Below are 56,011 nucleotides of genomic sequence, written 5' to 3' on the forward strand. Positions count from 1 at the left end.
GCAGACAGGCCGTTGGCGGCGAGCATGGAAGACAGGATCACATTCTCGAACCCGCCAACAGAATAGCCAACCCGCTTTCCTTTCAGGTCAGTGATTTTCTGGATCGGGCCGTCCTTCAGGACCACCAGACTGTTAAGCGGTGTGGCAACCAGTGTTGCGATCCGCTTCAGCGGCAAGCCTTCACCCACCTGAACATGCAGTTGCGGCTGATAGGAAACGGCCAGCGGTGCCTTTCCGGCAGCGACAAGTTTGGGCGGATCGTTCGGGTCGGCCGGGGCAATCAGTTCCACGTCCAGACCGTGCTTTGCAAAGATGCCGTGTTCCTTCGCCACGATCAGCGGTGCATGGTCCGGGTTGACGAACCAGTCCAGAAGGACGGTCAGCTTTTCCTCGGCATAGGCCGCGTTGATGGGCAGCATGAGCGTAAATGCCAATGCGAGTAACTTTTTCATGAGAGTCTCCAAGAGTGACGATTAATCGTAAACGCTGTGTTGGTCCGGCTGCCAGCGCAAGGCCAACCGCAGAACATAATCAACAAGATAAAAGAGGCTGATTGCCATGAAGGCGAGAACCAGCAGGGCGGCGAACATCAGGTCCGTCTGCATACGCCCATTGGCGTGCAGCATCAGATACCCAAGCCCGGACGAGGACCCGACCCATTCCCCGACTACGGCCCCGATCGGGGCGACGGCCGTTGCCACCCGAAGCCCCGACGCAAGGGACGGCAGGGCAAAGGGGATTTTGATATACCGATACAATCGGTAGGCTTTCAGCAACCGCGACGGGGACCCGCCCTGTTGCATCAGGGTGGCCATGTCCAGCCACGCCGGATCGGTGCGGTTCAGGCCATCAAGAAAGCTGACGGTGACCGGGAAATAGATGATCAGGGTGGCCATGACCACCTTGGATGTGATGCCATAGTCGAACCACAACACCAGAAGCGGTGCAATGGCAAAGACCGGAATGGCCTGACTGGCGATCAGGACCGGCATGATCCATCGCTTGATCCCCCGATTTGCCGAAATGATCAGGGCAGACAGGCATCCGAGCGACACGCCGAGAACCAGACCCAGAAAAATTTCCAGCGCGGTGGTCAGGGCGTGGCCAAGGATGATGTCATATTTGGTGAGCGTCGTTTTCAGAACCGCAAGCGGGGACGGAAGGATAAAGCGCGGCAGGTCCAGCCCCCACGCAATCAACCCCCATGCCAGCACAAGCACAACGGCGGTGACAATCAGTCGAATGACCTTCATGACAGCTCCTCCGTCCGGGCCGTGTTCAGCAAGGCAAGGATATCATTGTAACAGGCGGTGATGTCCGGCCCTGTCGGGTCTCGCGGCACCGGGGTGGTCAGGTTCAGGTCATCGGACAGGCGGACGGGATCGCCGGACAGCACATGGATATGGTGCCCCATGCGCAGGGCCTCCAGTGGGTCATGGGTGATCATCAACACCGTTTTCGTGGATAGCAGGCTCACGGTCAGGTCCTGAAGCCGGTGCCGGGTGATGGCATCAAGGGCGGAAAAGGGCTCATCCACCAGAACCAGCGGATTGTCATCCATCAGGGTTCTGGCAAGGGCAACCCGTTGCTTCATGCCGCCGGACAGTTGGGACGGCAACAGGGCTTCCTTGCCGGCAAGGCCGACAGTCTCCAGAAGGTGACGGGCCCGGTCAAAGTCCGGCTTTTTGCCACTGAGACGGGCCGCTATCACCAGATTGTCCAGCACACTGGCCCACGGAAGGGTCAGGTCGTTCTGGTCCATATAGGAAATCCGCCCGGCCAGTGGTTTGCCGTCACTGCATTCAATCCGGCTGCCTTTGGACAGGGGCAGGAAGCCCGCCAGTGATTTCAGGATGCTTGTCTTGCCCACACCGCTTGGGCCCAGCAGACAGGTGATCCGGCCGGGATGCAGGGTCAGGCGCAGGTCTTCAAGGATAATGGTATCCTGATAGCCAAGCGTGGCCAGATGGATGTCAACACCAAGAGGGGAAGGGGTGGAAACACGAGCAGCGCCGGTTTCGGATGAATTGTTTTTTACATCCCTCTGCAAGACAGGGGATGACTGTTCATATGCGACCATTTATTCTCGTTCCTACGCAGGTTCTAACCTGATCAGGTCCAGGGGTCGTTCCTTTTGGAACCTCTCAGCCACACACATGGCTCCCCCCGAGGGTGGCCCACACTATAGGCAAAAAAGTTTTTATGGCAAAGGGTTTAAATAAAATGTTGTACGGCGGCTTGAAAGGGGCTCCCTCCACATGGGGGCGAAGGTTGGTGCTTCGCTGTCTGGCGCTGTCTTTCCCGGTTCTGTGCCTTTTGATCCTTGGCTCTGTTCCGGCCCGTTCGGCGGAAATGCTGCTAACGGGGCCGGGGCGATCGATTGCCCTGACGGTCGAGATCGCCGATACGCCGGAGACGCGGCGCACCGGTTTGATGCACCGTGCCAGTCTGCCGCCGCTGTCCGGGATGCTGTTCGATTATGGGCGGGTTCAACCGGTGACCATGTGGATGAAAAACACCCTGATCCCACTGGATATGCTGTTTGCCGACGAGACGGGGCGTATTGTGCATATTCATGAAAATGCGCGGCCGGGCGACCTGACGGTGATTTCCTCGCAGCAGCCGGTTTTGGCGGTGCTGGAGGTCAATGCGGGATTTGTGCAAAATCATCGGGTGCAAAAAGGCGACTATCTGGTTTACAGTATTTTTGACAACGAACAAGCAGGGGCCGGGGCGGCCCCGGTCAAGTAAACGAAGAAAAACAATGAAAATGGATACAAAAGCACACTTGATTCCCGATGGGTTCGAGGAATTCGAGTCCCACGCTCCCTATGCCGCCGAGCATGGCCCCTATTATGAAAAGCAGATCGATGAAGGAACTGTGGTCCGGGCCTTCCGGGTGGAGGAAAAGCATCTCAATTCCCTCGGCTATGTGCATGGGGGCATGTATATGACCTTTGCGGATTCCTCTCTGGCGCGGGCGATTTTCGTCAAGCATAACCGGCGCGGGGTCACGCTTAAAATGAACTCGGAATTCCTGGCGCCCGCCAAGAAAGGTGATTGGGTCGAGGCCCATACCGAGGTGATCCGCAGCACCCGGTCGGTCGCTTTCGTCCGCGGGGAGTTGAAGGTTGGAAACCGTGTTGTCTTTCGGATGGACGGGTTGTTCCACTATATCAAGGCGGATGTCACCAAGGGACTTTGAGCCCGAAAAATAAAAAAATGAATCAAACTCTTGCAGGGTCCGAAGCAATGGTGTAGATCATCGCCACGACGAACGGGGCATAGCACAGCCTGGTAGTGCGCTCGCTTTGGGAGCGAGAGGTCGCAAGTTCGAATCTTGCTGCCCCGACCATCAAAAAGCCTTTCGGAATTCTGTTCCGAAGGGCTTTTTTGTTTTCCGGGGAAGGCTGGCTGTTACCCGGTCATACAGGGCGTAATTTTAGTTTAACTTTCTGTATATTGTTCGAAGACCCGAATGCGGGTACCATTCTTCAAGCCTTGCAGACAGGGGAGGAATGATGAGAACAGCAGTCACAGGTGCATCCGGGATCAGAAATCTTGCCGCAGGCGCGGTGATCGGGGCTGTCTCGCTCCTGTCCGTTGCCGCGCCAGCCACAGCAGAGACTTTTTCAGGACTGATGAAGGCGGAGCCGCAACCTTCCGCCGAAATGCTCAAGCCCGGTCTGGCGGTCCGCTATTACGGCGCCAAGTTCCAGTCCATCAAGAAATTGCTGGAATGGATGGAGTATGAGAAGGGCGTCGAGGGGGAACCCATTCCCATGCTTAACTATCAGGTGGGCGAAGGGCCGGTCCTGACCACCACGGCGACGGACCTTATGGGGGCGGACATTACCGGCTTCATCCATTTCAAGGAAGCAGGGTCCTATATGATTCTGGTTCATTCCAATGACGGGGTGCAGGTCACCATCGGCGGAAAAATGATTCATGAAGACCCGGAAGTGCACGGAGATCGCTTTTCCGACGAAATAACGCTTGAGATTTCAGAGCCAGGCTGGTATCCGGTGCGTGTTCTCTATTTTGAGAAAAAAGGAACATCCACGCTGGAGCTGTACTGGGACCCTCCGGGACCTGCGGAAGCGGATCTGGTGCCAGCGGAAGCGTTTGCACATATTGGGAATTGAGTGACATGAGCCTGAAAGCGAGAATTTTTCAGCCGGCGAAAAACGCCATGCAGTCCGGTCGTAAGGGATTGGGACAATGGCGGTTGGAGTATACGCCGTCCTCAAGCCGTTTTGCCGATCCTCTGATGGGGTGGACCGGGTCCGGCGATATGGGCTCCCAGGTGTCCCTGACGTTCGACGACAAGGAAAGCGCGATCGCCTACTGCGAAGAAAACGGCATTGCCTATAACGTGCTTGAACCTCGCAAGCGGAAACTCAATATCAAGACCTACGCTGACAACTTCTCCTTCTCCCGCGTTCGCGGGTAAGGCGAAGCCAAACCAACACAGGCCCCGTAGCTCAGCTGGATAGAGCAACAGACTTCTAATCTGTAGGTCGTACGTTCGAGTCGTACCGGGGTCGCCATTTAAGCCCTTGAAAGCAAGTCTGTTTTCAAGGGCTTTTTTGTTGCCTTTCTCGCCGTCATGGCGCAGCCAACTTCCAAGTCGGTCCCCGCGCGGGAGGCACGAGACATTCCTGCATTCAGGGGCAGGGCAGGGCGTCTTTCCGGGTAAAAGAACTGTGCCTATAAAAGACTTGCTCCGATTGCGTTCCGGGCATTATTTTCAATTAAATAGTAATTTTTGTGGGTGATTGAGAATGAAGAGATGTCTGCTGGTATTGCCGCTTGCCTTGTCTCTGGTGCCGGCGATGTCACATGCCGAACCGGGACAAGCGGAAGAAGAACTTTCGGATCGCGGCAGGACGCTGGTGCAGTGTATGACGCTTTATTCGGCGATCAAGGATGTGGTTGCTGATGAGAATGTGGAATTGAAAAGGCCGCAGACCATCACTCCAGACTCGCCGCGCATGCACATTCTCTATGCCAGAGCGAAAGAGCGGGAAGATCATTTTAATGTCGTGCTGGGTGGGCGTCTGGAAGACCTCACCATGAAGGAGTTCGCGGCAATCTATCCTGTAATGAAAGCCGAGGCCGCTGCCGGCTATCCGGATTTCAAGAACCTGTATGGTCCCTTTGAGACCTGTGATCAACAGCAGAAGTGGCTGCAGGAGCAGGGGATCGAGTTCAACGCACAGTTTTGATGATGACCTCTCAATCGTGCCAAAGGTTTGCGTTTAACGGCATGCTTTTAAGAGGCGAAAAGCAGCGAGACAACGGTAACCTTGCTGCTTTTTTAGGGGATGGCGTGGATTGATCTGCGGTCAGTCTTCCGTGCCTTCTGAGTCGTCCTCGCTTCCAGAAGTGATAAACTTGGGATTTGTAAGCTGGCAGTCCTCGAACTGCGGATCTCGAAGGGTTCTGGAATTGTATCTGCAGCGACGCATGTCGCATTTTTGAAACTCGGCATCATCCATACGCTTTACCTTCAGCATATCGGCCTCCTGCAGGTTGCAGGTGTTAAAATAGGGTCCTATCACGTCAAAATCCTTCATTTCAGAGCTGGATAGATCGCACTCTTTGAACTCAGGTTCTGCGCCCCATATTATGGAAAGTTTGGCGCCCTTAAAATTGACTCTTCGGAAAGAGGTCCCTTCGATTTCGATGTCGTGCAAGTGGATCCGTTCCATATTTATCCCGGTTAACTCTGCATTGGTAAGGTCAACGTCGTTCAGGAAACCGCTTGGCAGAAAGCCCCCTAAAACCTGTATTCGTACGTCGTCGAGAATGAGTGATGTCAACGGCTCAGTTTCTATGCTGTTTGTGAATCTGCTGTCACTGAGTTTCGCTGAAATCATGGAAGTATCTTCAATTTTTATATTATCAAAAGTGACCCCTCTCATTGTGCTTTCATCGAAATTGGATCCGGTAATCAGGCTGTTCATCAAAGTGGCGTTTTCCAGATTGCTTCTGTAGAAGGTACAGTTCCTGATTTCGCAATTTCGAAAATGAGTATTTTGCAGGGAAGCCTCACCAAGCTGGACGTTCTCAAGGTGGGTTCCATGCAGTATGGCGCCTGTCAAGTTGGCGCCCGTCAGGTTGGCGCCGACCATTCGCATGTCACTCAAGTCCGCATTTTCCAGATTGGCGTGACGCAGAAGGATCCCCTTTTCAAGGGCGTTCTGGAGGGTTCGTGAGATATCGGTGTTGTCGTCCTCGAAAAGGATAGTCCCGGACTGGTCGCGAATGATCATGGAGGTAATCTTCCCAAGTAAAGCCTAAATAGAAATGACTGTTTAAATTGGGTTTTGTGATTTTAAGGGCGTTAGATTTACGATTATTTTGAAAGTTTAAAGAGAGCGGATTCGCGTTTAATGGCGCGGTACTATGAAACGAAAAGCAGCGAGATGGGTGCAGTCTCGCTGCTTTTTTTATGGATAGGGTCGTTTGGCCCGGCACTAGTCTTCCGTGCCTTCCTCGCTCTCAGTATTCATGATCTCGGTATCTGTATACTCGCAGTTTCTGAATTCCGGAGAGTCGAAGTTTCCAACATCAAATCTGGCGCCGCGCATGTCACAGTTCTGGAACAGGGTGTCGTCCATACTCACCCGATCCAGCATGTTTGCCTCGCGAAGGTTGCCGTTGACGAACTCAGCCTCAATCAAGTGCACGTCCTTCATTTCACAATCAGAAAGATCACATTCGTTGAAGAAGGTGTCTTCGCCTCTTACGTTTGAAAGCACGGCTTCTTTTAAAATGACCCGCTGGAGGAGGGCTTTGTCGAGTGTGAGCCGGTCCACCTGGACCCGTTCCATATTTGTCCTGTTTACCCTTGCATGGGTAAGGTTGACGTTGTTCAGGATGGCACTTGGCATAAAGCCTGTCAAAATCCCGTTTCGTACGTCGTCAGACATGGCAGCGGCCAAAGGCTCGCTTTCCACACTATTTGTGAAATTGCAGTAAATGATGCCCGCAGATATCATGTGGGTGTTCTCAATCTTTACATTATGAAAAGTTACGCGCTTCATGTAGCTGTCGTTGAATGACGAGTGGTCAATCAGACTGTTCATAAAAGTCGCGTTTTCCAGATTGCTTTCGGTAAGCCAGGAGTTCAAGATTTCGCAATTGCGAAAGTCGGCACCTTTCATGTTGGCATTGTCGAAATTGGCAAAGATCAGCTGGCAATGGTGGAATTTTGCAGCCTCCAGATTTGCCTTTGAAAATTTACTGTCCCTGATGACAGCGCCATGGAACTTGGCATTTGTTAAGACGGCTTGGGAGAAGTCCGACCGTTCCATATGTATAGTTTGCAAGGAAGCGCCATCAAGGTGGGCGTGCCTGAAGATACTTTGACTTACTGTGGCGTTATCCAGATTGCTCCGCAATAGCTCGGCTTTTGTAAAATTTGCATGTGTAAGGGCGGCTTTTTTGAGGGTTGCGCCTTCAAGATGGGCGTTCTCAAGATTGGCTGCATGCAGATTGGCATTGTCCAAATTGGCGTTTGTCAGGTTGGCGCGTGCCAACCGGGTTCTGCTCAGGTCGGCGCCTGACAGGGTGGCGCCCGTCAGATTGGCACCGTACATTCGCATGTTACTCAAATCCGCATTTTCCAGATTGGCGTGAAGCAGCAGGATCCCTCTTTCAAGGGCGTTCTGGACACAATCCTTGAGGATCAAACTATTGTCCTCAAAGATCACGGAGTTATCGTTGACGTTCAATATGCGCATGGTGGTCTCTTTTGGGGGCTGAAAACCGTGAGGCGTTGCTGGAGTGGAGAGGTTCTAGGGAATGAGGCTGTAGTTCTGGTTCAGAACCTGATTTCTGAAAGCGTTTATGGTTTTATCGGACGCGCCAGTTGTTTTTACCTCTGCCTGATCAGCGTTTGCCCCGTCGAAATCGACAGCCTGACACGTGCTGAGATCCAGTTTTGCGTGTGAAAGGTTGGCGCCGGACATGTCCACATTATTAAGTTTTTCAGCCTCGTTAAAATTCGATTCTGAAAGGTCGGCGTTCTTAAAGCTGGTCTGTGTGAGGTCTGAATGTTGGAAGATACTTTTCTTGAGGTTGGCGTCAGTGAATTGTGTTTGGAAAAGGGTCGAGGCGCGAAACAGAGCTCCATTCACATTGTAGTCGTTTACAATCCGGTTCAGCAGGCGTTCGCCGCCAGCGACTTTAAAGAAATCGTTGGGCAGCTCACTGTCAAGGTCTTGATCATAAAAGACCGCATCTTCAAATTGTCCGCTGTCAAGTTTGCATTGAATAAACCATGCGCGCGCAAAATTGGCGTTGTTGGCCATTGTTTGATAAAAGCTCACATTCTCGAAACAACAGCATTTCAGGCTCGCCTCCATTAAATTTGTCCATTCCAGGATGCAAGACGACAGGGTGGCCTGATCAAAGTTTATTCTTCTCATAAAGCCCTCCGTATAGTCAGTATCCGAGATGGTCGCTTCCTGAAAGGTAGCGCCTTCCAAGTTTGCCTGATTCAGTAAGCATTTATGGATAACAGACTGATGGAAAATTGATTGTCTCAGTTCTGTGCGCTTGAGGTTGGAGTTGTTGAGCTTGGCACCTGTGAAATTGATTCCGGTCAGAAATGCATGCTTCAGATTGACGGATTGAAGATTGGCATGAGACAGGTTGGCATATGCGAGGTCGATCCCTCGCAGATTAAGATGACTCTTTTGCGGATCGTCATTGTGGATATGGACCCCTTCGAGATTTGCATAGGCCAGAGAAGCTCCTTGATCGCGGGCGTTCTGGATGGTTTGTGAGATATTGGCATTGTCGTCCTTGAATAGGATCGTGCCGGACTGGTCGCGAATGATCATGGAGGTAATCTTTCCAAGTAAAGCCTAAATAGAAATGACTGTTTAACTTGGGATTTGTGATTTTAAGGGCGTGCGATTTATAGTTATTTTGAAATTTTAAAGGGAGCAGGTTCGCGTTTGCCGGGGCGCCATTGGGAAACGAGAAGCAGCGAGATTGGAGCGATCTCGCTGCTTTTTTAGGGATGGGACAGTTTTGCCCGCCACTAGTCTGCTGTGCTTTCCTCGCTCTCTGTATCGATGATTTCGGCATCTGTAAGGTCGCAGTCTTTGAAATTCGCTGAGGCGAAGTTTTTCGCATTAAAGAGGGTGCCGTGCATGTCACAGTTCTGGAACAAGGTTTTGGTCAAATTCACCTCTTCCAGCATGTTTGCTTTTTGAATGGTGCACTTGACGAACTCTGCCTGTCTAAAGTCACTGTCCTTCATTTCAGAACCGGAAAAATCGCATTCGTTGAAATCAGCAACCCTGCCCTCTACGTCTGAAAATAGGGCGCCCTTTAAATTGACCCTTAGCAGATTGGCGGTGTTTAGATTGGTTTTGTTGAACCGGACCCGTTCCATATTCGTGTCGTACAATTTTGTTGAGGTAAATTTGACATTGTCCAGAACGCCGCTTGGCGGAGCGCTTTCTAAAATCCCGTTCGGTACGTCATTCGGAAGGGGATATGGTATTGGGCCGCTTCCCAAGCTGCTGGTGAATTCGCAGTTAGCTATGTCAGATAACATTACTTGAGTATCTTTGATCTGGATATTGTGAAAAGTTATCTTCTTCAATCTGCTGTCATTGAAAATCGAACCGGTAATAAGACTGTCAGAAAAAGTAACGTTCGCCATGTTACTTCTGCCATAACGACATTCTATGATTTCGCAACAGTAAAAGTAGGTACCTTGTATGGTGGCTTTCTTGAAATTGGATTTTATGATTTGGCAATGGTGAAACTCGGTAGACACCAGAGTTACCTTTGGGAGTTCACAGCAATCAATGACGGCGTAATCAAGGTGGGCTTGTGACAAGTCGGCGCCCCTGAAATCCGCACTTATAATGCATGTGTTTTTCATGGAGGCTTCATCAAGGTGGGCTTGTGTGAAGGAACAATTGACCAAATTGGCGTTATCCAGGTTGCAATGCCTTAGGTTGGCCTTATTGAAAAACGCATTTTCAGCATCGGCACCCCCGAGGGTCGCGCGTTCAAGATGGGCATCGTCGAGATTGAGGTGATGCAGTATGGCATTGTCCAGATTGGCGCCTGTCAGGTTAGCCCCTGCCAAATTGGCTGCGCTCAGGTTGGCGCCTGACAGGTTGGCGCCTGTCAGGTCGACGTTCAGCATTTGCATGCGGCTCAGGTCTGCATTTTGTAAATTGGCGTGGTGCAGAAGGACCCCTTCAATTATGGCCTTCTGGATACAGTGTTTGAGGTCGGGGCTGGCATCCTCAAAGATTACGGAGTTGTCGTTGACGTTCAATATTTGCATGGTGCTCTCTTTTATGGGCTGAAAAAAAACTTGAGGCGTTGCGGGGGATGGAGAGGTTCTAGGGAATGAGAATGTAGTTCTGGTTCAGAACCTGATTTCTGAAAGCATTGATGGTTCTATCGGACGCGCCAGCTGTTTTTACCTCTGCCTGATCAGCGTTTGCCTCGTCGAAATTGACAGCCCGACACGCGCTGAGATCCAGTTTTGCATGTGAGAGGTTGGCGCCGGACATGAAGGTCCGCTCGATAGATTTAACTCTTCTCAAATTTGTCCCTTGCAGTTGAGCCTGAAAAAAATCTACAAATTTCAGGTCGCAGTTCTTGATCGTGATGCCGTTCATTTGTGCATTCACGCAGCAAACGTAAAACCAATCCGGTTCGTCACGAGAGGTCAGGGTGGTTGTCTGTGCCTCATCTTCCATCGGGAAAGTTTTTTCAAATTGTGCGCCGGTCAGGTCTGCGTTCGTGAACTTGGTGTGATGAAGTTTGGCGTTGATAAAGGTGCTTTTTCCAAGCCGTGCGTTGTCCAACCGTGTTCGGGTGAAGTCGGTGTCAGAAAACAGCGAGCCGTTCACATTGAAGGCGTTTACCGTCTGGTTCAGAAGGGGCTCGCCCCCGAGGGCGGCGAAGAAACCTTGGGGAAGGTCGTGGTCGGGATTGTCATCATTGAAGATTGACCCCTGCAATTTTGCGCTATCCAGATGGCAATGATTGAACCAACTGCGGGCAAAGTTAGCTGCCCTTGCTTCCAGATTGCAAAGGCTGACCATTTCTAGATGACATTGCTTCAGGCTTGCGCCGTTCATAGTGGTTTGGTCGAAGATGCAGGATTTCAGTGTTGCCCCATCCATGTTGATCCGCGGCATCCTGGCGTCGACAGCTTGGCATTCTGTCAAGGTTGCATCCTGACAGTGAGCATTTTCCATGAACGCCCCCTGTAACGCACAACCATGGATTGTTGCGCTTCTGAAGGTGGAGTGGTTCATGAAGGCGCGGCCAAGATTGCAATTCGTTAGCGTCGCGTCGTCGAAACGGACCTGCTCCATTTCTGCGTATCTGAGGCTGACAGTGTGCAGGGAAGCATGGGAAAGGTTGGCGTGGTTGAGGTCGAGCCCGTCCAGATCCGCGTTTTTCAACTGGACCCCTGCGAGATTAGCATGGGCCAGGGAAACCCCCTGATTGCGGGCGTTTTGGAGGGTTTGGGAAAGATTGGTATTGTCGTCTTCGAAAAGGGTATTTCCGGCCGTGTCGCGAATGATCATGGAGGTGTTCTTCCAAGTAAAATGCAAATAAAAATGACTGTTTTACTTGGGGTTTGTGATTTCGAGAGCGCGGGTTATATAAATATTTTGTAAATTTCCAGCGGTCGGGTTAGTGTTTTCTAAAAAAGGGGAGGGAAATAATGAACAAACAAGCCATCCGATCCAGAAACCTGTTAGCAGCCCCGACGCGGATTGAACCGGCATTTGATGATGCGGCGGGAATTCACGCCCTTGTGGCCAAGGGCAGCCCCTATAAAACCCTGTCGGCGGTTCACCGAAACCCTGAAATGACATCCGGCGGGTGGTTTCGGAACTTTTGGGCGCTTGGCGGCAAAGTGGTGTTTGAAGGGGCCGAGCCGTATTTTTACAATTCCCGATTTATCGCTGCGGCGAAACAGTCCTTTCAGGCGGAAATTATTCGCCCTGTGGCCATGATGACCAATTTTAATCTTCCCGCACCAGAGGCCCCGGCCCATCTGGACCTGCCATTCTTTCGCGGTATCCAGAACCGGGAGGTCCCAAGCTGGATGCTGGCGCCCATGGGCTATTCCAATCTGTTCCATGAATGGGCCATTCCGGTGGCGTCCGCCATTACGTGGTTTTATGAGGGAGAGGGAGGCGAGTTTGAATACTGGCCGAACGGTCTGGATGGTCCCTCGCTGACGGAGCGGCCCCCCTATACGAACCGGAGTGTGCTGGCCGACAATGAATATATGTACCACCGGGTTGGGGCAATCGGCGCCCGAGAGGAGCAGAAACGCTTTGAGGGGCTGGATTATCATGCAACCCTGAACCTGACCGCTTCCAATATGTGGGAAGTGCGGGAAGGGGAGCAGGTGGTGGAGCAATATGCCTATGGGCAGGTTCGGCTGTCTATCCTTTGGAAGGCCTATTGTTTCAGGAGCCAGCAGGAAGCTGACAGCTATGACGATCATTCCCATGACCTGACGGCGGATATGGTAGTGGATATTTTCTGTCAGGATTTGACGCGGCGGGGGATTGCCCATCAGGCCCCAACAGACCTTGTCGGGGACAAGGCGTGGCACGAGGTGATTACAAGCACCTACAGCGCCCCGCAAGGGGCCGCAGCCTACTGAGGCGGAGTTGGAGGCGGTGACGGGCCGGGGGCAGCCGTACCCGGGACGAAGCGATCAGGTTAGCGGTCGGTGTCGAGGGCGGTGCGGATATGCGTTGCCAGTTCAACCCGGCTGTAGGGTTTGTTCAGCATATTGGCGGTGACTTCTGACAGGAAGCCATCGCCCCCTGCCAGTTTCTTTTCCCGGTTGCGGGTAAAGCCGCTGGTGAGCAGGATGCGCAAGTCTGGATGCTTTTCGCGGGCCTGCCGTGCCAGTTGGTAACCGTCCGTATCGCCGGGCATGATGATATCGCTGAACAGCAGGTCTATTGAATTGTCATCCGACAGGATTGTCAGTGCCTCGTCAGCGGAATTGGCCGCGTGAACCTCGTATCCCAGTGAGCCAAGGAAGGTGACGGCAAAATCCAGCAGGCCCTTTTCATCATCCACAACAAGAATTTTTTCGGATCCGACGGGCATCCGTTGGGGGAACGGAGCAGCTTGGTGATGGATCGTTTCCTCGGCGGTGACGCGGGGCAGGTGGATATGGAATGTGGTGCCTTTCGCGGGTTCGGAATAGATCTGGATATGGCCGCCGGACCGCTGCACAAAGCCATAGACCATGCTGAGACCAAGCCCGGTTCCCTGACCGGTTTCCTTGGTGCTGAAAAACGGTTCGAAAACCCGCTCCCGCACATCTTCGGTCATGCCGGTGCCGGTGTCACTGACCGAAATGGTGACATATTCTCCTTCGGTGAAGCCGGGATGTTGGCGGGTGAATTCTTCATCGAACACCTGATTTTTCGTCTCGATGACAAGAGAGCCGCCCGAAGGCATGGCATCGCGAGCATTCAGGGACAGGTTCAAAAGCGCATCCTGAAGATCACCGGTATCGATGGAGACGGCCCACAGATCACTGCTGAGATGGGTGGCCACCTCGATGGCAGCGGTGAGGGGCTTTGAGATCAGGTCCAGCAGATTGAGGATCAATTCATTGACTGACGCAATGCGGATTTCCTGCGCGTCCTGACGGGAGAAACCAAGAAGTTTTCGGGTGATATCGGTTCCGCGTTCTGTTCCCCTCAGCGCGTTCCGAATGCGGTGCAAGGCAACCGGGTCGCCCTGCAAGGTTTCTTCCAGAAGTTCAAGATTGCCTTGAATAATACCGAGGATATTATTGAAATCATGGGCAATTCCGCCGGTAAGTTGTCCGATGGCTTCCATCTTTCGGGAGCGGCGCAGGGCTTCCTCTGCCCGCCGCAGGCCGGTCACATCCCGCCCCACACCCCGGTATCCCTTGAACCGCCCGTCCGCATGGAAGATGGGCTTTCCGTTCAGGGAGACATAGCGGACTTCCTTGTCCGGGCGGACCCAGCGGAACAGGAAATCCGTAAAAGGATGATGATTTTCCAGCAGGTCCTTGTGGGCTTGCCATTGGGCTGGCTCCACCGGCTCCATGTCCTCGTAGATTTCTTCGCGGGTGCGCCCCATAAGCTGGTCAGGCGTCAGGCCTGCGACTTCTTCGACACTGCCCATGATGAAGTTGAAGCGGAGTTCATCATCCGTTTCCCAGAACCAGTCGGCGCCGTTTTCCGCGAAATCGCGGAAGCGTTCCTCGCTTTCCTGATGGGCCAGTTCCGCCCGTTTCAGGCCGGTGATATCCGTCGACAGCGAGATTGTCGAGCCATCGCCAAGGCGTTGTTCATGCACCAAAAGCCATTCGTGTTCGCCATGCTTGCGAATTTCAAGGGGACCGTCCGGGGCCTTGCGGTGTTCCAACCGGCGCCGAACAAATTCTTCTTCCCGTCCCTTGGCATCGGGAAAGATATTTCGGCTGACAGCGCGGCGGATCAGTTCCTCATAGGTAATACCGGGTACAAGAAGGTCTGCAAGCCGCCAGTTCTTTTTCTGAAACCGTTTGTTGCAAAAAACAAAGCGGTCGTCCTTATCAAACAGGGCGACGCTTTCCTGAATGGTGTCGATTGCCTCCGTCAGGCGGGTGGCGACTTTCTGACGCTCCGTCAGTTCGGCAACCTGTTCCTCAATGGTCTGGGTGAGGGCGTGGCTTGCCTTTTCCAGTTCCTTCTGTGTGTTTTTTAGCCGGGTAATGTCGGTGAAAGTGCTGACAAAGCCGGTATTGGTCGGCACCCGGACAATTTTGAGCACATCGCCATTGGGGCGGGTATGCTCGAAATTGGTATAGGTCTGGCTTTTTGCCTGTTCCAGCCTCTCTTGCGCCTGTGCCTCGGGATCGCCCGGGCCATATTCCCCGCGCGCGGCATGAAAGCGGAAAATGTCGATCATCTTCGTGCCCGGCTGTGCCAACCGTTCAGGCAGATCCAGAAGGATGCAGGCGCGGGCATTGGCGGCCTCAATCACCAGATCCCGGTTGATCATGAAAATTCCGCTTTCCACATTGTCGATAATGGTTTCCAGAATTTCGTTATGGCGTTGCAGTTCTGTCCGCGCTTCTTCAATCTGCTGTGCCTGTTTGCGGTTCTTGCTATCCAGCGCCTCGTTCAGTTTTTGAAGATGCAGGCCGGTTTCCTGTTCGCGGGTGATATCGCTGTAAGTGCTGATCAGCCATCCGTCATCGGTGAAGTTGCCGTGGATACGGATGGATTTGCCGTCTGCGTTGCGGCGGATATAGGTATGAACGGATTTTGAGGTCAGGTCCTGAAGGTGGCGTAAAACAAGCTCTTCCGGATCGCCAGGGCCATAGTCGCCGCGCTCGGCGTGAAGACGCAGCAAGGATTTGATGTGAACGCCGGGCTGGCACAGGCTGTCGGGTATCTTGAGGAGTGTCCGCGCTTTATCGTTGCAAGCCACATATTCCAGTTTCTCGTCGAAAATGGTAACGCCGTGCTGAACATTTTCAATTAACTCAAGGACTCTGAGCTGCTTTGTCATAATTTCAGGAACTTCCAGATCGCTCTTTTCTTTTATCGGGAGGCGCTCACCGGAAACGCACCATACTGGGGAAATTACACATATTATTCTTTCAATGAATAGAACAACGATCGTCAAGTCAAACGAAACTATGGCTTTTTACGGAACAAGCCCGTTCGGGTGAGGAAGACGCGGGACGGTTTCTATTCATCCCAATAGGGGGTGTCGCCAAGGAAGGCACTGAGATAATCAATAAAAACCCGCACACGCTGGGTCAGGAACCGGGTATGAGGATAGACCGCATAGGCCCCAAGTTCCGTGCAGCCATAATCCGGCAACAGCCGTACCAGACGGCCATCCTGCAACGCGCGCCAGGCGATGAAGCTGGGCATCAGGTAGATGCCGTGCCCGGCGATACAGGCTTCTTTCAGGAAATCCCCGTTATTGGCCCGCATGCCGGTCCTGCCGGCAATTTCATGGGGCCTGCCTTCGGCATCGGTCAGGTGGTGGACCCGCCCGGTGGGACTTTTATAGCGCAGCAATGTATGAGAGGCGAGATCGGCCGGGGTTTCGGGAACGCCGTTCGCCGCCAGATAGGCGGGGCTGGCGCACAGCACATGGCGGATTGTGGTAAGGCGCCGGGCGATCAGGGTTGAATCCGACAGTTCCGCGATACGAATGGCAAGATCGACGCCTTCCTCAATCAGGTCAATTTGCCGGTCCGCGAAACTGAGGTCAATGACAAGGTCCGGGTGGCAGGCCGCAAACTCGTTCACGGCGGGGGCAAGATGTAACAGCCCGAAAGACAGCGGAACCGCGACCTTCAATGTTCCCTTCAATTCGCCAACATCAAAGCAGAGCGCATCATTCAGGTCATCCACCTGCGACAGGATGGATTGGGTGCGCCCGTAGTAAAGGCGTCCCGCTTCGGTCAGGGTGGAGGAGCGGGTGGTCCGGTTGAGCAACTGCACCCCAAGCCGGGTTTCCAATTCGTTCAGGCGGCGGCTGACCGCAGATTTGGCAATGCCAAGCTGTCCGGCGGCGGCGCTGATCCCGCCGGTTTCAACGATCTTGGCAAACACGGCCATGTCTTCAAGCTGTCCCATATTTATTGTTCTAATACCAAGAACAGAGTTTTGCAAATATGAATATTTATTCACTTAATTAGATCGAATATAGTGCTTTCAGTAATCCTCTGGAAGATCAGGCGAGGCCTGGGAAAGGATGTGGACCGATGGTTGAAACAGCGCAAAAGGTACGGGAACTTGTCTGGCAGACGCAGGGTATGCCGGCATCGGACGGCGCGGATGTGAAGCTGACCCGGATTATCGGGTCGCCGGAGCTGAATTATCTGGATCCGTTCCTGCTTCTGGACGTTTTTGAAACAGACGAGCCGAACGATTATATCGGCGGGTTTCCGCCGCACCCCCATCGCGGGTTCGAGACGGTAACCTATCTGTTGGCCGGTCGGATGCGGCACCGGGACAATGCGGGCAACGAAGGCGTGATCGTACCGGGCGGGGTGCAGTGGATGACTGCTGGTCGCGGCATTGTTCATTCCGAAATGCCGGAACAGGAAAACGGCCTGATGAAAGGGTTCCAGCTTTGGGTCAACTTGCCGGCATCCGAGAAAATGACCGATCCCGGATATCAGGAGTTCCCGCCGGAGGTCATCACGGTGGAGACACTGGAGGATGGCGGCAACAACCGGATCATCGCCGGGGTCTCGCAGTCTGGTGCAACGGGTCCGGTGACCAATCGTCATACGACCCCGATTTTCATGGATGTCACCCTGACGGCAGGCCAGACATTTACGCAGGACATTCCCCTGACCCACAGCAGCTTCCTGTATGGCATTGAGGGAACGGGACTGGTTGGCACGCGCAAGACCCCGTTGGAAGAAGGGGTGCTTGGGGTGCTGAATGATGGCGGATCAGTTGAGGTCACTGCCGGCGAGCAGGGCGCCCGTTTCCTGTTGGCGGCGGCGCGGCAACTGAACGAGCCGGTGGCGCGCGGCGGACCGTTCGTCATGAACACGCGTGAAGAGGTGCTTCAGGCGTTCGATGATTATCAGAATAACCGCTTCTGAGATTAAGGAGTAGCGTATGGGTATCCTTCAGGATGGTGTCTGGCGGGACACATGGTATGACACCAAGGCAACCGGCGGGCGGTTCATGCGAAAAGAATCCGCCTTTCGGAGCTGGGTGACGCGGGACGGGGCCCCCGGTCCAACCGGGCAGGGCGGCTTCAAGGCAGAGGCGGGCCGCTATCATCTTTATATTTCCCATGCCTGTCCGTGGGCCCACCGGGTGATGATCTTCCGGGCCCTGAAGGGGCTTGAGGAGATGATCTCGGTTTCCGCCGTGCATTGGTATATGGCGGAAAACGGCTGGACCTTCGAAGAAGGGCCGGGCGTGGTGCAGGATGACCTGAACGGTGCCGAATTCATGTATCAGGTTTATCTGGCTGCCGATCCCGGATATTCGGGGCGGGTGACTGTGCCTGTCCTCTGGGACCGGGAAACCGGAACCATTGTTTCCAACGAGTCCTCCGAAATCATCCGCATGTTGAATTCCGCCTTTGATGATGTGGGGGCGGCCGCCGGGGATTATTATCCTGAAGAGTTGCGGGATGAAATCGACCCGATTAACGCACGGATTTACGACAGCGTGAATAACGGGGTTTACCGGGCCGGGTTCGCCACCACGCAGGCGGCCTATGAGGAGGCTGTCTACCCCCTGTTCGAGACGCTGGACTGGCTGGAGGGGCGGTTGTCGCGGCAACGGTATCTGTGCGGGGACCGCCAGACCGAAGCGGATTGGCGGCTATTCACCACACTGGTGCGGTTTGACCCGGTTTATGTGGGGCATTTCAAGTGCAACCTTCGCAGGATCGCCGATTATCCCGCCTTGTCCGGGTTTGTCCGCGATTTGTATCAACAACCGGGCATCGCGAACACGGTGCATATGGACCATATAAAGCGCCATTATTATGAAAGTCATGGGACCATCAATCCGACAGGCGTGGTGCCGGTTGGCCCGGATATGGATTTGTCCGCCCCCCATGATCGGGACCGTTTCGCCGGGTAAAAGGTGAGCTTTGCCGGGCAGGGCTTTGTCATGTTGGCCTGATGAGATATGCTGGAGACCTTGAGGCAGGGGATTGTTGCGGCGAAAACCCGGCAAGCCCCCGGGCCCTGAGGGAGAGGCCAAGCAACAATTCCGGGCAGGAGGGGAAAGCATGACAGAGCCGAAAGCAGAGCCGAAAATCGCGGACGTGAAGCCGATGAAGGTGCGCGTGGAAGCGGGCAAACGGTATTTATGGTGTTCCTGTGGGCGCTCTTCCACACAGCCTTTCTGCGATGGCTCCCACAAGGGGACAGGCCTTCGCCCGGTTCGCTTCACCCCGGAGCAGGACGACGAGGTGTATCTTTGCATGTGCAAGCAGACGGGAAACCGGCCCTATTGTGACGGCACCCATCAGCAGGTCGCGAAGCAAGATTGACCGGTCAGGGAAAGTCGTTCCCCTGCCAGGGATAGTCCTTCAGAAACCGGAGGATATCCGCCACTGTGGTGTTCAGTCGTTCCGGCATGTAGGTCACCGTATAGATCAGCGGAGACGGCTCCCACCCCAGATCCAGCGGAACCAGACTGCCCTTGACGGTATGGTCATTGACATAGCCCGCCGGAAACAACCCGATCCCGCGCCCTTCAAGACAGAGCCGCCTTCTGATGTTGAGCAAAGAGCAGGAGGAGAGGGAGCGTTCGCCAATGCCTTCCCGCGTCAGATATTGCAGGATCTGCTGATAGGACGCAGAGGATCGGGCCGGACCCAGCAGGTTGATGTCACTGATTTTCGGCAGGGTATCCCCTTTCTTGATCCGCTCGGCAACTTCCGGGGCGGCAAACCATTTGAGCGGGAAGGCTTTGTATTGATGGCAGACAAGACCGGGACCTCTGGTCACGTCCCCTTGAAAGAACAGGTCTAGATTGCCCGCCAGCAAGTCCTCTTTCAGGATGTCAGAGCTTTCGACGGTGATCAGGAGTTCGATGTCGGGGAAGGTGGACGTTATCCTTGCCCGCAACCGGTCAAACAGGGGGGATGCGGCAAATTCACTCATCCCGATGTGAAGGGTTTGGCGCTTGATGTCTTTCTCATCAACGATGGTACGGAGGCTGTCGGTTGTCTGCAGGATGTTCTCGACAACGGGGATCAGGGCCTCGCCGTGGGATGTGATTCGAATGCCTGAGGTGCTGCGCTCGAAAAGGGGGCAGCCCAGAATTTTTTCCATCTTTGCAATGCGGGTCGAGATGGCCGGCTGGGTGGTTTTCAAAATGATCGCCGTGCGCCGGAAACTTTGGAGCTTTGCCACCCACAAAAAGGTTCTTAGCTGAATGATGGTCAAGGCATCAAGCATTGAGAAAGGGTCCTCTGTCCGGGGGCGAATTTGGTTAAGTTAATATAGATGAATTGGCGCTTAATACACGATAAATTAGATATACTTCATTTGGCATAAATCATGGGTAGAGGTGGGGCGGGAAAAATGAAATTTTCCTGAAAAGGGAAGCCCGTACGAAAAATCAACCGGGTCTCGGAAGAAGCCCTTTTCTAACGGCATGTCTATGGTATGGTGAACGCATACAAATAAATAAAATAACTAATGAGAGGACGTCATCAATGTCAGCATCTCCTGCCCCCACACGGGAAGATTGGGAAAAACTGGAAAGTCAGATCACCATTCGCGGAAAAGCCTTTATCAATGGCGAATATGTGGATGCGGCATCGGGTAAGACCTTTGAATGTGTCAGCCCTGTGGATGGCCGGGTTCTGGCCTCTATTGCCGAATGTGACGAAGAAGATGTGAACCGGGCGGTTGTCGCGGCGCGGGCCGCGTTCGAGAAGGGCGCATGGGCCCGGGCAGCACCGGCAAAACGCAAGGCAGTCCTGCAGAAATTTGCCGGACTGATGATGAAGAACAAGGACGAACTGGCCCTTCTGGAATGTCTGGATATGGGCAAGCCGGTGAAATGGGCCGGTATGGTGGACGTTCCGGGTGCCGCCAACTGCGTCACATGGTACGCCGAGGCCATCGACAAGCTGTATGATGAAATTGCGCCGACAGATCGCCGCAAATCCATTGCCATGATCACCCGCGAGCCCATTGGCGTTGTTGCCTGTGTGGTGCCGTGGAACTTCCCGCTGCTGATGGCATCGTGGAAATTCGCCCCGGCACTGGCGGCGGGGAACAGTGTGATCCTGAAACCGGCGGAACAATCACCGCTGACCGCCATTCGGATCGCGGAACTGGCGGCCGAAGCCGGCATTCCGGAAGGCGTGTTCAATGTGGTCACCGGGTTCGGTGAAACCGCAGGGCAGGCTCTTGGGCGGCATATGGATGTGGATGCGCTGGCCTTTACCGGCTCGACCGAGGTTGGCAAGCTGTTCATGAAATATTCCGGCGAAAGCAACCTGAAAGCGGTTGGTCTGGAATGCGGCGGTAAAAGCCCGAGCGTGGTTCTGGCCGATGCCGATCTTGATCTGGCGGCCCAGAAAATCGCCATGGGTGTGTTCTTCAACCAGGGTGAGGTTTGTACGGCAGCCTCCCGTCTGGTGGTGCAGGACACCGTAAAGGACGAACTGGTCGAGAAAATCACCAATATGGCCAAGAAGCTTCAGCCGGGTGATCCGCTGGATGCGAAAACGATTGTTGGCGCCATGGTGGATGAAAAACAGACCCAGCGTGTCATGGGTTATATCAAGGCCGGTCAGGATGCCGGGGCCACCCTGCATCATGGCGGCAATCAGGTCCGTCAGGAAACCGGCGGGTACTATATCGAGCCGACGGTCTTTGACAATGTCAGCAACAACATGGTGATCGCGCAGGAAGAAATCTTCGGTCCGGTCATTTCGGCCATTACCTTCAAGGATATGGAAGAAGGCGTCCGCATCGCCAATGACAGTATCTACGGGCTGGCCTCCTCCGTCTGGACACGGGACATTTCCAAGGCGCACCAGTTGGCGCAGTCCCTGCGGGCGGGGACCGTCTGGGTCAACACCTATGACGATGTGGACATGTCCACACCGTTCGGTGGGTACAAGCAGTCCGGGCACGGTCGGGACCGTTCCCTGCATGCGCTTGAAAAATACACCCAGTTGAAAACAACCTGGATCAATATCGGCTGATCTGACCGGGTTTGATGAACAAGAATAATAAAGGGCAGGGGACAAACCCTGCCCGTCTTGAAACAGGGAAAAAAATAATGAAAAGCTATCAGTTCGAAGAATACGGGGAAGCCCTCGTCGAGAATACAAAGGAAAACCCGACCGTCTCCGGCAATCAGGTTCTGGTTCGGATTTCCGCCTGCGGTGTGTGCCACAGTGATATCCATATCTGGGAAGGGTATTTCGGCCTTGGCGGTGACAAGAAGCTGGATATCCGCGGCAAGCGGGAACTGCCTTTCACGCTGGGTCATGAAATCGTAGGCGAGGTCGTGGCCGTCGGTGACGCCGTCAAGGATGTGGCCATCGGTGACCGCCGGGTTGTCTATCCGTGGATTGGCTGCGACAACTGTAACATCTGTGCTTCCGGCAACATGCATCTTTGCAACCAGCCGCAGGCCCTTGGGGTGGATGTGGATGGCGGTTATAGTGACCATCTGCTGGTTCCCCATTCAAAATATCTGCTGGACTACGGAGATCTGCCGGAAGAACTGGCCTGCACCTATACCTGTTCCGGCCTGACCGCCTACAGCGCGCTTCGCCGGGTCAAGTCCCTGACCGATGACGGGACGCTGTTGGTTATTGGCTGCGGCGGGGTTGGTCTGGCGGCCATGGCCATCGCGAAATCCGTGACCAATGCCCGTATTTTCGTTGCGGATATTGATCCCGAAAAACGTCAGGCAGGCATTGATGCCGGGGCCGAGGCGGCGTTTGATCCCAACGATCCGGCCCAGTTGAAGGAACTTCGCCGTGTTGCCGGGGGCGGTGTCAACGGGGCGATCGATTTTGTCGGTGCCGAAAGCAGTGCCCAGTTCGGCGCAAATGCGCTTGGCCGGGGCGGAAAACTGGTGATTGTGGGCCTGTTCGGCGGCGGGTTCTCCATGCCGCTGGCCATGTTCCCGATCAAGGCCATCGGGATCGAGGGCTCCTACGTGGGCAGCCTTGAAGAAATGCATGACCTGATGGAACTGGCCAAGCAGGGTAAACTTGGCAAGCTGACATTGGACAAACGCCCGATGGATCAGGCCTATGCGGCCCTGACGGACCTTCAAAAAGGGAATGTGGTCGGACGTGTGGTCTTGAAAAACTGACCCTTGGCATCCTTCTCAAAAAGAAAAAAGCCTCTGGAAGACCGGAGGCTTTTTTTATGGCTGAAGGGCTGCTCTACCCCTGTTCTGGGCGAGGCTTTTGGCGTCCGGCTCACCGGGGCCTTAATGGATGGGGCCCTTGTCCTCCATCTCGACCAGTTCCTCAACCACGCGAAGCAGGTGCAGGCAGGCATTCAGTTCTTCCCGGGCGCCCCGGTTGCGAAGATTTTCCGCTTCCTCGTTCAACAACTGGATGGCATTTTCCCCCTGATGCAGGATCATCAGATGGGCGGTGCTGTAAAGATCGACGGCTGAATCAGGTTCAAACTGGATGACATCTACCATGGCACAACTCCTTGCTCTGACCTTCTGGTCCGAATGCCTTATTCTTACGCGAAACTTCTTAAGAACAGGTTATTGCGGCGGTAAATTTAAAGGATGATCAGTAGGGAAGCTCAACCGCGTTGGTCAGAAACCGCATGAAGGGGGAGGTCGCCTCAAAGGCCGCTTCAACATCGTCCATAAAGCCAGGGTCGAGGATGCGTTCAACCGGGGCCGGCTGCATCAGGAAAAAGGTTTTCCGTTTCAGATCTTCAATCAGGGGGTGGTCGGGATCATACCCCTTCGGGGCCCGTTTGAGGCCGTCCCCATGAATGCCGCCAAAATGCGCCAGAAGGTCCGGGTCGGTGGTAAGGGCTGTCCATTCTTCCTGTTTCTGGTCGATAGCCTCGCGGATCAGGGCCAGTTTCGGTGATGGTGGCAGCCAGACACCCCCGCCATACCGGATACCGTCAAGGGCAATATGGACGTAAAAGCCGGGGGCATGGGCGTCTTTTCCGGCCTGATGGCGAAACTGGCAGGCGGCATGTTCCTTATAGGGTTTCTTGTCTTTCGAGAAACGCACATCCCGGTGGATACGGAACATGGACCCGCCGTTGGGTCGGGGGTCCGCCGCATAACAGGGGGCAATGGCCTCAAGGCGCGGGGCCATGGCGGCGATAAAATCAGACATGGGATATTGCACAACGTCGCGGTACCGGTCCCGGTTGGCGTGGAACCAGTCCCGGTTGTTGTTTTCTTTCAGGTCCTGATAGAAGGTGATCAGGTCCTTGGAAAAACCGGGGAAGCCGTCTGTCATGGGTGTCTCCCGTTATGCCTTCATTCTGAATGGAAAGAAAAAAGGGCTGGAATGTGACTTCCAGCCCCCTTGAAACAGGTTATCAGACCCGTTCGATGATCATGGCGATACCCTGACCAACACCGATGCACATGGTGCAAAGGGCGTAGCGACCGCCGGTCCGCTGCAACTGGTAGGTTGCGGTGGTGGCGAGACGGGCACCGGACATGCCAAGCGGGTGGCCCAGCGCAATGGCGCCGCCCTGCGGGTTGACGCGCGGGTCATCGTCGGCAATGCCAAGCTGGCGGGTAACAGCCAGACCCTGTGCGGCAAAGGCTTCGTTCAGTTCAATGATGTCCATATCGTCGATTTTCAGGCCGGCAATGGACAGAACCTTTTGTGTGGCCGGAGCCGGGCCAATGCCCATGATGCGCGGTGCAACACCGGCAACGGCGGTTGCGATGACGCGGGCTTTCGGGGTCAGGTTGTATTCCTTGGCGGCTTCCTCGGAGGCCAGCAGGATGGCGCAGGCGCCGTCGTTGACACCGGAAGCGTTACCAGCAGTAACCGTTCCGTCCGGGCGCACGATCGGGCGCAGGGCAGACAGTTTCTCGATGCTGGTGCCACGCGGATGCTCATCCTTGTCGACCACGATGGCATCGCCCTTGCGCTGCGGGATGATGACGGAGGTGATTTCCTCGGCCAGGTTGCCGTTGGCCTGTGCCGCGGCGGCCTTTTCCTGACTGCGAAGGGCAAACAGGTCCTGATCCGCACGGTTCACACCATAGTCGTCAGCCACATTTTCAGCGGTTTCCGGCATGCTGTCGGTCCCATACTGCTCCTTCATCAGCTTGTTGACGAAGCGCCAGCCAATGGTGGTGTCGAAAATTTCGGCATTGCGGGAGAAAGCGGTTGTGGCCTTGCCCATGACGAAGGGTGCACGGCTCATGCTTTCCACGCCACCGGACAGGGTCAGGTTGGCTTCGCCGGTCATGATCTGGCGAGCGGCCGCAGCGGTCGCATCAAGGCCAGAGCCGCACAGGCGGTTGACGGTTGAACCCGGTGTTGTGTCCGGCAGGCCAGCGAGCAGGGCGCTCATGCGGGCCACGTTCCGGTTGTCTTCGCCAGCCTGGTTGGCGTTACCATAGATAACATCATCAACACGGCTCCAGTCTACGCCGGTGTTGCGCTCCATCAGGGCCTTGAGGGGGATGGCGCCGAGGTCATCTGTGCGGACAGCGGAGAGGGAGCCGCCATACCGGCCAATGGGAGTTCTGATAGCGTCACAGATAAATGCGGTTTTCATTTTCTTTCTTCTTTATTTAGAGTTCGGATCAGGGACCATTTGCCCCTTGATCGTGTGCGAATTACCACGGAACAGGGCCACGGTAGTCCCGGTCTGGTCGGTGACCGTGATATCATATACCCCAGTCCGGCCCGTTCGTGAAACCTCAATTGCCGTTGCGGACAGCAAACTTTTTGGGGCCACCGGGCGAATATAGGTAATCTGGGCGCCCTGAGCGACCGTGTTCTGGTTGTAACTGTTGCAGGCATAGGCGAAAACCGTGTCCGCAAAGGTAAAGATATACCCGCCGTGACAGGTGTTATGGCCGTTCAGCATATGGTCCGCCACGGGCATGGTCATGGTGGCGCGGCCGGGGGTCACATGGGTCAGGACCATCCCCAGATGGCGGGCGGTGTTGTCCCGTTCATACATGGCGGCCGCCACGGTTTCCGCAAGGGCTTGCGGATCGGTTGTCGGGTGATCGTGCGGCATCAGGACCCCTTGAATTGCGGCGGGCGCTTGCTGTGGAAAGCCATGACCCCCTCGGCAAAATCATGGGTTTCGCCTGCGGCCTTTTGCAGGTTCCGCTCAAGGGTAAGCTGTTCGGCAAGGCTGTTCTCAGGGCTGGCATTCAGGGCCTGCTTGATATAGCCAAGGCCCTTGGTGGGGCCGGCGGCCAGCCGGGTGGCAAGGGCGCGGGCCTCGTCCATCAGGGCCTCGTCGTCACAGACTTTCCAGATCAGTCCCATGCGTTCCGCCTCTTCCGCCGGGATTTTGTCCCCCAGCATGGCAAGACCCATGGCCTTTCCCGATCCCACAAGGCGGGGCAGGAAATAGGTGCTACCCGCATCCGGGATCAGGCCAATATGACAGAACGCCTGCAGGAAATAGGCGGACCGGGCGGCAAGGCAGATATCTGCGGCAAGGGCAAGGCTCATGCTGGCCCCGGCGGCCAATCCGTTGACGGCGGAAATCACCGGTTTGTCCAGCCCCCGCAGGAACAGGATCAGCGGGTTATACTGGGTCTCCAGTGTGGCGCCAAGGTCCGGCTTATCGCCGCTATCGGTGCTGGCGGTCTCTCCGAGGTCCGCCCCGGCGCCAAAGGCCCGGCCAGCGCCCGTTATCAGGACGGCCCGAACCTCATCCCCCTCCAGCACAGGGAACAGGCTTTGCAATTCCATGTGCATTTTCCCGGTAAAGGTATTCAGCTTGTCCGGTCGGTTCAGGGTGATTGTGGCAACGCCAGCCTCAAGGCTGAACTGGATGGTTTCATATGTCATAAACCCGCTTCCTTCTTCTCCGCTGTCTTTATGTTGTTTTGTTATTTTATAAATAACACATAAAAAGGGCAGAAGAAGTCAATTTTGTATCACATGGAAGCGGGTGGCTCTGCCGGGCGTGGAAGGCGCGGCTTGCTGTCAGCAGGCTTTGGCCATCTTCTTTTTGTCGGCAATCACCTTGTTGCGGCCGGTTTTCTTGGCCATATAGAGGGCCTTGTCAGCCCGTCCAACCAGATCGGACAAATCCTCGGTGTAATTGAATTCGGCAACGCCGAAGGACATGGTGATGCGACCCACATCGTCGCCGGTATTGCGCTTCACCAGTTTCTTGGAGGAGACAGAGGCACGAAGCGCATCGGCCACGCTTTCGGCGGTGGCGATGTCCGTGTCCGGCAGGATAATGCTGAATTCCTCGCCGCCATAGCGGGCGGGCAGGGCGTTTGCGGACAAGCCCGACTTGATGGTGCTGGCCACCAGTTTCAGGACCTGATCCCCAAAGACATGGCCGTGGGTGTCGTTGAAGGTCTTGAAGTGGTCAATATCGGACATGACCAGACACAGTTTTTTGCGAGAGGCCTTGGCCCGGTTCGCGGCCTCGGACAGGGTGCGGTCGAACAATTTCCGGTTGGCAAGGCCGGTCAGGGTATCGGTCAGGGCTTCCTTCTCGACGGCTTCCAGTCGCTTTTTCAATGTCTCGATTTCCGTTGAGGCATGCAACAGTTGCTGGTTAAGCGAGGCGGAGCGGGAGGAGACCTGCCGGGTTTCGTTGATGACCTTCTGGATCGAATGGGTGAATTCCTCTGCGCTCAGCTCCCCGGCGTTTTCGGCGAAACTGTTCAGGGTTTCCCCATATTGCGATAGGTCATTGCTGGACGCCTCGATCCCCTGCAGGACGGTTTGCATGGATTGCTGGGCCAACTGGTTGGTTTCCCGGATGGCGCGACCCTCTTTTTCATGGGAGAAGAACTCGTCATAAATTTCGCGGGCGATCTGGTCGGTGAAGCGGCCATTGACCTTCATCAGCCTGTTAACGGCCAGTTTCAGATCCGGGTTTTCATCGGCAAAATATTCGTACCAGATGGTGTAGTTCTGGGGCAGTTTGCTGATCTTGCGCTCTTCCAGCAATGCCATTGTCATGCTGGCGAATGATGCCACCTCATCAAACGATTTCTTGACCGCCATTGCCTCCGCCTCCTCGCAAACTACAGACTTCCTGCTTCAATCCTGACTCGCTTACTCTCAGGAAAAAAGCCTGAAAAAGTTTACGATCTCGTTAATCAGGCGAACTTAATCTACAGAAAAGTTACAAAATAAACCTGCGGAACAGATGCCATGCTTTGACAGCAAAGTAAACAGAAGAAGTCCTTATTTTCCAAATTTGAACGGGTGTTGGGCTGTCGGAAACTTGAGGCAAATTTTAACAAATATCTTTGTAACGCAGAATTTCTGTGGGTTTATTTTGTAACTTTTCTGTAACATTGTGGGGCGGAGGGAGGGGGCGCAGTAAAGGCCCCCTTTGGTGCCCGGCGGCAGGGGGAGGGGGTGCTAGCGTTTCGCGGGATTGTAGGCTTCAGGGACGATGCCACCCACGACCATACGGTTCATGACCCGCCGATAGCTGTAGTCGCCAAGCGCATAATGCTGGGTCGCCAGATTGTCCCAAATGGCAATGGAATTCACCTCCCATTTGAAACGGACCTGATATTCGGGGCTTTTGACATGATCCATCAGTAGTTGAAGCAGCATGTCACTTTCATTCTTGCTGAGACCGGCGAACCCGGATGTCCAGATGGAATTGACAAACAACAGCGGCGCACCCGTGACCGGGTGGGCAATGACCGCCGGGTGGCGCCGTGGGGGATTTTCGCGGGCGTTCTTTTCCACCACATCAGGGTCCAGATATCCGGTCATGCCCATGCGCATGTCATGGATGGCCTCCAGCTTCAAAACCAGTTCCTGCAATGGTTCTGACAGGCCGCGGAAGGCGGCATTGCTGCACAGCCACATGGTGTCCCCGCCGATGGGCGGGATGTCCCGGGCCCGCAGGATGCTGGCCGCGGAAGGGTTGGGGCGGAAAGTAACATCCGCATGCCATCTGTCCACGCCCGTATTGCCGCCTTCTGCCGTGATGACCTGAATTTCGGGGACGCCGTCCAGACTTGGGAAGAATTCGTGGTTTTCAAGTTCGCCAAAATGCTGGCCCAGTTTCAGGTATTTATCCGTCGACAGGTCCTGATTCCGAAAAAAGATAACCTTGTACCGGTGCAGGGCCGCCTTCAATTCGGCATAGACATCGTCGGAAAGATCCGCGTTCAGATCAATTCCCGAAATATGGCCGCCGATGGTTGGATTGGCGGGGGTAACCTGAAAATGGGTGAAGTCTGATGGCATTGTTTTTCTCCTAATCATAATTATGATTATATTTTAGGGGCCAAAAGCGGCGACCGGTACGTCTCGGGACTCAGGTGGTATGGGGGGAAGGCTCCAGTTTGGTGTAAAGGGTCAGCATTCGGGTTAGGTTTTTCCGCATACGCGGATCTTCCAGCTTGATCGGGCCGGGATCGTTCAGGATCGCCTGGATCAGGGTGCCAAAGAACATTTGCATGCCGAACAGGATGGAATCCCGGCTTTCCCTGGGATTGTCTTTCAGGAACCGGTCCTGCAGCAGATCGGAGACGATGTCACCCATGCGGCGTCCGCAGTCGCGGATCGGGTACCACAGCTCCTTGTCCGTGCGGGAGGCCACAAGCGATTCCTTGACCACACCGCTCAGTTCGCTGTTGAGCATTTCAATGGTGTAATCGACAAGCCGTTCAAACACCTTCCGGGGCGGGGCCTTTTTCCAGTGTTCGCCCTGAAAGCCTTCCTCGATCAGGTGCAGCATACGGTCTACGGCCGTTGTCTGTACGGCGCGGAAAAAGCTCTCCTTGTCCTCAAAGCGGCTATAGAAGGTGCCAACGGAATATCCGCAAGCGGCGGTCAGCTCGATGATCGAGATGTCGGCGATATTTTTCTCGCAAAGCAGGCGCATTCCTGCGTCGATCAGGTCGTTTCGCCTTTGCCGACTGCGTTCCTGGAGGGCGGGTTTAACCCCGTCGCTTTTATGTGTCACGGATAGCTTCATAGGCTCTTTCATACCCGATCCGGTATTTTGTTGGCAATGGAAATTCCATTAACAAAAAATACTTGAACAAAATCTAATCATGACTATGGTTATGCTTTAAGCAATCTTAGCGTGTCAATAGAATTAATATCAAACACCTGTATTAAATATGATTTTATTTGGATTGCTTGCATTCGTTCTGTTTTTTTAACAATAATAAATATAACTTTTGGTTGTGATTTTGGCGGTGGCGGATCAGTGATCTTCATGGCTTGACCCTGCCGCTCTCCATCATTGACCGAAGGGGAGGGAAAATCATGAATTGGAAAGCAGTGCTTTGCGGCGCCGCAGTTGCCGTTGCGTTGGGGTCAGGGACATCGGCGGCGGTTGCCGAAACCAAGTTGAAATATGCCACCTCAGCGCCTGTCAAGACACCGTGGGTGGCCCATGCGAACCAGGTCGCCGCCGCCGTGCAGGAAGCGACGGGCGGATCGGTCAAAATCGATGTCTTTCCGGGAAGCCAGCTTGGCAACGAACAGGATGTCATTCGGCAGGTGGCCCGTGGCCGTGTCCAGATGGGGGCCTTTTCAAACACGGCGGCCAGTTTGATCGTTCCGGAAATCTCGTTGCTGGCGGCACCCTATATCTGGGACAACGTGGCGCAGGCGGACTGCGCACTGGACAATCATATGGACGCGGTGTTTCAGGATCGGTTCAAGGAAATGGATCTGGTCTTCCTTGGTTGGACGGAAGTGGGGCAGATGGGGTACGCCTCGGCAAAACCGATCGAGAGCCTGACCGAACTGTCCGGCAAGAAAGTCCGGGTGGCGCCCAGCAAGACATCCTCGCTGACCGCAGAAAGCGTGGGGGCAAACTCTGTCATGTTGCCGATCACCGAAGTTGCCTCGGCCCTTCAGACCGGGCTGGTGGATAGTGCGGACCTGCCGGGATTGGCGTTTACCTCCCTTGGGATTGGAAAGATTGCGCCGCACTGGATTGCCACCAATCATTCCCATCAGGTGGGCGTTGTGTTGATGAGCCGCAAGGTCTGGAGCAAGCTGACACCGGAAGAGCAAACGCAGATGCAGGCCGCCCGGGTCGACCCGACCATCCTTCGCAAGCAGGTGCGCGGGGCGGAAAAAATGATGTTCGGCAAGTTTGAGGAAGCGGGCGGGCGCATTGTCCATCCGGAGGGAGAAGAGCTTGACCGTTGGAAGCAGGCAGGAGAGCAGGCGCGACTTGCCCTCGTAAAGGAACTTGGGGACAAGGGCGCCGCGGTCTATGAGCAAATCCAGCAAGCCAAGCGCGCTTGTTCCTCTTGAGGGTTCGTGTGATTTTTCATGGGGTTAGCCAGGGCACTTAAAGCAAGAAACAGACTGGAGGCCGGGGTGACGGTGATTGCCTATGCGGTGACCGCCCTCAGCCTGCTTGCGGACATTCTCGGGCGGGAGTTGTTCAGTCAGGGCATTGACGGGGCACCCCGTTTCGCGGTCTACGCGGCCATCATTGCGGGGTTTCTCGGGATGTCGCTGGCGGCGGAGGATGACAGCCATATCCGGCCCCAGGTGTTTGATTATCTGGTTCCCCCCCTGTTTGAAAAGATGTTCAGTCGTCTGGCCGATGCGGTGTCGGCGCTGATATATGGGGGGCTGGGATATCTGGCGGTGGGGTTTGTCCGGGTGACCTATGAAAACGGGGATATTGCCCCGGTTCTGGACTGGCCGATCTGGCCGGTGCAACTGGTTCTGCCCTATACGTTTTTTTCCATTTCGCTGCGATATCTGGTGATTACGGTGGCCCCGTCCCTGAAGCGGCCTGACACGTCTTTGGGAAGGGAAATCCGGTGACAATTCTTGGGCTGATCCTGCTTCCCGTTCTGCTTCTGATCCTGCGTCAGAACCTTGTCCTGATCCTGTTTTCCGTCGCGGCCTATATCCATCTGTTTTTTGGCGATGGTGTCCTTGAATATATCATCGAGGATATGTGGATCGGGCTGGACAAGGAAATCCTGTTGTCGATCCCGTTGTTCATCCTGTGCGGCAATGTGATGACGCGGGGCCGGATTGCGGAACGGCTGATCCGGGTGGTGGCCATTGTCTCGTCGCCCTTGCCGGGGGGGCTGGCGGTGGCCACCATTTTGTCCTGTGCGGTGTTCTCGGCCATTTCAGGGTCCTCGGCGGTGACGCTGCTGTCGGTCGGGGCGGTGATGTATCCGGCCCTGGTCAAGGCTGGTTATGACAAGAAATTTGCCCTTGGGGCGTTGGCATCGGGCGGTACGCTCGGGGTGGTCATCCCACCCTCTATCCCGTTGATCCTGTTTGGGATTGTCACGGAAACCTCGATCACGGACCTGTTCAAGGCGGGGGTGGTTCCGGGGCTGATCCTGACCGGGATCATGGCGGTGTATGCGCTGTATCGGAACCGCTCCATTCCCCGCCAGAGGATCGACTTTCGCGAATTGGCCGCGTGTCTGCGGGATGGGATCTGGTCGCTTCTGATGCCGGTTCTGTTGCTGGGCGGGATTTATTCCGGCTATTTCTCCCCGACCGAGGCGGCGGCTGTTGCCCTTGGGTATGCCCTGATCGTCGAGATTTTCATTCACCGGGACATGCAGGCGCAGGATTTCTATGGCATTGCCATTTCAACGGCCAAGCTGCTGGGGGCGCTGTATCCGCTTCTGGCTGTCGCCATGAGCCTCAACCTGTTGTTGACGGCGGAGCAGGTGCCGCAAGACTTGACCAACTGGGTTGCCTCGCAGGTGGAAAGCCCGCTGACCTTCCTGCTGGCCATCAATCTTTTGCTGCTGATTGTGGGCTGTTTTCTGGATATCAATGCGGGCATTCTCATTCTGGCGCCGATCCTGCTGCCGCTGGCCCTCAATTTCGGGATTGATCCGGTTCATCTTGGCATCATCATGGTGGTCAATCTGGAGGTGGGGTTCCTGACCCCGCCGATCGGGATCAACCTGATGATTTCCATGACGGCCTTTAATGAGCGGTTCAAGCTGATTTGTCAGTCCGTGATACCGTTTATTGCCATCATTCTGGTGGTGGTGGCGCTTGTGACCTATTTCCCAAGGTTGAGCCTGTTCCTGACCACGTGATGGGTGCGGGAGCGCGGGGTGGCCTAACCGTCTGCTGTATCGCCCGGAAGGTAAATCACGCGTTCCTGCTGATGCCCAAGAAGGATATCCAGCACCACCCGGCTGATTTCCTGCGGGGCGAGCAATCGGGCCTGACCGTTGGCGGTGGCCACATGGGCGATCACATCGGCAACCGGCATGGATTGCGCGGCGGCAATGTCGTCCAGGGCCTTTTCTGTTTCTGCCGTCAGGATAATACCGGGGCAGAGGGTGAAAAAACGGATATTGTCGTCCGCCAATTCCTTGTCCAGTGACTTGCCAAGGGACAAGAGGCCAGCCTTGGCCGCTGCATAGGCAGCCTGACCCGGTGCCCCGTCAAGGACGGAGGCCGGGGCGAAATTGATGACGCATCCGTGGCCCTTCTCACGAAAATGGGGCAGGGCGGCCTCGATCAGGTTACGCGCACCAGTGAGGTTGGTATCAAGAATGGTGTTCCAGTCGTCGATCCCCGTGGCGTCAAACGGGGCGGTACAGGGCAGCCCCGTGGCATTGATCAGGGCTGTGGGCGGTCCATACAGGTTGCAGGCCCATTCAAGGGCGGTCTCAATCTCGGCGGGGTTCCTGACATCAAGCAGGCCGTCATGGACCTGCCCGCCAAATCGGGCCAGAAGTTGTTCCCGCTTTTCATGCAGGGTACCAAGGTCCCGTGCCATCAGGGACAGGGCGGCGCCTTGTGCGGCAAGGGTTTCGGCAATATGAAACCCGAGGCCCCGGTTGCCGCCGGCAATCAGGATATGCTGCCCGGAAAGGGGGCCGTTTGCTTCTGGCGGTTTTTCCTGCCTTGCCTGTTCGACCATGCGGCCGATGCTGGTCCAAGGATCACTTTCAAGGTCTGAACGTGTCACCATTGGCTCCCTGTCTGTGTCATTTGCCTGAAGGTCAGGAAAATGCCTTGAAGGTGATCATGGTGAAGGTGTCCTTGATGTGGGGCAGGGTCTGAATCTGCTCGTTCACGAAATGCCCTGTATCCTGATCGTCATCCAGATAGCATTTCATCATCAGGTCGTATTTTCCGGAAATCGAGTAGACTTCCGAGACATTTTCCACGGACACAACAGCTTCGTTGGCAACCACATAGGCCTTGCCGAGTTCACATTTGACCATGATGAAGATTGTTTTCACAAGCGCACCCTCCCGCTAACAGAATATTTTCCCGTTCATAGCATGTTTTCCGCAAGGGTGGGAAAAAACCGGATAGGGGGCGGATTGGCCATAAAAAAGGGCCTCAATCGAGACCCTTGTTTTTTATTCGCTTACGGATTTCCGCATGGGAATATTGAAGAATGCCGGGACGTGATCGCCGAGACCCAGAACCGGTGTGTCATCGTCATCGTCATGATACCGGGACCGACGGGAACGGGATTGTTTCTTGGGTTTCCAGTCATCCCGATCCGCTGAGGAGCGGTTTTCCGGGCGGCTGCGTTCAGAGGAAGACGCAGACGAGGAAGAAGATGAGGATGAGGACGACGAAGAGGATGAGGAAGAAGAGGACGAGGAGCGGCCCCGTGATCCCTCGGAGCGGGATTTCCGCGGCTTCCGGCCGCGAGACTCGATTTCCTTGCCTTCATCGGCAATCTCGTCCATTCCCTCAAGGGTGATGGTCGGGATTTCTTTGCCGATGACCTTGTAGATGGCATCCAGATATTTTTCGTCCCCCTTGGCGGCCAGGGTATAGGCGTGGCCTTCCTGTCCGGCCCGGCCGGTCCGACCGATACGGTGGACATAATCTTCGGCGTGGGTGGGAACGTCAAAGTTGAAGACGTGGCTGACGCTGGAAATATCGATACCGCGGGCGGCCACATCGGAACAAACCAGATGGGCGATTTCACCAGACTTGAACTTTTCCAGTGTTTCCATGCGGTGGCTTTGTGTCATGTCGCCGTGTAGGGCGCCAGCATTGAAGCCGTGTTTTGTCAGTGACCCCAGCAGGATATCCACATCCTTCTTGCGATTGCAGAAGATGAAGGAGGTCTTGACCGATTCATCCTGAAGAAGTTTGCGAAGGGCAGGGCGTTTTTCCCGTTTCAGGACGGTCAGCAGGCCCTGTGTCACGGTGGTCGCCGCAGAGGAGCGAGCCGCCACTTCCACTTCCTTGGGGTTCATCAGGAATTTGTCGGCCAGTTTGCGCATGTCCTTGGACATGGTGGCAGAGAAGAACAGGGTCTGGCGCAGCGGCGGCATCAGGGAGACGATTTTTTCCACATCGGGAATAAAGCCCATATCCATCATGCGGTCGGCTTCGTCGATCACCAGTGTCTTGACGCCATTGAGCAGGACCTTGCCCCGCTCGAAATGATCCAGCAGGCGGCCGGGGGTGGCAATCAGAACGTCAACACCCTTGTCCAGCTTGGCTTCCTGATCAGAGAAGGAAACCCCGCCAATCAGCAGCGCCATGGACAGCTTTGTGTAACGGCCATAATTTTCGAAGTTGTCTGCAACCTGGGCAGCAAGTTCCCGTGTCGGCTCCAGAATGAGGGAGCGCGGCATACGGGATTTCGTCTGTCCTGAGGACAGAATGTCAATCATGGGAAGAGTAAAACTCGCGGTTTTACCCGTTCCTGTCTGCGCCGTGCCCAAGACGTCCCGTCCCATCAAGACATAAGGAATGGCTTTTTCCTGAATGGGAGTAGGGGTCGTATATCCAGAGTCTTCGACGGCGCGAAGAACCTCTGTGCTGAGGCCGAGATCTGCAAAGGTCATACGTTAGACAACTACCACAATATTATCAAAATACTATAAATCACTGCGCAATTTAGTGAATAAACCCGTGCTGTCAAACACTTCCTGTGATTTGACACACGAAACACCGGGTGCGACCCAAAAATCACACATTAATGCTTCTGTTTTATGTCTGATCTATGCTTTTATGACCCGAGTAGCTTTGAGGTGTCCGAAAAACCCGGATGCACCCGTTCATGTAAAGACAGGAAAAATGTCTGAAAAGAATCCCCTTATCCTTGTGCCCGGTCTTCTGTGTACCGAAGATTTGTGGCGGGACCAGATACAGGCCCTTTCCGATCTGGCCGATATAACCGTTGCCGATCATTCCCTTGACGATACCATTTCGGCCATTGCGGACCGGGTGCTGGAAACCGCGCCGCCGGTGTTTGATCTGGCGGGCCTGTCCATGGGCGGTTATGTGGCCCTTGAAATCCTGTTTCGTGCCCCGGAACGGGTGTCCCGTCTGGCGCTGATGGATACACGGGCCGATGCGGATTCCCCGGCTGACAAGAAAAAACGGCAGGATTTCATCAATCTGGTACAGCGGGGCAAGGCCTTCAAGGGGGTGACGGAAAGCCTGCTGCCGATCCTGATCCATCCGTCCCGGTTCGAGGATAAAGCCCTCGTCAATCGCATTTATGATATGGCGCAGGACATTGGTCGCGACGCCTTCATCCGGCAGGAAATGGCCATCATGACCCGGACCGATTACTGGGACCGGCTGCCGGAAATCCAGTGCCCGACCCTTGTTGTATCCGGCGCGGAAGATGCGCTGATCCCGGCGGCCCACCAGAAGAAAATGGCCGATGCCATCCCGGATGCGGAATTCCATTCCATTGCGGATTGCGGTCATCTTCCGACCATGGAAAAACCGTTTGAAACCAACCGCCTGATGCGAGAGTGGCTAGACTGGTAGAAAAGCAAACGGGGGCGCCAGATGGCACCCCCGTTTTTTATTGTCGTCGCCTGTCCCGAAGGGCAGGTCGGTATGGATATTCAGCAGGCTAGATATCCAGATTATCCGCAAAGCGGGCATTTTCCTGAATGAAGGTAAACCGGTGCTCCGGCTTCTTACCCATCAGGTGATCGACCCGATCGGCCGTTTCGCCATATTCCTCCAGGGGAACCTGAACCCGCAGCAAGGTGCGTTTTGCCGGGTTCATGGTGGTTTCCTTCAGCTGGGCAGGCGGCATTTCACCAAGACCCTTAAAGCGGCTGATCTCAATTTTGCCGCGGCCCTTGAATTCCTTTTCCATCAGTTCGTCCTTGTGCGCATCATCCATGGCATAGATGGTCTTGCCGCCTTGCGAGATGCGGTAAAGCGGCGGCTGCGCCAGATACAGGTGGCCGTCCGTGATCAGTTGCCGCATTTCCTGATAGAAGAAGGTCATCAGCAGCGAGGCGATATGCGCGCCGTCCACGTCCGCATCGGTCATGATGATGACCTTGTCATACCGCAGATCCTCGCGCCGGTACTTGTCGCGGGTGCCGCAGCCAAGGGCCTGCATGAGGTCGGTCAGTTCCTGATTGGCCTTGATTTTGGCAGAACCTGCGGACGCCACGTTCAGGATTTTTCCGCGAAGCGGCAGGATGGCCTGTGTTTTCCGGTCGCGTCCCTGTTTGGCGGACCCGCCCGCACTGTCCCCTTCCACGATGAAGATTTCCGTATCGTGGGTGCCGTGCTGGCTGCAATCGGCCAGCTTGCCAGGAAGGCGCAACCGGTTGGTTGCGGTCTTGCGGCTGGTGTCCTTTTCGGCCCGGCGGCGCAGGCGTTCTTCTGACTTGGCGATGATCCAGTTCAGCAGGTTATTGGCCTGATCCGGCGCCGAGGCCAGCCAGTTGTCAAAATGGTCCTTAATGGCAAGGTCAACGATGCGGGCTGCTTCGGCCGTCGCCAGCTTTTCCTTGGTTTGACCCTGAAACTGCGGTTCCGGGATGAAGACAGACAGAACCGCGCAGGCCCCGCCCAGAATGTCATCGGCAGTGATCTGGGCTGCCTTCTTGTTGCTGATCAGCTCGCCATATCCCTTGAGACCCCGGAGGAGGGCGGTTCGGAAACCGCTTTCATGGGTGCCGCCTTCAGGGGTCGGGACGGTGTTACAATAGGAGTTCAAAAAGGACAGGCTGTCGGTTGGCCACGCAATGGCCCATTCAACGCGGCCCTTGTCGCCCTCCACCTCGATCCGGCCGGAAAAGGCTTCCTGTGTGACGGTTTGCCGTCCTTCCACGGTGGCGTCCAGAAAGTCGGACAGGCCGCCCGGAAAATGCAGGGTGTCTTCTGCCGGGGTATCGTCCTTGATCAGTTCCGGTGCCGCCTTCCAGCGAATTTCCACACCCCGGTACAGATAGGCCTTGGAGCGGACCATGCGGTAAAGCCGCCCTGGACGGAGGGCTGTGCCCGGCTCGAAAATCTCGTCATCGGGATGGAAATGGATCATGGTGCCGCGCCGGTTCGGGGCCGCACCCACCTTTTCAAGCGGGGTCAGCGGGGCGCCGCGGGAATATTCCTGGCGCCACAGAACCTTGTCGCGGGCAACCTCGACCACCATTTTTGACGACAGGGCGTTCACCACGGACACACCCACACCATGCAGGCCGCCTGCGGTGTGATAGACCTTGTTCGAGAACTTGCCGCCGGAATGCAGCGTGGTCAGGATCACTTCAAGCGCTGACTTGTCCTTGAATTTAGGGTGGGGGTCGATGGGGATGCCGCGTCCGTTATCGCGGATGGACAGGGAACCATCGGCGTGAAGCTCAACATCGATGCGGGAGGCAAATCCGGCAACGGCCTCGTCCATGGAGTTGTCCAGAACCTCGGCGCCCAGATGATGGCGCGCCCGTTCATCGGTACCGCCGATATACATGCCGGGCCGTTTTCTGACCGGTTCCAGCCCTTCAAGGACTTCAATATCCTTGGCGGAATAGTCGGACGTCTCGGTTTTCGGTTGTTCAAAAAGGTCGGACATAATGTGTTTTCAAACTGAAATGGTTACCTGTTGTAGACGGGATAGAATACTGTTCTCTCAGCCGATTGAAAGTGTATAATTTACGCAATTTTATGTTTGGTCCTCAGGGTATTATAAAAAATGACTTCAGAAACACGTGATCCGATTATCAGAACCGCCCCGCAACCGCGGGATTGCAACAATAATGGCGATATTTTTGGCGGTTGGGTTTTGTCCCAGATGGATATTGCCGGGGGCGTTCTGGCCGCCCGCCGGGCGCGGGGCCGTGTTGTCACCGTCGCCGTTGAGGCCATGACCTTCCACCAGCCGATCAAGGTCGGCGATGTGGTCAGTATTTACGGCGACATCGTCAAGGTGGGGCGCACCTCCATGCATATCAAGCTGACCACCATCGTGGCGCGCAAACTGGACCCGGAAGAAATCACCGTGACCGAGGGAACCTACATCTTCGTCGCCATCGACGACAACGGCCGCCCCCGCGAAATCCCGACTGCCTGATCCTGTTGCCGCTGTTCGTTTGGGATAGCGGCGCCTTCTTGAAGCTCAAGATTTCTGATCCACCGGAACAGCCTTGCAAGGGCACCGCTGGATCAATGCTGGCATGATCCAGCGAATAGGTTTTCCAGATTTTTCCAGAAAAATTCATTCAGGCACAAAAAAAAGACGCACCGGAGTGCGCCTTTTCATTTTGTGAACATTGAATCTTGTTAACGACAAGACGCCAATTTCTAGAATGCTGTTGAGATAAATACCCGAAAAGTTATTGTAAGGTCAAGAATAAATATACAATAGCGAGCAGGGAGCTACGACATGAACTATAAGCTGGCGCTTGATTTGGGATCCACATCGATTGGCTGGGTGGCACTGGAGCTGGACAGAAGGGAGCCTGTATCCCTTCTTGATATGGGGGTGCGTATCTTTGATGACGGGCGGGACGACAAATCAAAGGAACCTTTGGCTGTTGGCAGGCGTCTGGCGCGAGGGATGCGCCGTAATCGGGACCGCAAAAAAGACCGGGTGTTGAAATTGCGGGATGCCCTGACCCGGCATGGTTTGTTCCCGGAAGATAGTCTTACGCAAAAAGCGTTGGCGGGGCTGGATCCCTATGCCTTGCGGGTCAAGGGGCTGGATTCCGAACTGGCTCCGGTTGAGCTGGGACGCGCTTTGCTGCATATCGCCCAGCGACGAGGGTTCAAGAGTAACCGAAAATCCGATCGGGGGGATAATGAAGCCGGGCCGGTCAAGCTGGCCGCAGCCTATCTGGAACAGGAGATGATGACGGCGGGTGCCCGGACACTGGGCGAGTATCTTGATAAACAGGACGTGAAGCGGGTCCGCAAGACCGGGAAGGAATACAACCTTTATCCCCTTCGAAAGATGCTGGAACAGGAGGTGGAGTTGCTGTTGGCGGAACAGCAAAAATATCATGGCGCCCTGCTAACCGATGAGGTGGCAGAGGAGTTGAAGCATATCATCTTTTTCCAAAGAGAGCTTCACAAACCCAAGGTGGGCCTGTGCGCATTTGAGTATGAGGCTGGAGAGGAAAGGGCGCCCCATGCCTTTCCGTCCGTGCAACGGTTTCGCATCTGGCAGGAAGTCAACAATCTGGATTTTGAGCGGTATAATCCAGATGATCCCCATATGACACAGGACCAGAAAAACAGGATTGCGGAAAATCTTCTGTCTGGAAAAAACCAGACCTTCAAACAAATCCGCAAAGCGTTGGATTTGGAGGACAGTCAACGGTTCAATCTGGAAAGCGATGCCAGAAGTGAACTGAAGGGGGATCAGACGGCCAAAATCCTGTCCAACAAAAAATGCTTTGGTCCGGGGTGGTTGAAACTATCCGGGGACGAACAGGATGAAATTGTCGCCTTCCTGCTGGAAGAAGAGGATGAAGGGGCGGTTCTTGAATTTTTGATGGATCGGTATGGCCTGTCTGCTGAAGGGGCGGATAATGTTTCCCATGCACGGTTGCCGGATGGGATCGGGCGTTTGTCCTTGAAGGCGATTGGTAAAATTCTACCTCATTTGCGGCAAGGGCTAACCTATGACAAGGCCTGCGCGGAAGCAGGGTATCACCATTCCGACCGGCGCACGGGGGAGGTGCCGGACCGGCTGCCCTACTACGGGGAAATGCTGCCCCACCGTGTCATTCCCGGAGACCGCACCACGGCGAATGAGGGTAAGCCGGAATTGTTTTACGGCAAGGTCAACAACCCGACGGTTCATATTGTCCTCAATCAGGTGCAAAAACTGGTTAATGCCTGTATCGAGCGATGGGGGCATCCCGAACAGATAGCCGTGGAACTGGCGCGGGATTTGAAAATGCCAGCCGAAGAGCATCGCAAGATTAATGCCCGGAACCGGAAAGAGAACGAGCGGATTGCCAAGGAACTGGCCAAACTGGATGTACGGAACACCTATGTCAACCGGATGAGATTCAAGATCTGGGAGGACTTGTCATCGGATCCGATTGAACGATGCTGCCCGTTTACAGGCGTGGTGATTTCCGAGACGGATATTTTCTCATCGCGTTTCGAGATCGAGCATCTGATCCCGTTCTCCCAATGTTACGATGACGGGCGGGCCAATAAGGTGCTGGCCCTGCAATCTGCGAACCGGGACAAGGGAAACAGAACGCCTTTTCAGGCCTTTGGTAGCAGTCCGACCATCAATGGTCATTCCTATGACTGGAACCGTATTCAGGCGCGGGCCGATCGGTTTCACAAATCCCGTCGGTGGCGGTTCCGCCCGGATGCCCTTGAGCAACTTGAGGAAAAGGGCGGGATTATTGCCCGGCAACTAAACGATACCCGATATCTCAGCCGTCTGGCGTCAGAGTATCTTCAGTTCGCTTGCCTGTCCGCCCGTGTGGATACCATACCGGGGCAGCTTACGGCCCTCATGCGGCGGAAATGGGGGCTGGAATCCGAAATCTGGGATGGCGAGATCAAGAACAGGGAGGATCATCGTCACCATGCCATCGATGCCTTCGTCGTGGGGTGTACCACGCGGGGCATGTTGCAGCGGATTGCCGGCGCCGCCCGGAACCTTGAAAACAATGCCGCCCTGCAGGAGAAACGTCACAAGCTGGTAGATGACATGCCGGATCCGTTCCCCGGGTTTCTGGATCAGGTCAAGGATCGTTTCGAGAGCATGGTGATTTCCCATAAGCCGGACCACGGAAACGCACAGAAGGCCATACAATCCAAAAATCCCTATACGATCGCGCGGCTGCATGAGGATACGGCCTATGGGTATGTGGGGCCGTCCGAGGCAAAGGGAAAAAGCTACTATGTGGTGCGCAAGGGCGTTGAAGGACTGACAAAGCGCAAGGATATTGAAGGTATTCGGGATGATGTTATCCGGGGCCGGTTCCTTGATGCGATCGAAGGCTTCAAGGACGGATCCGCAGAATTTTCCGAAGCCCTTCAGGCGGAAGCAAGAGCGCGCGAGCCTGTGATTCACAAGGTTCGTGTATTGGTGGAAAAAAGTGATGCCGTCATGATCGGTATCACCAACGGTCAGGAGGCCGCCTTTAAATTTTATCAGGGGGGCAGCAACGCCTTTACGGAAATTTACAGCCCGACCCATGGCAAGGATGCTGGCAAGTGGTTCGCCGAGACCATTCGGCAGTTTGATGCGCACCAGCCCGATTTCAGCCGTCAGTGGCGACGGAATGACCCCACGGCCCGCCTGATCATGCGCCTCCACAACAATGATATGGTGGCCTATGAGCAGGATGGGGTGCGGATTATCGCTCGCGTCAAGAAAATGACGGGGGGACGTGTCTATTTGAGGTCCCATCAGATTGCACAGGAATTGGGAGATAAATTGAGTTGGGCAGCCTCAGCAAACGAGTTGGCAAAGAGGCAAGCGCGAAAGATTTCCGTTGATATTATGGGGAGGGTTCGTGATCCCGGACCAAAAACCTCATGACGGCCGGGCGTATTCTGGATATCGCCGAAGATGATATTCATCTTTCCGCAGAGCGGGGGTTTCTGATCGTGACGAAAGGGGGGAGGGAGGCTGCCCGCCTTCCCCTTGATCAACTGGATGCGGTGATTGTCCATGCTCATGGGGCCTCTTACAGTAACTCGCTGCTTGTCCGGCTTGCAGAGCGGGGCTGCCCCGTTGTGTTCTGCGGCAACAATCACGCGCCGGCGGGTGTGATGTGGTCGGTGGAAAGCCATCATCAGCAATCAGGCCGGTTCGATTTGCAACTGGCGGCGACAGTCCCGCTTCAGAAACGACTGTGGCAGGAGATTGTCCGCGCAAAAATCCGGGGGCAGGCGGAAATGTTGCGGCGAAACGAAAAGCCGCATCATGATGCCCTGTTGTCCATTGCCGGATATGTGAAATCGGGGGATCCTGAAAATCACGAGGCCCAGGCCGCCCGGCGATACTGGAAAGCATTTTTCGGGCCGGATTTCGTGCGGGATCAGTCCTTGCCCGGCCTCAATGGCATGTTGAACTATGGTTATACGGTGCTGCGGGCCCTTGTGGCACGGCAAGTGATGGCCAGCGGTTTGTTTCCCGGGATGGGGCTTTATCACCGCAACAAGAATAACGCCCTTCGTCTTGTGGACGACCTGATGGAGCCGTTCCGCCCCCTTGTGGATCACGAGGTTTACCGTCTTTCGCTTGCCGGGCACCAGTCGGTGGAACGGGATGTCAAGCTGGCGCTAGCCTCCATCGGGAACTATCCGGTGTCCCTGCCTATGGGGGAAACGGATCTTTCCGTTGCGGTCGAAATGTTCGTCCGCTCCCTTGTCTCCTCGTTGGAGGCGGGGCAGGTCTCTCTGGTCGTCCCCGAATTCGGGTTCCGGCTGGAGGCAACATGATCAAGCGACTTTCGGGATACAGGTTCATGTGGATGATGGTTTTGTTCGATCTTCCGACCGGCACGAAAAAAGAGCGGAAGAGAGCCCATGGTTTCAGAATGTTTCTCTTGGATCAGGGATTTGAAATGTCCCAGTTTTCAGTCTATGTGCGGTTTGTCGGGGATCGGAGCAACACCAAGCCCTTCGCCCGGAAGATAGAGGCAGCCGCGCCAGCCAATGGCAAGGTTTCCATCCTCATGTTCACAGACAAGCAGTTTTCTGATATTATCAATATTCGAAACAGGGAGAAAAGCAAACCGGCATCAGAGCCGGAACAAATCCTGCTTTTCTGATGGGAACAAGATGCGAACACAGCCTCGATTTGATGTGAAGAAGACCGGATTATCCACGATATTTCAAATGGATAACCCGGTTTCTATTATAGCATTCTAGAAATCGGCGCCAAGCCGCAACTACGTTAAGCATCGGGACCTGAATAATCGTATTATAGCATTCTAGAAATCGGCGCCAAGCCGCAACCTGGGTGGAGGCCACTCTGGATATGAAGTGATTATAGCATTCTAGAAATCGGCGCCAAGCCGCAACATATATGACGACCATTTCAGGGCGTCCAGAATTATAGCATTCTAGAAATCGGCGCCAAGCCGCAACATTTGCGCTGCGCATATCAACAATAGCAACATTATAGCATTCTAGAAATCGGCGCCAAGCCGCAACCTTCGGCTTCTTTGGCCTCCCAGTGCTTCGATTATAGCATTCTAGAAATCGGCGCCAAGCCGCAACTTAAAGAGCAAGCTAATAATGTTCGGGCAAATTATAGCATTCTAGAAATCGGCGCCAAGCCGCAACGATATATTCATGAAATTGCAAGCACCTTTGATTATAGCATTCTAGAAATCGGCGCCAAGCCGCAACGCGCCGCATCACCTGATAAAACGCTTTTTATTATAGCATTCTAGAAATCGGCGCCAAGCCGCAACTCCACATTGTAATCAGCCATTATTCACCGTATTATAGCATTCTAGAAATCGGCGCCAAGCCGCAACGGAAACGACTGAGTATATGCCAAGGGAGACATTATAGCATTCTAGAAATCGGCGCCAAGCCGCAACAACACCACGGTCGGGAATGTGGATAGCGGCATTATAGCATTCTAGAAATCGGCGCCAAGCCGCAACATGCCAGCGATTGTTCCACCCATTCATCCGATTATAGCATTCTAGAAATCGGCGCCAAGCCGCAACGGGGATGCTGGTTCTTGGCCTGCCGCCGGGATTATAGCATTCTAGAAATCGGCGCCAAGCCGCAACGAAGGGGATTTCTGTGTTTCGTCCTCCCCGATTATAGCATTCTAGAAATCGGCGCCAAGCCGCAACTGGTCCCGCTTGGCATGGCGGAACATGACGATTATAGCATTCTAGAAATCGGCGCCAAGCCGCAACGTGATTGGCAAGCAACAGAAACCCACACCGATTATAGCATTCTAGAAATCGGCGCCAAGCCGCAACTGGTCTCGGCCCCTTTTTCCGCCTGATCGCATTATAGCATTCTAGAAATCGGCGCCAAGCCGCAACTGGCCAGCGATACCGTCACCAATAACGACCATTATAGCATTCTAGAAATCGGCGCCAAGCCGCAACACCAGAGGAATGGTTCAGCACCTTCTCGATATTATAGCATTCTAGAAATCGGCGCCAAGCCGCAACGTACCCGGTGTTTTTTTGTTTTTTTTGCCGATTATAGCATTCTAGAAATCGGCGCCAAGCCGCAACTTGCCGCCGCCACCGCCCTGGGGGACCACGATTATAGCATTCTAGAAATCGGCGCCAAGCCGCAACCCCTGAGCCGACCGGCGCCAAGGCTCGGCAATTATAGCATTCTAGAAATCGGCGCCAAGCCGCAACTCTTTTATGTCGGCGTGGGCGAAAACGAGGATTATAGCATTCTAGAAATCGGCGCCAAGCCGCAACTAATCGCCGCCCAGAAAGGTCTGGGTCGCCATTATAGCATTCTAGAAATCGGCGCCAAGCCGCAACATCCATTGACGGAGAAAAAAATGGCTTTCGATTATAGCATTCTAGAAATCGGCGCCAAGCCGCAACCCACAAAGCACACGGCCCCGAGATTACGAAATTATAGCATTCTAGAAATCGGCGCCAAGCCGCAACAAGCGGAAATCGACGGTTTGCCTTTGGCAAATTATAGCATTCTAGAAATCGGCGCCAAGCCGCAACGCATTGGCCCCGCTGGTAAAGGTCAACAGGATTATAGCATTCTAGAAATCGGCGCCAAGCCGCAACAAACAGCTATATTGCCAAAAAAATGTAAAATTATAGCATTCTAGAAATCGGCGCCAAGCCGCAACTGTGGATCAGGAGCGCAAAATGGAAGCTTCATTATAGCATTCTAGAAATCGGCGCCAAGCCGCAACCCATATTTTATTTTTAGTGATTGACGACACATTATAGCATTCTAGAAATCGGCGCCAAGCCGCAACGCACTTCGCGTCCCGGACTGTCTGTCCGTAATTATAGCATTCTAGAAATCGGCGCCAAGCCGCAACTTCAAAACCTCTTTTTCACTCAAAACAGCCATTATAGCATTCTAGAAATCGGCGCCAAGCCGCAACGCTCGACACCTTGCCCATTATCGCCGTTAAATTATAGCATTCTAGAAATCGGCGCCAAGCCGCAACGACGACTACCGTCATTTTAGACCTTCTCCATTATAGCATTCTAGAAATCGGCGCCAAGCCGCAACTGATGGAGGTCAGGGATCCACGAATAGTCGATTATAGCATTCTAGAAATCGGCGCCAAGCCGCAACGCCGTCGCCGTATTCATATTACCCGGCCCGATTATAGCATTCTAGAAATCGGCGCCAAGCCGCAACTTACGCATTCGGTGCTTACTAGCGCTTGGCATTATAGCATTCTAGAAATCGGCGCCAAGCCGCAACTATATAAGGTCCAACTTGAGATAGATATCAATTATAGCATTCTAGAAATCGGCGCCAAGCCGCAACTCCGTCTCCTGTTCAATGGTCAGCTTTCGCATTATAGCATTCTAGAAATCGGCGCCAAGCCGCAACAGAAATACAGGGCGGCCCCTTCCGGGTATCATTATAGCATTCTAGAAATCGGCGCCAAGCCGCAACCGGCGGTGTCAAAACACACAAAAAGACCCATTATAGCATTCTAGAAATCGGCGCCAAGCCGCAACACGGGGAATGTACTTGTGCTGCTCCAGAGAATTATAGCATTCTAGAAATCGGCGCCAAGCCGCAACCCGACAGCGATGAATTCAGACACTGACATATTATAGCATTCTAGAAATCGGCGCCAAGGGTCTAGTGGGGGGGGGCTTTTATCAGTTTATTTTAATGGAAGGGTGTGTCAGGGTAGCGGCTGTGGTGCGGAGACTACGGTGAAATTCGACCCGCCGAAGCACGAAGGCATTTAGCTGACGGAGCGAATGGGTTTTATAGGTCGGCCCCGCCGTACCACACTCTGGCAGTTGTGGTCCTTACTTGGGGGACCGGAAAAATCACAAAAAAAGGGCCGCTTTTCAGGGCGGCCCTTTTCAGTTTTGGATGCGAGCCTTAGAGGCTGAAATACATATCGAACTCGACCGGGTGCGGGGCGTGTTCGAAGCGGTAAACCTCTTCCCACTTCATTTCAATATAGGCGTCGATCATGTCTTCGGTGAAGACGCCGCCCTTGGTCAGGAAGTCCCGATCTGCATTGAGGGATTCCAGAGCTTCGCGGAGAGAGCCGGCGACGGTCGGGATGTCGCGCAGTTCTTCTGCCGGCAGGTCGTACAGATCCTTGTCCATGGCATCGCCCGGATGGATCTTGTTCTGGATGCCGTCCAGACCGGCCATCATCATGGCCGCGAAGGCCAGATACGGGTTGGCGGTGCAATCCGGGAAGCGGATTTCAACGCGCTTGCCTTTCGGGCTCGGGGAGTACGGAATACGGCAGGACGCAGAGCGGTTGCGGGCGGAATAGGCCAGCAGAACCGGTGCCTCAAACCCCGGGATCAGACGCTTGTAGGAGTTGGTGGACGCGTTGGTAAAGGCGTTCAGGGCCTTTGCGTGCTTGATGATACCACCGATATAATACAAGGCTGTTTCTGACAGGGCCGCATAACCGGAACCGGCAAAGGTCGGGTTGCCTTCCTTCCAGATGGACTGGTGCACATGCATACCGGAGCCGTTGTCACCGGAAACCGGTTTCGGCATGAAGGTCGCGGTCTTGCCATAGGCGTGGGCCACGTTGTGGATGACATATTTCTGCCGCTGGATGTTGTCGGCCGCATCAAGAAGCGTGTTGAAGCGGAAGCCGAGCTCATGCTGGGACGGCGCCACTTCGTGGTGGTGCTTTTCGACGAGCAGACCCATTTCGCGGGCAACATTCACCATTTCAGAGCGGATATCCGCACCCTGGTCAACCGGCTGAACCGGGAAGTAGCCGCCCTTGACACCCGGACGGTGGCCGGTGTTGCCGCCATCGATTTCCTTGGCGGACTGGTGCGGGGCTTCCACATCATCAAGCTGATAGAAGGAGTGGTGGCTGCCGGTCTGGAAGCGCACGTCATCGAACATGAAGAATTCTGTTTCCGGCCCGAAATAGGCCGTGTCGCCAATGCCGGTGCTGGCCAGATAGGCTTCGGCCTTCTTGGCGATGGAGCGCGGATCGCGTTCGTAATTCTCGCCGCTGGTCGGGTCGAGAATGTCGCACATGACAATCAGGGTCGGGTGGGCCGCAAACGGATCGATGGTCACCGTGCTGGGGTCCGGCTTCAGGGTCATGTCTGATTCGTTGATGGCTTTCCACCCCTTGATGGAGGAGCCGTCAAACATGATGCCGTCCTCGAACATGTCGTCGTCAACGGCGTCCACATGCATGGCCAGATGCTGCCATTTGCCCTTCGGGTCCGTGAAGCGAAGGTCAACATACTGGATGTCTTTCTCTTTGATGAGATCCAAAATCTGCGAGCTCATGGTAATATCACTTTCTCTAGATGTTTGAGTATAGGGCACCCGTCCGCACGCGGAGGGGCATGTTTTTCGGAGCGCGGGCCTAGACCGCGTCGGCTCCCTTTTCACCGGTCCGAATGCGGATCACTTCTTCCACATTGGACACAAATATCTTGCCGTCACCGATATGACCGGTGCGGGCGGCGTTCTGGATGGCCTCAATGGCGCGCTCGACAAGTTCGTCCTCAAGAACGATCTCGATCTTCACCTTGGGCAGGAAATCGACCACATATTCTGCACCCCGGTACAGTTCCGTGTGGCCTTTCTGACGACCGAATCCCTTGGCTTCGGTGACCGTAATACCTTTCAGTCCAACTTCGTGGAGGGCGTCTTTGACGTCGTCCAGCTTGAAGGGCTTGATGACAGCTTCAATTTTTTTCATTTGTCACTTCTTCATTAGACGTTACGGGGCCAGAGCGACTGTGCCTGACGTTCATGTCCAACAATATTGCACAACCCGTGCCAGTTTTGTGAAGAAGGAGAAAAATGCAGGGGCGGCGGGAAACCGCCATTGGGGAAGGGGGCGTTTCACCGCCTGCACACTATTCGGTCAGAAATTTTGCCTAAATAATGGGCAGGTGGTGAAAAAATATTCAAAAGGCGCCGTTCAGGGGCCGGATACAGACCGGCTTCCGGTCTGCGGGGAGGGGGCTGGTTATTTTCTGGGCAAGCGCAGCTTGTACAGGCCCTTGAAGTCGTTGGGGTCGGCAACCTCGCCCTTGCGGACGATTTCCAACCGGCCTTTGCGGGCCAGATGAATGGCTTGCTGACGAACGGCAGTCATATATTTGCGCCAGGCGTCTTTCGGGGTGTTTGCCTTGGCCCGGTCGGCGGCAATGGCCTGTGCCACGGCGTTGGGAGAAATTTCCCCGCCCTCGGCGACGGCGTTCAGGATATAGGTCACCACCGGATCATCGGGAAGTTCCTTTTCCTCGGCGGCGATGTCTGACGGAGTTTTGTCGGCGTCCATAATGTTTCCTTAAATGCCCTGAACGGGCCTGTATAATCTGGAAGATGGGCTTTTAGAATTTCCCGTCAATAAAAGCAAGAAAAGCCGGTCTTTGAAAGCGGGAATTGATCAGCGATCAGTAATGAGGCGGTTTCTGGTCCGCCGCCGGGACCGGAAGGTTCTCTTCAAGCGAGACAACCCGCTGTTGGGTGGTGGTCAGCTTGGCCTGCAGCCGTTCGATTTCCGACCACTGTCGGGTGACCATGTCACTGAGGTCCGTCAGGGCCTGTTCCTGATGCATGACCGTCAATTCCAGTGTGGTCAGTCGTTTTTCCAGATCGTCAGTCATGCCGGGCCTTTCCCATAATCCGCTTGCGCGTCAGTTCATGTGAAGATATGCCTTTTGGGCGCATGAACTGCAAGGAAAGATTGGTTCGAGAATGGTCAAGGAAGCAAACACGATATTGTCCGGCTTCGGCACAACAATTTTCACGGTGATGTCCGCGCTGGCAACCCGGCATGGGGCCATCAATCTGGGGCAGGGCTTCCCGGATCAGGACGGGCCAGAGGATATTCGCGATGTGGCGGCCCGCGTCCTGATGGACGGGCCGAACCAGTATCCGCCCATGATGGGGATGCTCGAGTTGCGGCAGGCTGTTGCCGATCATAATCACCGTTTCTATGGAATAGCGGTCAACCCGGAGACGGATATCCTTGTGACATCCGGGGCGACCGAGGCTTTGGCGGACTGTCTGCTGGGCCTGATCAATCCGGGGGACGAGGTCGTCCTGTTCGAGCCGCTTTATGATTGTTACCTGCCGCTGGTTCTGCGGGCCGGGGGCGTGCCGAAATTTGTCCGTCTGGACCCGCCCAACTGGGAAATCCGCGAAGATCGCCTGCGCGAAGCCTTTTCGGAGCGGACCAAGCTGGTGCTTCTGAACACGCCCATGAACCCGACCGGCAAGGTCTTCACCGTGGAAGAGTTGCAGCGCATTGCGCATTATGTGCAGGAAAGCAATGCCTATGCGGTTTGTGATGAGGTTTATGAACATCTGGTGTTCGGGGAGGCGCGGCATGTGCCGCTGGCGACCCTGCCCGGAATGGGGAACCGGACCGTGCGGATCGGGTCGGCAGGGAAAACCTTTTCCCTGACCGGCTGGAAGGTCGGCTATATCACCGGCTGTACGGATCTGATCGGGCAAATTGCCAAGGCGCACCAGTTCGTGACCTTCACGACCTCGCCAGCGTTGCAGCTTGGCGTGGCTTATGGCCTGAACAAGGGCGATGAGTTCTACACCGATTTGCGGCAGTCGTTGGAGGGCAAGCGGGATCGCTTGAAAACGGGGCTTGAGGCCATCGGCTTCAAGACAGCGGATTGTGACGGCACCTATTTTATCAATGCGGATATCCGTTCCATCGGTTTTGAGGGTACGGACGAGGAATTCTGTCGCTTGATCACGACCGAGGCCGGGGTTGCCGCCGTACCGGTCAGCGCCTTTTATGTGGGCGAGGGCGAGGAAAAACACTTTGTCCGCTTCTGTTTCTGCAAGCAGGATGCGGTTCTGGATCAGGCCGTTCAGCGCCTGTCAGAATTTTTTTCAAAAAAAGGGGAAACTCCCCTTGACCGTTCCGAAGATGGGGTCTAAATAGAGCGCCTCATCTGTGGCGAGTGTAGCTCAGTTGGTTAGAGCGCCTGACTGTGACTCAGGAGGTCGCCGGTTCGATCCCGGTCACTCGCCCCAAAAAGAAACCCCGCTTTTGCGGGGTTTTTTTGTGCCTGAATTCAGCAAACTCTCATCCTTTATTCACGGCTCAGGGCTTCTTTGTGGAAGCCTCGCTGGGTGGAAACAAGGTCGGTGGGCACCCATCCCATATAGGAATTGACGAAATCCTCATCCTCGCGGATTTCGGTGGCGGCTTTGGCAAGGTCTTTCATGAAGTCCTTGTTCCAGTCGCCCTTGGCGCATCCCACATGGATGGTGTCATAGGGGGTTTCCGCAGAGACAGGGATAAAGCTGATCAGGTCGCCTTTCCCCTGTTCGCGGGCAAAGGCAAGGGTTTCGATCAGGCGGCCCAGAACAGCGTCAACACGGCCGAATTCCAACTGTTTCAGGTCTTGCGCCCGGTCAATATTGCCCTGTTGTTGCAAAAGGGAGTCGCTTTTCTGGTCCTTGAAGCGTTTGAGGACACTGTCGATCTCGGCTGTATAGCTTTTGCCATCGTGATACTTGAAGGTGAATTGGCCCGACGCGACCAGTTCCCCAAAATCTGCGGTGCCGTCCTCTTTCAGGTAGGGCGCATATTTGTCCCGGTTTGCGGCGTTGATGATCAACCCGTTGCTCAGGTTGACGAACAGAAACGGGGAGAAGTCGATAAAGGCTTCGCGTGCCGGGTTCTTCTGCAGGGACGGAAAGCAAATCTGTTCTCCCTTCTGCATCATTTCCAGAAGCCGCATCACCGACATGGGGACTTTCTTGTGTTCGTATTGCGGCAGCTTTTCAATGATCAGGTCCAACTGACGGTCCATGAAACCGGTCCCGGCGTCCTTGCCTGTGACGATGGAGGAGGGCGGGAAATGGACCTGCCCCCACATGACGGAAAGTTTTTCTGCGTGAACGGTTTTGAGGGGGAGAAACGCAGTCGTGGCCATGAGCGCAGCGGCGGCGGTTGCAAGGAAACGCGGCATTGTACAGGATACTCCATATGAACTAATCTTGATGTAAAGTATAAAGAACGTCATTCATCAAGCAATAGAAAGTTGAACGGTCTTATTCGATCAGTCGTCCTGTTTGCCGTTTTTCTGTTTTTTCCGTCCCCACCAGACTTCTGCCCGGCGGCGCAGGCGGCGGGCAAAGGGCAGGTCGATGGACAGGACCACAATCCCAAGCGGCAGCATCCAGAACCCGACCACGGGAAGAAAACCGACAAGGCCCCCCACAATAAGCGCCCATCCCAGCAGCAACCGGTTTCGGCGATTATCCGGAATTTTTATTTTTTTGTTGAGGGTCTTTTTGTTCATGATCCCATCGTTGAAAAAGGCGCCCGGAAGGGACCGGGCCAAGGCTGGTTCTTCTATCACATAGGGGGGGATGTGGGGCGGTCTCAAGGAAAAATTGCGAAAATAGGGGGGCAGGGGATTGTTGCGTGATCCTCTGTTCCCTTTTACCCTGTTTGGAAATGTGAACAGGATGCAGGGAGGGCGTCGAATGTCGAAAGAATTGGTTTACTGGTCGGCCACGGAACTGGTGGCGGGGTATCGGACAGGGGCGGTTTCGCCGGTGGAGGCGACCAGAGCCGTGTTGGACCAGATCAGGACCTATGACAGTGCGCTCAACGCCTTTGTTCTTGTCCGCGAAGAGGAAGCGCTGGCCGAGGCCGCCCGGTCTGAGGTCCGCTGGCGGGAAGGAAAACCGGAAGGGCTGGTGGATGGGGTGCCGACCACGATCAAGGACATCATGCTGACAGAGGGAATGCCCACCCTGAAAGGATCGCGGCTGATTGATCCGGCCGGGCCTTGGCTGGACGATAGCCCGGCGGTTGCCCGCCTGAAAGAGCAGGGCGCGGTGATCGTTGGCAAGACAACAACCCCTGAATTTGGCTGGAAGGGGGTAACCGATAGCCCGTTAAGCGGGATTACCCGAAACCCGTGGAACCCGTCCCAAACACCGGGCGGGTCCAGCGGCGGGGCCGCCGCGGCCTGTGCGGCGGGGATGGGGGCCTTGCATACGGGCACGGACGGGGGCGGGTCGGTCCGCATTCCGGCGGCCTTTTCCGGTATTTTTGGCCTGAAACCCAGTTTTGGCCGTGTGCCTGCGTGGCCCGCGTCTGTATACGGTACGGTATCCCATATCGGGCCGATGACCCGAACTGTGGCGGATGCGGCCCTGATGCTTCAGGTCATGGCCGGGTATGATGCCCGTGACTGGTATGCCCTGCCGCCTTCGGAGGTGGATTTCAGTGTGATTCCCGAAAACGGCTTCAAGGAGCGGAAGGTGGCCTATAGCCGGACCCTTGGATATGCCACGGTGGACCCGGAAGTTCTGCGTCATGTGGATCATGCGGTGGAACTGGTAAAATCCCTTGGCGCCGAGGTCGAGGAAGTCGATCCCGGGTTTGGGCCGCCGGACGAGATTTTCAAGGTGCTTTGGTATTCCGGGGCCAGCTACGCGGCGAAAGACTTTTCCCAATCCGATCTGGACAAAATGGACCCGGGCCTTCGGCAGGTGGTCGAGATGGGCCGCGAATACACCCTTACTGATTTTTATGATGCCACGGCGGCCCGCGCCGAACTGGGAGCCCGGATGCGGGCCTTTCATGAAACATATGACCTGTTGCTGACACCTTCCCTGAGTGTGACCGCTTTTGAGGCCGGATTGCTGGGACCGCAGCAGGAAGATGGGGTCTGGATGAACTGGACCCCGTTCAGTTTCCCGTTCAACCTGACCCAGCAGCCGGCCTGTTCCGTTCCTTGCGGCCTGTCGGCGGATGGCTTGCCGATCGGGATGCAGATCGTTGGCCCCATGCATGCGGACGGGACGGTTCTGGCCGCAGCGGCGGCATTTGAAAAAATATCCCCTGTGGCTGGTGCGCGGCCGGACCTTGCAAAATTGGAGACAGGAAAATGACCCTGACGCGTGAAATGCTGACGGTTCCCGAAATGTATGAGGCGGACCGGCTCGCGATAGAGGGGGGCGTGCCGGGCCTAGAGTTGATGGAGGCTGCGGGGCAGGGTATCACCGCCCATATGGAGCAGGCATGGGACCCGTGTCCGGTTCTGGTGCTGTGTGGTCCCGGCAATAATGGCGGGGACGGGTATGTGGTGGCGCGTATCTTGAAACAGGAAGGCTGGCCGGTTACCGTGGCCGCCTGGGGCGATCCATCCGAGTTGACGGGTGATGCTGCGGATATGTTTGGCCAGTGGGACGGCGATACAAAAGCGTTTGACGCGGTATCACTGGACGGTATTTCGCTGGTGGTGGATGCGCTATTCGGAGCCGGGTTCCGCGGCGATCTGCCGGAGGATGTAAAGGGTCTGTTCCATGAAATTGCGGCCCGGGGACTGTCCGTTGTGGCGGTGGATGTCCCAAGCGGGATGAACGGCACCACCGGCTGGGTGGCAGAGGGAACCCAGCGGGCGGAGATGACGGTCAGCTTCTTTCGCCCCAAGGTCGGGCATATGCTGCTTCCCGGTCGGGAATATCTTGGCAAGCTGGAGATCGTGGATATCGGCATACCGCCATCGGTTCTGGATCAGATTAAGCCGCAAACCTGGATGAACGGCCGCGAATTATGGACTGATGCCCTGCCATTCCCGGAAATGTCCGGGCATAAATACAGCCGGGGCCATGCGGCGGTTGTCGGCGGCGGGGTGACCGCAACGGGCGCGGCACGGATTGCGGCGCGGGCCTGTCTGAGATCGGGTGCAGGCGCGGTCACGGTGGCGGCGCCGCCTGCGGCCGTCATGACCTATAGTATAACCCTTGAGGCGGTTATGCTGGCCTCATTGGCGGGGGCAGAGGATTTCGCTAATTGGCTGGACGTAAAAAGGATCAATGCGGTGCTGATCGGCCCCGGCAATGGGGTCACGGACCGGACGCGGGATTTCGTGGTGGCGGCCCTTGCCAGCGATGCGGCGGTCACGCTGGATGCGGATGCCCTGACCGTGTTTCGGGATACGCCGGATCATTTGTTCAGCCTGATCAAGAACCGGCAGGCGCCGGTGATCCTGACGCCCCATGGGTCCGAGTTTGAGCGCCTGTTCGATGTGGCGGGATCAGCGGTTGAGCGGGCCCGCGCTGCTGCCCTGCAATCGGGGGCGGTTGTGTTACTGAAGGGGGCGTCAACGGTTGTTGCTGCGCCGGATGGCAGGGCGCGGGTCAATGTGAATGCGCCGCCATGGCTGGCAACGGCCGGGTCGGGGGATACGCTGGCCGGGATTATTACGGGGCTTGTGGCTGGCGGGATGCCGGCATTTGATGCGGCCTCTGCCGGTGCGTGGATTCACGGAGAGGCCGGGGCGCTGTTGGGGCCGGGCATGATCGCGGAGGATCTTGAAGCGCAGATTCCAGCCGTTCTGGCAGAGTTGCAATAATTCTTGCCTTGATAAGACTTTATTTAGAATTTTCCTTTAGATTGGAACAGGATAGTCGGAATATCTAAGGTGTTGGGTGCGACATGTTGTTTAAAAGGAAACAAGTCATCAGCAATGTGGATTGCGGCGATGTGTTCTATCGGCGGATGCAGCTTTCTGGTCGGGAAGAGGCGCGGGTCCTGTATGTCAGTGACGATGGTCAGGGCATTCCCCATGTCCATTATGAAGGAACCCTGCTGAGCTGCGGCAAGAAAGACCCGCAAGGACACCGCGTTTTGGCACTGGATGTGTTCCGGCGCAATTTTCAGGTGGCGCACTAAAGCCTACCTTTTCAAATCAGGCTGGTTTCCCCGTTTTGCCCCCTGCAGCAGCAGGGGAGTATCCCCCTTTCATGAGGGGCGGGCGCAAGGGGCAACGCCGATCCTCGATACAGGGCCCCCAAGGCGGGGCCTTTTTGCCGCAAGGTCGGTTCACCGTTCTTTTTCCGGGCTTTTTCACAAAACCGCTTCCATTCAGGGTTTTCGGGCACTTTCTTTGAGCCAAGGGCATAATTCCCCTAGGCATACCGAGAATTCATGTGCTATAGACCACCGCTGCATGTGGATTTGACG

At 55.1% G+C, this 56,011-nt stretch carries 52 protein-coding genes, 3 tRNA genes, 1 CRISPR repeat array and 1 riboswitch (1 of these 57 cut by a window edge); of the genes, 26 read left to right on the top strand and 29 right to left on the bottom strand.

The genetic code is table 11. The features are described from left to right. The 3 genes from FQB27_RS11420 to FQB27_RS11430 form a co-directional block, all read right to left on the bottom strand. Window positions 1-452, bottom strand: the 5' end (the start) of a protein-coding gene (locus FQB27_RS11420; RefSeq protein WP_169561174.1) for an ABC transporter substrate-binding protein. Its footprint begins 484 nt before the window's first position; the window shows 452 of its 936 coding nt (coding positions 1-452); it begins with the start codon at window positions 450-452; its stop codon lies off the left edge, out of view. Window positions 453-473: 21 nt separating this feature from the next. Beyond that, window positions 474-1,253: an ABC transporter permease gene (locus tag FQB27_RS11425; RefSeq protein ID WP_169561175.1), complete on the bottom strand. Its 780-nt coding sequence runs from the start codon at window positions 1,251-1,253 to the stop codon at window positions 474-476. Beyond that, window positions 1,250-2,080, bottom strand: coding sequence for an ABC transporter ATP-binding protein (locus FQB27_RS11430; protein ID WP_169561176.1), 831 nt, complete (start codon window positions 2,078-2,080; stop codon window positions 1,250-1,252). The genes FQB27_RS11425 and FQB27_RS11430 overlap by 4 nt, the downstream gene beginning before the upstream one ends. Beyond that, window positions 2,073-2,177: riboswitch (TPP riboswitch) on the bottom strand. It overlaps the preceding gene by 8 nt. 25 nt (window positions 2,178-2,202) lie before the next feature. Here FQB27_RS11430 and FQB27_RS11435 point away from each other — a divergent pair. The 7 genes from FQB27_RS11435 (at window position 2,203) to FQB27_RS11465 (ending at window position 5,228) form a co-directional block, all read left to right on the top strand. Then, on the top strand, window positions 2,203-2,751 hold the full coding sequence (locus FQB27_RS11435; protein WP_206374592.1) for a DUF192 domain-containing protein: 549 nt from the start codon (window positions 2,203-2,205) through the stop codon (window positions 2,749-2,751). A gap of 19 nt (window positions 2,752-2,770) precedes the next feature. Further along, a complete protein-coding gene (locus tag FQB27_RS11440; protein WP_169561177.1) occupies window positions 2,771-3,205 on the top strand; it encodes a PaaI family thioesterase in 435 nt (144 codons plus the stop codon). Window positions 3,206-3,278: 73 nt separating this feature from the next. Further along, window positions 3,279-3,355, top strand: a tRNA-Pro gene (locus tag FQB27_RS11445). 163 nt (window positions 3,356-3,518) lie between these two features. After that, window positions 3,519-4,145: a PA14 domain-containing protein gene (locus tag FQB27_RS11450; protein WP_169561178.1), complete on the top strand. Its 627-nt coding sequence runs from the start codon at window positions 3,519-3,521 to the stop codon at window positions 4,143-4,145. An 11-nt stretch (window positions 4,146-4,156) separates the two neighbouring features. Beyond that, window positions 4,157-4,453 (top strand): NADH dehydrogenase ubiquinone Fe-S protein 4, encoded by a 297-nt coding sequence (locus FQB27_RS11455; protein WP_169561371.1) that lies wholly within the window; start codon window positions 4,157-4,159, stop codon window positions 4,451-4,453. A 20-nt stretch (window positions 4,454-4,473) separates the two neighbouring features. Next, window positions 4,474-4,550 (top strand) — tRNA-Arg (locus tag FQB27_RS11460). Window positions 4,551-4,784: 234 nt separating this feature from the next. After that, the gene (locus FQB27_RS11465) at window positions 4,785-5,228 is read left to right on the top strand and encodes a hypothetical protein (protein ID WP_169561179.1); all 444 of its coding nucleotides are present in this window, start codon (window positions 4,785-4,787) and stop codon (window positions 5,226-5,228) included. Between the two features lie 120 nt (window positions 5,229-5,348). On the opposite strand, the gene FQB27_RS11470 is transcribed toward FQB27_RS11465, so the two are convergent. The 5 genes from FQB27_RS11470 to FQB27_RS11490 all read right to left on the bottom strand — a co-directional run bounded on the left by FQB27_RS11470 (window position 5,349) and on the right by FQB27_RS11490 (window position 11,588). Continuing rightward, the gene (locus FQB27_RS11470) at window positions 5,349-6,278 is read right to left on the bottom strand and encodes a pentapeptide repeat-containing protein (protein WP_169561180.1); all 930 of its coding nucleotides are present in this window, start codon (window positions 6,276-6,278) and stop codon (window positions 5,349-5,351) included. Between the two features lie 204 nt (window positions 6,279-6,482). Beyond that, on the bottom strand, window positions 6,483-7,751 hold the full coding sequence (locus tag FQB27_RS11475; protein WP_169561181.1) for a pentapeptide repeat-containing protein: 1,269 nt from the start codon (window positions 7,749-7,751) through the stop codon (window positions 6,483-6,485). A gap of 54 nt (window positions 7,752-7,805) precedes the next feature. Then, on the bottom strand, window positions 7,806-8,855 hold the full coding sequence (locus FQB27_RS11480; protein ID WP_169561182.1) for a pentapeptide repeat-containing protein: 1,050 nt from the start codon (window positions 8,853-8,855) through the stop codon (window positions 7,806-7,808). Window positions 8,856-9,058: 203 nt separating this feature from the next. Beyond that, window positions 9,059-10,327 carry a pentapeptide repeat-containing protein gene (locus FQB27_RS11485; protein WP_169561183.1) on the bottom strand — a complete coding sequence of 423 codons (1,269 nt, stop codon included), beginning with the start codon at window positions 10,325-10,327 and terminating at the stop codon, window positions 9,059-9,061. A 58-nt stretch (window positions 10,328-10,385) separates the two neighbouring features. Next, window positions 10,386-11,588, bottom strand: coding sequence for a pentapeptide repeat-containing protein (locus FQB27_RS11490; RefSeq protein WP_169561184.1), 1,203 nt, complete (start codon window positions 11,586-11,588; stop codon window positions 10,386-10,388). A 140-nt stretch (window positions 11,589-11,728) separates the two neighbouring features. On the opposite strand from FQB27_RS11490, the gene FQB27_RS11495 reads away from it, so the two are divergent. Then, window positions 11,729-12,685, top strand: a complete 957-nt coding sequence (locus tag FQB27_RS11495) for a hypothetical protein (protein ID WP_169561185.1) — start codon at window positions 11,729-11,731, stop codon at window positions 12,683-12,685. Between the two features lie 59 nt (window positions 12,686-12,744). Here the strand turns inward: FQB27_RS11495 and FQB27_RS11500 are convergent, their stop codons facing one another. After that, window positions 12,745-15,573: a PAS-domain containing protein gene (locus FQB27_RS11500; RefSeq protein WP_169561186.1), complete on the bottom strand. Its 2,829-nt coding sequence runs from the start codon at window positions 15,571-15,573 to the stop codon at window positions 12,745-12,747. A 182-nt stretch (window positions 15,574-15,755) separates the two neighbouring features. Then, entirely contained in the window at window positions 15,756-16,658 is a 903-nt protein-coding gene (locus FQB27_RS11505; protein ID WP_169561187.1) for a LysR family transcriptional regulator, read from the bottom strand. A 128-nt stretch (window positions 16,659-16,786) separates the two neighbouring features. Between FQB27_RS11505 and FQB27_RS11510 the strand changes: the two genes are divergently transcribed. The 3 genes from FQB27_RS11510 to FQB27_RS11520 all read left to right on the top strand — a co-directional run bounded on the left by FQB27_RS11510 (window position 16,787) and on the right by FQB27_RS11520 (window position 19,056). Then, window positions 16,787-17,641, top strand: a complete 855-nt coding sequence (locus FQB27_RS11510; RefSeq protein WP_169561188.1) for a pirin family protein — start codon at window positions 16,787-16,789, stop codon at window positions 17,639-17,641. Window positions 17,642-17,657: 16 nt separating this feature from the next. Beyond that, complete coding sequence (locus tag FQB27_RS11515) at window positions 17,658-18,641, top strand: glutathione S-transferase family protein (protein ID WP_169561189.1); 984 nt, start codon at window positions 17,658-17,660, stop codon at window positions 18,639-18,641. Window positions 18,642-18,792: 151 nt separating this feature from the next. Continuing rightward, the gene (locus tag FQB27_RS11520; RefSeq protein ID WP_169561190.1) at window positions 18,793-19,056 is read left to right on the top strand and encodes a CDGSH iron-sulfur domain-containing protein; all 264 of its coding nucleotides are present in this window, start codon (window positions 18,793-18,795) and stop codon (window positions 19,054-19,056) included. A gap of 4 nt (window positions 19,057-19,060) precedes the next feature. On the opposite strand, the gene FQB27_RS11525 is transcribed toward FQB27_RS11520, so the two are convergent. Continuing rightward, window positions 19,061-19,969, bottom strand: a complete 909-nt coding sequence (locus FQB27_RS11525) for a LysR family transcriptional regulator (protein ID WP_169561191.1) — start codon at window positions 19,967-19,969, stop codon at window positions 19,061-19,063. A gap of 260 nt (window positions 19,970-20,229) precedes the next feature. Between FQB27_RS11525 and FQB27_RS11530 the strand changes: the two genes are divergently transcribed. Beyond that, window positions 20,230-21,735 (top strand): aldehyde dehydrogenase, encoded by a 1,506-nt coding sequence (locus tag FQB27_RS11530; protein ID WP_169561192.1) that lies wholly within the window; start codon window positions 20,230-20,232, stop codon window positions 21,733-21,735. A gap of 77 nt (window positions 21,736-21,812) precedes the next feature. Continuing rightward, window positions 21,813-22,862, top strand: a complete 1,050-nt coding sequence (locus tag FQB27_RS11535; protein ID WP_169561193.1) for an alcohol dehydrogenase — start codon at window positions 21,813-21,815, stop codon at window positions 22,860-22,862. A gap of 120 nt (window positions 22,863-22,982) precedes the next feature. Here the strand turns inward: FQB27_RS11535 and FQB27_RS11540 are convergent, their stop codons facing one another. The 8 genes from FQB27_RS11540 to FQB27_RS11575 all read right to left on the bottom strand — a co-directional run bounded on the left by FQB27_RS11540 (window position 22,983) and on the right by FQB27_RS11575 (window position 29,653). Further along, entirely contained in the window at window positions 22,983-23,204 is a 222-nt protein-coding gene (locus FQB27_RS11540) for a hypothetical protein (protein ID WP_169561194.1), read from the bottom strand. A 97-nt stretch (window positions 23,205-23,301) separates the two neighbouring features. Continuing rightward, complete coding sequence (locus tag FQB27_RS11545) at window positions 23,302-23,997, bottom strand: DUF2461 domain-containing protein (RefSeq protein ID WP_169561195.1); 696 nt, start codon at window positions 23,995-23,997, stop codon at window positions 23,302-23,304. An 82-nt stretch (window positions 23,998-24,079) separates the two neighbouring features. Next, entirely contained in the window at window positions 24,080-25,282 is a 1,203-nt protein-coding gene (gene pcaF / locus FQB27_RS11550) for a 3-oxoadipyl-CoA thiolase (protein ID WP_169561196.1), read from the bottom strand. A 12-nt stretch (window positions 25,283-25,294) separates the two neighbouring features. After that, the gene (gene paaI / locus FQB27_RS11555; protein ID WP_169561197.1) at window positions 25,295-25,753 is read right to left on the bottom strand and encodes a hydroxyphenylacetyl-CoA thioesterase PaaI; all 459 of its coding nucleotides are present in this window, start codon (window positions 25,751-25,753) and stop codon (window positions 25,295-25,297) included. Beyond that, window positions 25,753-26,541 carry a 2-(1,2-epoxy-1,2-dihydrophenyl)acetyl-CoA isomerase PaaG gene (gene paaG / locus FQB27_RS11560; protein WP_169561198.1) on the bottom strand — a complete coding sequence of 263 codons (789 nt, stop codon included), beginning with the start codon at window positions 26,539-26,541 and terminating at the stop codon, window positions 25,753-25,755. Before paaG ends, paaI begins: the two co-directional genes overlap by 1 nt. 138 nt (window positions 26,542-26,679) lie before the next feature. Beyond that, window positions 26,680-27,723, bottom strand: a complete 1,044-nt coding sequence (locus FQB27_RS11565; protein WP_169561199.1) for a GGDEF domain-containing protein — start codon at window positions 27,721-27,723, stop codon at window positions 26,680-26,682. A 363-nt stretch (window positions 27,724-28,086) separates the two neighbouring features. After that, window positions 28,087-28,932 (bottom strand): TauD/TfdA dioxygenase family protein, encoded by an 846-nt coding sequence (locus tag FQB27_RS11570; RefSeq protein WP_169561200.1) that lies wholly within the window; start codon window positions 28,930-28,932, stop codon window positions 28,087-28,089. Between the two features lie 70 nt (window positions 28,933-29,002). Then, a complete protein-coding gene (locus FQB27_RS11575) occupies window positions 29,003-29,653 on the bottom strand; it encodes a TetR/AcrR family transcriptional regulator (protein ID WP_169561201.1) in 651 nt (216 codons plus the stop codon). Window positions 29,654-29,961: 308 nt separating this feature from the next. Between FQB27_RS11575 and FQB27_RS11580 the strand changes: the two genes are divergently transcribed. From FQB27_RS11580 to FQB27_RS11590, 3 genes are read left to right on the top strand one after another with little or no spacing between them, the layout of a single operon-like run. Then, window positions 29,962-30,966, top strand: a complete 1,005-nt coding sequence (locus tag FQB27_RS11580) for a TRAP transporter substrate-binding protein (RefSeq protein WP_169561202.1) — start codon at window positions 29,962-29,964, stop codon at window positions 30,964-30,966. A gap of 18 nt (window positions 30,967-30,984) precedes the next feature. Next, window positions 30,985-31,491, top strand: a complete 507-nt coding sequence (locus tag FQB27_RS11585) for a TRAP transporter small permease (RefSeq protein WP_169561203.1) — start codon at window positions 30,985-30,987, stop codon at window positions 31,489-31,491. Further along, window positions 31,488-32,747: a TRAP transporter large permease gene (locus tag FQB27_RS11590; RefSeq protein ID WP_206374595.1), complete on the top strand. Its 1,260-nt coding sequence runs from the start codon at window positions 31,488-31,490 to the stop codon at window positions 32,745-32,747. Before FQB27_RS11585 ends, FQB27_RS11590 begins: the two co-directional genes overlap by 4 nt. Before the next feature lie 23 nt (window positions 32,748-32,770). Here FQB27_RS11590 and FQB27_RS11595 read toward each other — a convergent pair whose 3' ends face one another. From FQB27_RS11595 to FQB27_RS11605, 3 genes are all read right to left on the bottom strand, one after another. Continuing rightward, window positions 32,771-33,634, bottom strand: a complete 864-nt coding sequence (locus FQB27_RS11595; RefSeq protein WP_169561204.1) for an SDR family NAD(P)-dependent oxidoreductase — start codon at window positions 33,632-33,634, stop codon at window positions 32,771-32,773. Window positions 33,635-33,665: 31 nt separating this feature from the next. After that, window positions 33,666-33,908 (bottom strand): Lrp/AsnC ligand binding domain-containing protein, encoded by a 243-nt coding sequence (locus FQB27_RS11600; RefSeq protein WP_169561205.1) that lies wholly within the window; start codon window positions 33,906-33,908, stop codon window positions 33,666-33,668. Window positions 33,909-34,031: 123 nt separating this feature from the next. Next, on the bottom strand, window positions 34,032-35,486 hold the full coding sequence (locus FQB27_RS11605; protein ID WP_169561206.1) for a DEAD/DEAH box helicase: 1,455 nt from the start codon (window positions 35,484-35,486) through the stop codon (window positions 34,032-34,034). 232 nt (window positions 35,487-35,718) lie between these two features. On the opposite strand from FQB27_RS11605, the gene FQB27_RS11610 reads away from it, so the two are divergent. Continuing rightward, window positions 35,719-36,423 carry an alpha/beta fold hydrolase gene (locus FQB27_RS11610; RefSeq protein WP_169561207.1) on the top strand — a complete coding sequence of 235 codons (705 nt, stop codon included), beginning with the start codon at window positions 35,719-35,721 and terminating at the stop codon, window positions 36,421-36,423. Window positions 36,424-36,511: 88 nt separating this feature from the next. On the opposite strand, the gene parE is transcribed toward FQB27_RS11610, so the two are convergent. Then, complete coding sequence (parE, locus tag FQB27_RS11615) at window positions 36,512-38,473, bottom strand: DNA topoisomerase IV subunit B (RefSeq protein WP_169561208.1); 1,962 nt, start codon at window positions 38,471-38,473, stop codon at window positions 36,512-36,514. Between the two features lie 120 nt (window positions 38,474-38,593). Here parE and FQB27_RS11620 point away from each other — a divergent pair, with 120 nt between their 5' ends. The 4 genes from FQB27_RS11620 to cas2 all read left to right on the top strand — a co-directional run bounded on the left by FQB27_RS11620 (window position 38,594) and on the right by cas2 (window position 43,652). Beyond that, window positions 38,594-38,971 carry an acyl-CoA thioesterase gene (locus tag FQB27_RS11620; RefSeq protein WP_169561209.1) on the top strand — a complete coding sequence of 126 codons (378 nt, stop codon included), beginning with the start codon at window positions 38,594-38,596 and terminating at the stop codon, window positions 38,969-38,971. A gap of 312 nt (window positions 38,972-39,283) precedes the next feature. Beyond that, complete coding sequence (cas9, locus tag FQB27_RS11625) at window positions 39,284-42,415, top strand: type II CRISPR RNA-guided endonuclease Cas9 (protein WP_169561210.1); 3,132 nt, start codon at window positions 39,284-39,286, stop codon at window positions 42,413-42,415. After that, on the top strand, window positions 42,412-43,320 hold the full coding sequence (gene cas1, locus FQB27_RS11630; RefSeq protein ID WP_169561211.1) for a type II CRISPR-associated endonuclease Cas1: 909 nt from the start codon (window positions 42,412-42,414) through the stop codon (window positions 43,318-43,320). The genes cas9 and cas1 overlap by 4 nt, the downstream gene beginning before the upstream one ends. A 35-nt stretch (window positions 43,321-43,355) precedes the next feature. Then, entirely contained in the window at window positions 43,356-43,652 is a 297-nt protein-coding gene (gene cas2 / locus FQB27_RS11635) for a CRISPR-associated endonuclease Cas2 (RefSeq protein WP_240953500.1), read from the top strand. 85 nt (window positions 43,653-43,737) lie between these two features. Beyond that, window positions 43,738-46,672: a CRISPR direct-repeat array (repeat unit 36 nt; unit sequence ATTATAGCATTCTAGAAATCGGCGCCAAGCCGCAAC). 248 nt (window positions 46,673-46,920) lie between these two features. Here the strand turns inward: cas2 and glnA are convergent. The 4 genes from glnA to FQB27_RS11655 all read right to left on the bottom strand — a co-directional run bounded on the left by glnA (window position 46,921) and on the right by FQB27_RS11655 (window position 49,658). Next, the gene (gene glnA, locus FQB27_RS11640) at window positions 46,921-48,324 is read right to left on the bottom strand and encodes a type I glutamate--ammonia ligase (RefSeq protein ID WP_169561212.1); all 1,404 of its coding nucleotides are present in this window, start codon (window positions 48,322-48,324) and stop codon (window positions 46,921-46,923) included. Window positions 48,325-48,403: 79 nt separating this feature from the next. Further along, window positions 48,404-48,742 (bottom strand): P-II family nitrogen regulator, encoded by a 339-nt coding sequence (locus FQB27_RS11645; RefSeq protein WP_169561213.1) that lies wholly within the window; start codon window positions 48,740-48,742, stop codon window positions 48,404-48,406. 273 nt (window positions 48,743-49,015) lie between these two features. Continuing rightward, window positions 49,016-49,330 (bottom strand): DUF3253 domain-containing protein, encoded by a 315-nt coding sequence (locus tag FQB27_RS11650; protein WP_169561214.1) that lies wholly within the window; start codon window positions 49,328-49,330, stop codon window positions 49,016-49,018. Between the two features lie 115 nt (window positions 49,331-49,445). Further along, entirely contained in the window at window positions 49,446-49,658 is a 213-nt protein-coding gene (locus FQB27_RS11655) for a SlyX family protein (RefSeq protein ID WP_169561215.1), read from the bottom strand. A 91-nt stretch (window positions 49,659-49,749) separates the two neighbouring features. Between FQB27_RS11655 and FQB27_RS11660 the strand changes: the two genes are divergently transcribed. Both FQB27_RS11660 and FQB27_RS11665 read left to right on the top strand, forming a co-directional pair. Further along, window positions 49,750-50,955 (top strand): aminotransferase, encoded by a 1,206-nt coding sequence (locus FQB27_RS11660; protein WP_169561216.1) that lies wholly within the window; start codon window positions 49,750-49,752, stop codon window positions 50,953-50,955. Between the two features lie 19 nt (window positions 50,956-50,974). Next, window positions 50,975-51,051, top strand: a tRNA-His gene (locus tag FQB27_RS11665). A gap of 59 nt (window positions 51,052-51,110) precedes the next feature. Here FQB27_RS11665 and FQB27_RS11670 read toward each other — a convergent pair. Both FQB27_RS11670 and FQB27_RS11675 read right to left on the bottom strand, forming a co-directional pair. Next, the gene (locus FQB27_RS11670; protein ID WP_169561217.1) at window positions 51,111-51,995 is read right to left on the bottom strand and encodes a TIGR02285 family protein; all 885 of its coding nucleotides are present in this window, start codon (window positions 51,993-51,995) and stop codon (window positions 51,111-51,113) included. A gap of 90 nt (window positions 51,996-52,085) precedes the next feature. Beyond that, window positions 52,086-52,328 carry a PGPGW domain-containing protein gene (locus tag FQB27_RS11675; protein WP_169561218.1) on the bottom strand — a complete coding sequence of 81 codons (243 nt, stop codon included), beginning with the start codon at window positions 52,326-52,328 and terminating at the stop codon, window positions 52,086-52,088. Between the two features lie 187 nt (window positions 52,329-52,515). Between FQB27_RS11675 and FQB27_RS11680 the strand changes: the two genes are divergently transcribed. The 3 genes from FQB27_RS11680 to FQB27_RS11690 all read left to right on the top strand — a co-directional run bounded on the left by FQB27_RS11680 (window position 52,516) and on the right by FQB27_RS11690 (window position 55,720). After that, window positions 52,516-53,934, top strand: a complete 1,419-nt coding sequence (locus FQB27_RS11680) for an amidase (protein WP_169561219.1) — start codon at window positions 52,516-52,518, stop codon at window positions 53,932-53,934. Next, window positions 53,931-55,400, top strand: a complete 1,470-nt coding sequence (locus FQB27_RS11685; protein WP_169561220.1) for an NAD(P)H-hydrate dehydratase — start codon at window positions 53,931-53,933, stop codon at window positions 55,398-55,400. The genes FQB27_RS11680 and FQB27_RS11685 overlap by 4 nt, the downstream gene beginning before the upstream one ends. A gap of 83 nt (window positions 55,401-55,483) precedes the next feature. Then, entirely contained in the window at window positions 55,484-55,720 is a 237-nt protein-coding gene (locus FQB27_RS11690) for a hypothetical protein (RefSeq protein WP_169561221.1), read from the top strand. The last annotated feature ends 291 nt before the right edge of the window (window positions 55,721-56,011 follow it).

It is taken from the genome of Sneathiella chinensis, assembly GCF_012720115.1.
GTDB lineage: Bacteria > Pseudomonadota > Alphaproteobacteria > Sneathiellales > Sneathiellaceae > Sneathiella > Sneathiella chinensis.

Bases quoted from the DNA above. Each gene is read 5' to 3' on its own strand.
- FQB27_RS11425 (WP_169561175.1), bottom strand. From the start codon at position 1,253: ATGAAGGTCATTCGACTGATTGTCACCGCCGTTGTGCTTGTGCTGGCA.
- FQB27_RS11430 (WP_169561176.1), bottom strand. From the start codon at position 2,080: ATGGTCGCATATGAACAGTCATCCCCTGTCTTGCAGAGGGATGTAAAA.
- FQB27_RS11435 (WP_206374592.1), top strand. From the start codon at position 2,203: ATGGCAAAGGGTTTAAATAAAATGTTGTACGGCGGCTTGAAAGGGGCT.
- FQB27_RS11440 (WP_169561177.1), top strand. From the start codon at position 2,771: ATGGATACAAAAGCACACTTGATTCCCGATGGGTTCGAGGAATTCGAG.
- FQB27_RS11450 (WP_169561178.1), top strand. From the start codon at position 3,519: ATGATGAGAACAGCAGTCACAGGTGCATCCGGGATCAGAAATCTTGCC.
- FQB27_RS11465 (WP_169561179.1), top strand. From the start codon at position 4,785: ATGAAGAGATGTCTGCTGGTATTGCCGCTTGCCTTGTCTCTGGTGCCG.
- FQB27_RS11470 (WP_169561180.1), bottom strand. From the start codon at position 6,278: ATGATCATTCGCGACCAGTCCGGGACTATCCTTTTCGAGGACGACAAC.
- FQB27_RS11475 (WP_169561181.1), bottom strand. From the start codon at position 7,751: ATGCGCATATTGAACGTCAACGATAACTCCGTGATCTTTGAGGACAAT.
- FQB27_RS11480 (WP_169561182.1), bottom strand. From the start codon at position 8,855: ATGATCATTCGCGACCAGTCCGGCACGATCCTATTCAAGGACGACAAT.
- FQB27_RS11485 (WP_169561183.1), bottom strand. From the start codon at position 10,327: ATGCAAATATTGAACGTCAACGACAACTCCGTAATCTTTGAGGATGCC.
- FQB27_RS11490 (WP_169561184.1), bottom strand. From the start codon at position 11,588: ATGATCATTCGCGACACGGCCGGAAATACCCTTTTCGAAGACGACAAT.
- FQB27_RS11495 (WP_169561185.1), top strand. From the start codon at position 11,729: ATGAACAAACAAGCCATCCGATCCAGAAACCTGTTAGCAGCCCCGACG.
- FQB27_RS11500 (WP_169561186.1), bottom strand. From the start codon at position 15,573: ATGACAAAGCAGCTCAGAGTCCTTGAGTTAATTGAAAATGTTCAGCAC.
- FQB27_RS11505 (WP_169561187.1), bottom strand. From the start codon at position 16,658: ATGGGACAGCTTGAAGACATGGCCGTGTTTGCCAAGATCGTTGAAACC.
- FQB27_RS11510 (WP_169561188.1), top strand. From the start codon at position 16,787: ATGGTTGAAACAGCGCAAAAGGTACGGGAACTTGTCTGGCAGACGCAG.
- FQB27_RS11515 (WP_169561189.1), top strand. From the start codon at position 17,658: ATGGGTATCCTTCAGGATGGTGTCTGGCGGGACACATGGTATGACACC.
- FQB27_RS11520 (WP_169561190.1), top strand. From the start codon at position 18,793: ATGACAGAGCCGAAAGCAGAGCCGAAAATCGCGGACGTGAAGCCGATG.
- FQB27_RS11525 (WP_169561191.1), bottom strand. From the start codon at position 19,969: ATGCTTGATGCCTTGACCATCATTCAGCTAAGAACCTTTTTGTGGGTG.
- FQB27_RS11530 (WP_169561192.1), top strand. From the start codon at position 20,230: ATGTCAGCATCTCCTGCCCCCACACGGGAAGATTGGGAAAAACTGGAA.
- FQB27_RS11535 (WP_169561193.1), top strand. From the start codon at position 21,813: ATGAAAAGCTATCAGTTCGAAGAATACGGGGAAGCCCTCGTCGAGAAT.
- FQB27_RS11540 (WP_169561194.1), bottom strand. From the start codon at position 23,204: ATGGTAGATGTCATCCAGTTTGAACCTGATTCAGCCGTCGATCTTTAC.
- FQB27_RS11545 (WP_169561195.1), bottom strand. From the start codon at position 23,997: ATGACAGACGGCTTCCCCGGTTTTTCCAAGGACCTGATCACCTTCTAT.
- pcaF (WP_169561196.1), bottom strand. From the start codon at position 25,282: ATGAAAACCGCATTTATCTGTGACGCTATCAGAACTCCCATTGGCCGG.
- paaI (WP_169561197.1), bottom strand. From the start codon at position 25,753: ATGCCGCACGATCACCCGACAACCGATCCGCAAGCCCTTGCGGAAACC.
- paaG (WP_169561198.1), bottom strand. From the start codon at position 26,541: ATGACATATGAAACCATCCAGTTCAGCCTTGAGGCTGGCGTTGCCACA.
- FQB27_RS11565 (WP_169561199.1), bottom strand. From the start codon at position 27,723: ATGGCGGTCAAGAAATCGTTTGATGAGGTGGCATCATTCGCCAGCATG.
- FQB27_RS11570 (WP_169561200.1), bottom strand. From the start codon at position 28,932: ATGCCATCAGACTTCACCCATTTTCAGGTTACCCCCGCCAATCCAACC.
- FQB27_RS11580 (WP_169561202.1), top strand. From the start codon at position 29,962: ATGAATTGGAAAGCAGTGCTTTGCGGCGCCGCAGTTGCCGTTGCGTTG.
- FQB27_RS11585 (WP_169561203.1), top strand. From the start codon at position 30,985: ATGGGGTTAGCCAGGGCACTTAAAGCAAGAAACAGACTGGAGGCCGGG.
- FQB27_RS11595 (WP_169561204.1), bottom strand. From the start codon at position 33,634: ATGGTGACACGTTCAGACCTTGAAAGTGATCCTTGGACCAGCATCGGC.
- FQB27_RS11605 (WP_169561206.1), bottom strand. From the start codon at position 35,486: ATGACCTTTGCAGATCTCGGCCTCAGCACAGAGGTTCTTCGCGCCGTC.
- FQB27_RS11610 (WP_169561207.1), top strand. From the start codon at position 35,719: ATGTCTGAAAAGAATCCCCTTATCCTTGTGCCCGGTCTTCTGTGTACC.
- parE (WP_169561208.1), bottom strand. From the start codon at position 38,473: ATGTCCGACCTTTTTGAACAACCGAAAACCGAGACGTCCGACTATTCC.
- FQB27_RS11620 (WP_169561209.1), top strand. From the start codon at position 38,594: ATGACTTCAGAAACACGTGATCCGATTATCAGAACCGCCCCGCAACCG.
- cas9 (WP_169561210.1), top strand. From the start codon at position 39,284: ATGAACTATAAGCTGGCGCTTGATTTGGGATCCACATCGATTGGCTGG.
- cas1 (WP_169561211.1), top strand. From the start codon at position 42,412: ATGACGGCCGGGCGTATTCTGGATATCGCCGAAGATGATATTCATCTT.
- cas2 (WP_240953500.1), top strand. From the start codon at position 43,356: ATGGTTTTGTTCGATCTTCCGACCGGCACGAAAAAAGAGCGGAAGAGA.
- glnA (WP_169561212.1), bottom strand. From the start codon at position 48,324: ATGAGCTCGCAGATTTTGGATCTCATCAAAGAGAAAGACATCCAGTAT.
- FQB27_RS11645 (WP_169561213.1), bottom strand. From the start codon at position 48,742: ATGAAAAAAATTGAAGCTGTCATCAAGCCCTTCAAGCTGGACGACGTC.
- FQB27_RS11650 (WP_169561214.1), bottom strand. From the start codon at position 49,330: ATGGACGCCGACAAAACTCCGTCAGACATCGCCGCCGAGGAAAAGGAA.
- FQB27_RS11655 (WP_169561215.1), bottom strand. From the start codon at position 49,658: ATGACTGACGATCTGGAAAAACGACTGACCACACTGGAATTGACGGTC.
- FQB27_RS11660 (WP_169561216.1), top strand. From the start codon at position 49,750: ATGGTCAAGGAAGCAAACACGATATTGTCCGGCTTCGGCACAACAATT.
- FQB27_RS11670 (WP_169561217.1), bottom strand. From the start codon at position 51,995: ATGCCGCGTTTCCTTGCAACCGCCGCCGCTGCGCTCATGGCCACGACT.
- FQB27_RS11675 (WP_169561218.1), bottom strand. From the start codon at position 52,328: ATGAACAAAAAGACCCTCAACAAAAAAATAAAAATTCCGGATAATCGC.
- FQB27_RS11680 (WP_169561219.1), top strand. From the start codon at position 52,516: ATGTCGAAAGAATTGGTTTACTGGTCGGCCACGGAACTGGTGGCGGGG.
- FQB27_RS11685 (WP_169561220.1), top strand. From the start codon at position 53,931: ATGACCCTGACGCGTGAAATGCTGACGGTTCCCGAAATGTATGAGGCG.
- FQB27_RS11690 (WP_169561221.1), top strand. From the start codon at position 55,484: ATGTTGTTTAAAAGGAAACAAGTCATCAGCAATGTGGATTGCGGCGAT.